The 57375-nt window shown below is 58.8% G+C and carries 53 protein-coding genes and 2 pseudogenes (2 of these 55 cut by a window edge); 23 read left to right on the forward strand and 32 right to left on the reverse strand.

Translation table 11 applies throughout. The features are described from left to right. From FGK64_RS20930 to FGK64_RS20940, 3 genes are all read left to right on the forward strand, one after another. A protein-coding gene (locus FGK64_RS20930) for a DEAD/DEAH box helicase (protein WP_138865819.1) crosses the window boundary here: on the forward strand, positions 1-849 show its end. 1329 nt of this gene lie to the left of the window's left edge; the window shows 849 of its 2178 coding nt (coding positions 1330-2178); its start codon lies off the left edge, out of view; it ends in the stop codon at positions 847-849. 104 nt (positions 850-953) lie between these two features. Further along, positions 954-3506, forward strand: coding sequence for a PD-(D/E)XK nuclease family protein (locus FGK64_RS20935; RefSeq protein ID WP_246057857.1), 2553 nt, complete (start codon positions 954-956; stop codon positions 3504-3506). After that, positions 3506-6889: a UvrD-helicase domain-containing protein gene (locus tag FGK64_RS20940; RefSeq protein ID WP_210236610.1), complete on the forward strand. Its 3384-nt coding sequence runs from the start codon at positions 3506-3508 to the stop codon at positions 6887-6889. The genes FGK64_RS20935 and FGK64_RS20940 overlap by 1 nt, the downstream gene beginning before the upstream one ends. A gap of 88 nt (positions 6890-6977) precedes the next feature. On the opposite strand, the gene FGK64_RS20945 is transcribed toward FGK64_RS20940, so the two are convergent. Both FGK64_RS20945 and FGK64_RS20950 read right to left on the reverse strand, forming a co-directional pair. Then, the gene (locus FGK64_RS20945; RefSeq protein WP_138865822.1) at positions 6978-7724 is read right to left on the reverse strand and encodes an RES family NAD+ phosphorylase; all 747 of its coding nucleotides are present in this window, start codon (positions 7722-7724) and stop codon (positions 6978-6980) included. Further along, entirely contained in the window at positions 7705-8097 is a 393-nt protein-coding gene (locus FGK64_RS20950) for an MbcA/ParS/Xre antitoxin family protein (RefSeq protein ID WP_246057858.1), read from the reverse strand. Before FGK64_RS20950 ends, FGK64_RS20945 begins: the two co-directional genes overlap by 20 nt. Positions 8098-8537: 440 nt before the next feature. Here FGK64_RS20950 and FGK64_RS20960 point away from each other — a divergent pair, with 440 nt between their 5' ends. Genes FGK64_RS20960 through FGK64_RS22840 form a run of 3 tightly spaced genes read left to right on the forward strand, consistent with a single transcriptional unit; the run spans position 8538 to position 10364 of the window. Next, a complete protein-coding gene (locus FGK64_RS20960; RefSeq protein WP_171054177.1) occupies positions 8538-8789 on the forward strand; it encodes a multiubiquitin domain-containing protein in 252 nt (83 codons plus the stop codon). After that, the gene (locus tag FGK64_RS20965) at positions 8749-9954 is read left to right on the forward strand and encodes a ThiF family adenylyltransferase (protein WP_138865825.1); all 1206 of its coding nucleotides are present in this window, start codon (positions 8749-8751) and stop codon (positions 9952-9954) included. Before FGK64_RS20960 ends, FGK64_RS20965 begins: the two co-directional genes overlap by 41 nt. Beyond that, positions 9951-10364, forward strand: coding sequence for a ubiquitination-like system serine protease family protein (locus tag FGK64_RS22840; RefSeq protein ID WP_483964211.1), 414 nt, complete (start codon positions 9951-9953; stop codon positions 10362-10364). Before FGK64_RS20965 ends, FGK64_RS22840 begins: the two co-directional genes overlap by 4 nt. Before the next feature lie 79 nt (positions 10365-10443). Here the strand turns inward: FGK64_RS22840 and FGK64_RS20970 are convergent, their stop codons facing one another. Both FGK64_RS20970 and FGK64_RS20975 read right to left on the reverse strand, forming a co-directional pair. Next, positions 10444-11202, reverse strand: a complete 759-nt coding sequence (locus tag FGK64_RS20970; protein ID WP_138865826.1) for a hypothetical protein — start codon at positions 11200-11202, stop codon at positions 10444-10446. After that, a complete protein-coding gene (locus FGK64_RS20975) occupies positions 11196-12233 on the reverse strand; it encodes a hypothetical protein (RefSeq protein WP_138865827.1) in 1038 nt (345 codons plus the stop codon). The genes FGK64_RS20970 and FGK64_RS20975 overlap by 7 nt, the downstream gene beginning before the upstream one ends. Positions 12234-13341: 1108 nt before the next feature. Here FGK64_RS20975 and FGK64_RS20985 point away from each other — a divergent pair. From FGK64_RS20985 to FGK64_RS21000, 5 genes are all read left to right on the forward strand, one after another. Beyond that, entirely contained in the window at positions 13342-13680 is a 339-nt protein-coding gene (locus FGK64_RS20985; RefSeq protein ID WP_017470241.1) for a DUF736 domain-containing protein, read from the forward strand. 633 nt (positions 13681-14313) lie between these two features. Continuing rightward, a complete protein-coding gene (locus FGK64_RS22255; protein ID WP_246057859.1) occupies positions 14314-14490 on the forward strand; it encodes a hypothetical protein in 177 nt (58 codons plus the stop codon). Positions 14491-14900: 410 nt separating this feature from the next. Then, positions 14901-15521 (forward strand): helix-turn-helix domain-containing protein, encoded by a 621-nt coding sequence (locus FGK64_RS20990; protein WP_138865828.1) that lies wholly within the window; start codon positions 14901-14903, stop codon positions 15519-15521. Further along, the gene (locus tag FGK64_RS20995) at positions 15514-17448 is read left to right on the forward strand and encodes a relaxase/mobilization nuclease domain-containing protein (RefSeq protein WP_138865829.1); all 1935 of its coding nucleotides are present in this window, start codon (positions 15514-15516) and stop codon (positions 17446-17448) included. Before FGK64_RS20990 ends, FGK64_RS20995 begins: the two co-directional genes overlap by 8 nt. Positions 17449-17462: 14 nt before the next feature. After that, positions 17463-19376, forward strand: coding sequence for a type IV secretory system conjugative DNA transfer family protein (locus tag FGK64_RS21000; protein ID WP_138865830.1), 1914 nt, complete (start codon positions 17463-17465; stop codon positions 19374-19376). An 18-nt stretch (positions 19377-19394) separates the two neighbouring features. Here FGK64_RS21000 and FGK64_RS21005 read toward each other — a convergent pair whose 3' ends face one another. Further along, complete coding sequence (locus FGK64_RS21005) at positions 19395-20816, reverse strand: phospholipase effector Tle1 domain-containing protein (RefSeq protein WP_138865831.1); 1422 nt, start codon at positions 20814-20816, stop codon at positions 19395-19397. Positions 20817-20990: 174 nt separating this feature from the next. Between FGK64_RS21005 and FGK64_RS22645 the strand changes: the two are divergent. The 7 genes and pseudogenes from FGK64_RS22645 to FGK64_RS21040 form a co-directional block, all read left to right on the forward strand. Continuing rightward, positions 20991-21227 (forward strand): annotated as a pseudogene (locus FGK64_RS22645) (WGR domain-containing protein); the annotation flags it as partial. Positions 21228-21399: 172 nt separating this feature from the next. Continuing rightward, complete coding sequence (locus FGK64_RS21015) at positions 21400-22635, forward strand: nucleotidyltransferase domain-containing protein (RefSeq protein ID WP_138865833.1); 1236 nt, start codon at positions 21400-21402, stop codon at positions 22633-22635. After that, entirely contained in the window at positions 22635-24353 is a 1719-nt protein-coding gene (locus FGK64_RS21020) for a ThiF family adenylyltransferase (protein WP_138865834.1), read from the forward strand. Before FGK64_RS21015 ends, FGK64_RS21020 begins: the two co-directional genes overlap by 1 nt. Then, positions 24343-24855, forward strand: coding sequence for a M67 family metallopeptidase (locus FGK64_RS21025; RefSeq protein ID WP_138865835.1), 513 nt, complete (start codon positions 24343-24345; stop codon positions 24853-24855). The genes FGK64_RS21020 and FGK64_RS21025 overlap by 11 nt, the downstream gene beginning before the upstream one ends. 92 nt (positions 24856-24947) lie before the next feature. Continuing rightward, positions 24948-26075, forward strand: coding sequence for an SAVED domain-containing protein (locus FGK64_RS21030; RefSeq protein WP_138865836.1), 1128 nt, complete (start codon positions 24948-24950; stop codon positions 26073-26075). A gap of 138 nt (positions 26076-26213) precedes the next feature. Next, entirely contained in the window at positions 26214-27743 is a 1530-nt protein-coding gene (locus tag FGK64_RS21035) for a nucleotidyltransferase (protein WP_210236611.1), read from the forward strand. Positions 27744-27759: 16 nt separating this feature from the next. Then, positions 27760-28902 (forward strand): SAVED domain-containing protein, encoded by a 1143-nt coding sequence (locus FGK64_RS21040; protein ID WP_138865838.1) that lies wholly within the window; start codon positions 27760-27762, stop codon positions 28900-28902. 227 nt (positions 28903-29129) lie between these two features. On the opposite strand, the gene FGK64_RS21045 is transcribed toward FGK64_RS21040, so the two are convergent. The 13 genes from FGK64_RS21045 to FGK64_RS21110 form a co-directional block, all read right to left on the reverse strand. Beyond that, the gene (locus FGK64_RS21045) at positions 29130-30110 is read right to left on the reverse strand and encodes an ATPase, T2SS/T4P/T4SS family (protein ID WP_138865839.1); all 981 of its coding nucleotides are present in this window, start codon (positions 30108-30110) and stop codon (positions 29130-29132) included. Beyond that, on the reverse strand, positions 30110-31534 hold the full coding sequence (locus FGK64_RS21050) for a TraB/TrbI/VirB10 family type IV secretion system protein (protein ID WP_138865840.1): 1425 nt from the start codon (positions 31532-31534) through the stop codon (positions 30110-30112). Before FGK64_RS21050 ends, FGK64_RS21045 begins: the two co-directional genes overlap by 1 nt. Positions 31535-31536: 2 nt before the next feature. Next, the gene (locus tag FGK64_RS21055) at positions 31537-32271 is read right to left on the reverse strand and encodes a TrbG/VirB9 family P-type conjugative transfer protein (protein ID WP_138865841.1); all 735 of its coding nucleotides are present in this window, start codon (positions 32269-32271) and stop codon (positions 31537-31539) included. Between the two features lie 5 nt (positions 32272-32276). After that, positions 32277-32957 (reverse strand): VirB8 family type IV secretion system protein, encoded by a 681-nt coding sequence (locus tag FGK64_RS21060; protein WP_138865842.1) that lies wholly within the window; start codon positions 32955-32957, stop codon positions 32277-32279. A gap of 17 nt (positions 32958-32974) precedes the next feature. Continuing rightward, on the reverse strand, positions 32975-33988 hold the full coding sequence (locus FGK64_RS21065; protein WP_138865843.1) for a TrbL/VirB6 family protein: 1014 nt from the start codon (positions 33986-33988) through the stop codon (positions 32975-32977). After that, positions 33989-34426 (reverse strand): hypothetical protein, encoded by a 438-nt coding sequence (locus tag FGK64_RS21070; RefSeq protein ID WP_246057860.1) that lies wholly within the window; start codon positions 34424-34426, stop codon positions 33989-33991. Continuing rightward, on the reverse strand, positions 34423-35190 hold the full coding sequence (locus tag FGK64_RS21075; protein WP_138865844.1) for a type IV secretion system protein: 768 nt from the start codon (positions 35188-35190) through the stop codon (positions 34423-34425). The genes FGK64_RS21070 and FGK64_RS21075 overlap by 4 nt, the downstream gene beginning before the upstream one ends. Continuing rightward, positions 35187-36299 carry a lytic transglycosylase domain-containing protein gene (locus tag FGK64_RS21080; RefSeq protein WP_138865845.1) on the reverse strand — a complete coding sequence of 371 codons (1113 nt, stop codon included), beginning with the start codon at positions 36297-36299 and terminating at the stop codon, positions 35187-35189. Before FGK64_RS21080 ends, FGK64_RS21075 begins: the two co-directional genes overlap by 4 nt. A gap of 202 nt (positions 36300-36501) precedes the next feature. Then, positions 36502-38931 carry a VirB4 family type IV secretion/conjugal transfer ATPase gene (locus tag FGK64_RS21090; RefSeq protein WP_246057861.1) on the reverse strand — a complete coding sequence of 810 codons (2430 nt, stop codon included), beginning with the start codon at positions 38929-38931 and terminating at the stop codon, positions 36502-36504. After that, the gene (locus FGK64_RS21095; protein ID WP_038070148.1) at positions 38870-39148 is read right to left on the reverse strand and encodes a VirB3 family type IV secretion system protein; all 279 of its coding nucleotides are present in this window, start codon (positions 39146-39148) and stop codon (positions 38870-38872) included. Before FGK64_RS21095 ends, FGK64_RS21090 begins: the two co-directional genes overlap by 62 nt. Before the next feature lie 15 nt (positions 39149-39163). After that, the gene (locus FGK64_RS21100; RefSeq protein ID WP_138865848.1) at positions 39164-39445 is read right to left on the reverse strand and encodes a TrbC/VirB2 family protein; all 282 of its coding nucleotides are present in this window, start codon (positions 39443-39445) and stop codon (positions 39164-39166) included. A gap of 16 nt (positions 39446-39461) precedes the next feature. Continuing rightward, complete coding sequence (locus tag FGK64_RS21105) at positions 39462-40127, reverse strand: lytic transglycosylase domain-containing protein (RefSeq protein WP_246057865.1); 666 nt, start codon at positions 40125-40127, stop codon at positions 39462-39464. Next, positions 40099-40413: a hypothetical protein gene (locus FGK64_RS21110; RefSeq protein WP_138865849.1), complete on the reverse strand. Its 315-nt coding sequence runs from the start codon at positions 40411-40413 to the stop codon at positions 40099-40101. Before FGK64_RS21110 ends, FGK64_RS21105 begins: the two co-directional genes overlap by 29 nt. Before the next feature lie 132 nt (positions 40414-40545). Between FGK64_RS21110 and FGK64_RS21115 the strand changes: the two genes are divergently transcribed. Beyond that, positions 40546-41124: a hypothetical protein gene (locus FGK64_RS21115; protein WP_138865850.1), complete on the forward strand. Its 579-nt coding sequence runs from the start codon at positions 40546-40548 to the stop codon at positions 41122-41124. Here the strand turns inward: FGK64_RS21115 and FGK64_RS21120 are convergent. The 12 genes from FGK64_RS21120 to FGK64_RS21175 form a co-directional block, all read right to left on the reverse strand. Continuing rightward, positions 41118-41318: a hypothetical protein gene (locus tag FGK64_RS21120; RefSeq protein ID WP_138865851.1), complete on the reverse strand. Its 201-nt coding sequence runs from the start codon at positions 41316-41318 to the stop codon at positions 41118-41120. The genes FGK64_RS21115 and FGK64_RS21120 overlap by 7 nt on opposite strands. 76 nt (positions 41319-41394) lie before the next feature. Next, positions 41395-41604 (reverse strand): helix-turn-helix domain-containing protein, encoded by a 210-nt coding sequence (locus tag FGK64_RS21125; protein WP_138865852.1) that lies wholly within the window; start codon positions 41602-41604, stop codon positions 41395-41397. A gap of 477 nt (positions 41605-42081) precedes the next feature. Next, positions 42082-42762 (reverse strand): MOSC domain-containing protein, encoded by a 681-nt coding sequence (locus FGK64_RS22845; protein ID WP_138865853.1) that lies wholly within the window; start codon positions 42760-42762, stop codon positions 42082-42084. 47 nt (positions 42763-42809) lie between these two features. Next, complete coding sequence (locus tag FGK64_RS21135; RefSeq protein ID WP_138865854.1) at positions 42810-44030, reverse strand: NAD(P)/FAD-dependent oxidoreductase; 1221 nt, start codon at positions 44028-44030, stop codon at positions 42810-42812. Between the two features lie 9 nt (positions 44031-44039). Continuing rightward, positions 44040-45482 (reverse strand): NAD-dependent succinate-semialdehyde dehydrogenase, encoded by a 1443-nt coding sequence (locus FGK64_RS21140; protein WP_246057869.1) that lies wholly within the window; start codon positions 45480-45482, stop codon positions 44040-44042. Next, positions 45479-46234, reverse strand: coding sequence for an SDR family NAD(P)-dependent oxidoreductase (locus FGK64_RS21145; RefSeq protein ID WP_138865856.1), 756 nt, complete (start codon positions 46232-46234; stop codon positions 45479-45481). Before FGK64_RS21145 ends, FGK64_RS21140 begins: the two co-directional genes overlap by 4 nt. 39 nt (positions 46235-46273) lie before the next feature. Then, a complete protein-coding gene (locus FGK64_RS21150) occupies positions 46274-46597 on the reverse strand; it encodes a 2Fe-2S iron-sulfur cluster-binding protein (protein ID WP_138865857.1) in 324 nt (107 codons plus the stop codon). Positions 46598-46608: 11 nt separating this feature from the next. After that, positions 46609-47853 (reverse strand): cytochrome P450, encoded by a 1245-nt coding sequence (locus FGK64_RS21155; protein ID WP_138865858.1) that lies wholly within the window; start codon positions 47851-47853, stop codon positions 46609-46611. Between the two features lie 71 nt (positions 47854-47924). Further along, positions 47925-48941, reverse strand: coding sequence for a 2Fe-2S iron-sulfur cluster-binding protein (locus FGK64_RS21160; protein ID WP_138865859.1), 1017 nt, complete (start codon positions 48939-48941; stop codon positions 47925-47927). Next, complete coding sequence (locus FGK64_RS21165; RefSeq protein WP_138865860.1) at positions 48938-49915, reverse strand: PdxA family dehydrogenase; 978 nt, start codon at positions 49913-49915, stop codon at positions 48938-48940. The genes FGK64_RS21160 and FGK64_RS21165 overlap by 4 nt, the downstream gene beginning before the upstream one ends. Then, positions 49912-50397, reverse strand: a complete 486-nt coding sequence (locus FGK64_RS21170) for an aromatic-ring-hydroxylating dioxygenase subunit beta (protein ID WP_210236612.1) — start codon at positions 50395-50397, stop codon at positions 49912-49914. Before FGK64_RS21170 ends, FGK64_RS21165 begins: the two co-directional genes overlap by 4 nt. After that, positions 50394-51659 (reverse strand): aromatic ring-hydroxylating oxygenase subunit alpha, encoded by a 1266-nt coding sequence (locus FGK64_RS21175; RefSeq protein WP_226562413.1) that lies wholly within the window; start codon positions 51657-51659, stop codon positions 50394-50396. The genes FGK64_RS21170 and FGK64_RS21175 overlap by 4 nt, the downstream gene beginning before the upstream one ends. A 231-nt stretch (positions 51660-51890) precedes the next feature. Between FGK64_RS21175 and FGK64_RS21180 the strand changes: the two genes are divergently transcribed. Then, complete coding sequence (locus FGK64_RS21180) at positions 51891-52454, forward strand: NADPH-dependent FMN reductase (protein WP_138865862.1); 564 nt, start codon at positions 51891-51893, stop codon at positions 52452-52454. Positions 52455-52604: 150 nt separating this feature from the next. On the opposite strand, the gene FGK64_RS21185 is transcribed toward FGK64_RS21180, so the two are convergent. Both FGK64_RS21185 and FGK64_RS21190 read right to left on the reverse strand, forming a co-directional pair. Further along, on the reverse strand, positions 52605-53561 hold the full coding sequence (locus tag FGK64_RS21185; protein ID WP_138865863.1) for an IS5 family transposase: 957 nt from the start codon (positions 53559-53561) through the stop codon (positions 52605-52607). Between the two features lie 196 nt (positions 53562-53757). Further along, positions 53758-54552, reverse strand: coding sequence for an IclR family transcriptional regulator domain-containing protein (locus tag FGK64_RS21190; RefSeq protein ID WP_138865864.1), 795 nt, complete (start codon positions 54550-54552; stop codon positions 53758-53760). 465 nt (positions 54553-55017) lie between these two features. On the opposite strand from FGK64_RS21190, the pseudogene FGK64_RS21195 reads away from it, so the two are divergent. The 3 genes and pseudogenes from FGK64_RS21195 to FGK64_RS21205 all read left to right on the forward strand — a co-directional run. Next, positions 55018-55442: pseudogene (locus tag FGK64_RS21195) on the forward strand (IS66 family transposase); the annotation flags it as partial. Between the two features lie 326 nt (positions 55443-55768). Then, complete coding sequence (locus tag FGK64_RS21200; RefSeq protein ID WP_425456651.1) at positions 55769-56809, forward strand: TRAP transporter substrate-binding protein; 1041 nt, start codon at positions 55769-55771, stop codon at positions 56807-56809. A gap of 86 nt (positions 56810-56895) precedes the next feature. Beyond that, positions 56896-57375 carry the 5' portion of a TRAP transporter small permease gene (locus tag FGK64_RS21205; RefSeq protein ID WP_246057870.1) on the forward strand. The gene runs 99 nt beyond the window's last position, so only the first 480 of its 579 coding nucleotides appear in the window; it begins with the start codon at positions 56896-56898; its stop codon lies beyond the right edge, outside the window.

The raw sequence follows: 57375 nt of genomic DNA on the forward strand, positions 1-57375 counted from the left end.
GAAGGCCCTTTTCGAAAGGTCACAACCGAAATATTCGCAGATGTATTGCGTGCGATCGGTCATCCTGAAACCAGCTTGATCGAACAAGCCGCAAGTGGGCTGTTACTCTTGGGACCGACAGGCGAAAAGCTGGTTGAGCATTACAGCTTCTATGCCGTGTTCCAGACACCTGAAGAATTCCGTTTGGTTGCAGAGGGGCGGGATCTTGGAACCCTACCAATCGACAATGTTCTTGCTCCCGGGATGCTGCTGATTTTTTCTGGTAGGCGTTGGGTGGTTCAAGAAATCCATGATCGTGAAAAGGTCATCGTCGTCAAACCCGCGAAGGCTGGTGTGCCTCCCGTCTTCGGTGGCGACGCAGGAGACATTCATGACAAGGTAATTGACCGAATGTTCGAAGTGCTCGAGGGGAATGCCAGTCCGGTCTATATGGACTCTGTTTCCTTGACGATGCTGGAGGAAGCGCGTGCTCAGTATCAACTGCTAGGATTTCGGAACGAGAATATCCTCTCTCTCGGCGAGCACACATCAATCATCGCAACGCGGGTCGGAACGGTGAAGACGTCGACTCTCGCGCTCGCACTCAGAAGTGAAGGGTTTTCAGTCGAGCAGCACGACGGGTTTCTGATTGTAGAGGCCGGGGACGAAACACCCGATCTTCGATCGGCGCTGGAAGAAATTGGATCCGGCGCACCCGTCGATTTGTTCGCAGGCGCAGGCAATCTGATATCAGAGAAGTTCCATCAATTTCTTACTATCGAACTTTTGGTTCGGGACGCTGAATCCTCAAAGCTTTCGACACAAGCACTTCCCGATTTGGTCAAAGCTATTCTTCAAAAAGGAACTTGAAGATGTCCACGACGTGCCGGTCCACGCTAATTGTCTATGGACGACACGCAATGCGGGAGGCCCGCCTTGTGGCAGCCCGCAGCGGTCAACATGGCCTCCAGATCATGTCATTCGAACAAGCCGCGGTGCGGCTCGCGGGCGGTTTCGCCCGCGCAATCGACGAAGAAAGCCTGCGCGCGGCGATCCAGACGGTCCTCCCTGAAACACCGATGGGCGAATTGGAAGATATCAAGATGCTGCCGGGCATGATCGGCGCGGCCGCCGACACACTGCACAAGGCGTGGCGAGCCGATATCGATCTCGCTTCCCGGTCAGATGATCATCCAAGGCTTGAAGCCATCGCTCGCCTGGAGGCCGCTGTCCTTGCCGAACTTCCGAGCGGAATGATGCGTCCGGTCGATATTGTAGCCGCAGCCATCAGCCGGATCACACATGCACCCGCCATATTCGGCTCGATGGAAATCGTCGGACTGACCGAACTGTCTCCCTGCTGGCGGCCTCTCTTGAAGGCGCTCTCCGAGCATATCCCCATGCAATGGTCGTCAGGTCCTCGCCCTGTCCCGGTCTGGCTCAAGGAAAGCGGCGTTGCTGTCGCTCGAGGCGATGCTGAGGCGCCGACCATTCGATCCGTTAGTGCCGCGACCGCTTACCATGAGGCAGTCGAGACGCTGCGTTGGGTGCGGTCGCTGCTCGCGTCGGGCGTATCGCCCGCCGACATTGCCATCGCCACCGCGTCGCCGGCCGACTACGACGATCACTTTCTCGCGCTGCGCGCCGATGCCAATACCGATCTGCATTTCGTCCATGGCATCCCGGCCGTCACGACACGTGACGGACAAGCGGCAGCGGCACTCGCCGACATCATCGTGCGCGGGCTCTCACAGTCGCGCCTGCGCCGTCTCGTCGCCCTGTGCCGGGATTCTGCACCTCTGGCGTCCCTTCCCGATGGCTGGATGCGTGTCCTTCCAAGCGATGCACCCTTGTCAATGCCATCCGCCTGGAACCAACTGCTGGCGCGCCTCGCGCCGGACGACTGGCCCGACGGCATGGATCACGCCCCGGTGCTGCGTGCTGCGGTCGATCTGCTGGCAAAGGGGCCGGATGCGGCACAGGAAATCGGTGAAGCCTTCCTCAATGACCGGGCATTGTCCATCTGGCGCAAAGCCCTTTTGGCAGGACCCGCCGGAGCGATCGACAGCACGCTAGAATCATTGAAACAGGATGACGGGCTCGAGGCCTGCGTCTCCGTGGCCTGGATGCCGGCCAGTGCCCTGGCCGCGTCGCCGCGCCGCTTCGTTCGGCTTATCGGTCTCAATTCCTCCCGCTGGCCACGCGGGATTGCCGAAGATCGGCTGATCCCGGACCACATCATTCAAACGGACGAGCTCGACCCGCTTCCCGTTAATCTGGCAGATCGCCGTGACTTTGAGACGATCCTCGCCACTACGGGCAGCGACGTCGTCCTCTCCCGCGCCCGACGCGACAGCGACGGCCGACTGCTCGGTCGCAGCCCCCTCCTCGCTACCTATGACGAGGAAGCCTATCTACGGCGCAACGCCGTTCCCACCCATGCCTTCAGTGAAACCGACCGGCTTATGGCGCGGCCGCAGGAATTCGCCGCCGATCCCCAGGCATTGAGTGCGCGTTCCTGCTGGCGCGATTGGCGCATGGCCGATGTGACAGCTCATGATGGCCTGGTCAGGGCGGATCATCCTTTGATTCTAGCGATCCTCGCGCGGACCCAGTCGGCGAGCTCGCTCAAAACACTGCTGCGCAGCCCCCTCAATTTCCTCTGGCGCTATGCGCTCGGTTGGAAATCCCCGCAAGGCAGTGCCGAGCCGCTCGTGCTTGACGCCCTGCAAACCGGCGACCTCATCCATCTGGTGCTCGACCGCGCCCTGCGAAACCTCGAAGCAATGGGCGGCCTGGCGTCCGCCGACAGGGCTACCATTCAGGCTGCGGTGGATGAAGCTGCTGGTGCGGTGGCTGCCGAATGGGAAAGCGAGCGGCCCGTTCCGCCCGCTGTTATCTGGGGCCGCACGCTCGGGGACGCTCGCGCTCTTGCCGGACAGGCGCTTGCCTATGGCAATGACCATCTGCCGGGCAGCCGATCCTTTGGCGAAGTCCCGTTCGGCGGGGCCGCGCCCAAGTCGGACGCGGCATTGCCCTGGGACGCCAGTGATCCGGTCATTATCCCCGACACCGGATTTCACATTGCCGGCTACATCGACCGGCTCGACATAGCTGATGACGGCAGCCGGGCGCTCGTGCGCGACTACAAGACCGGCAAGCCGCCCAAAGGCGATATCCGTGTGAACGGCGGCCGCGAACTTCAGCGTTGCCTTTATGCCTTCGCCGTCAAGGCGCTCTTGGGCGACCACATCGCGATCAGCGCTTCGCTGCTCTATCCGCGTGAGCCGCTAGATCTCCAACTCGACGATCCGGACACCGTTCTGGCGGATATCAAGGCTTATCTGCAGGCGGCGAGGACCGCGTTTGCCAACGGCGCTGCTTTGCTCGGGCCGGATACAGGAAGCGACTACGACGATCTCGCTTTTGCCCTGCCGGCAAACGCAGGCGCCACCTACTGCAAACGCAAGCAAGCCGCCGCGACCGAGCGGCTCAGCGCGGTCGTGCCGATCTGGGAGGCAGAATGATGAGCAGCGTGAAAGTTCTGAACGATGACGGCGCCCGGCATGACGCTATCAGCTGTCACGACCGGTCCATCTTGGTTGAAGCTGGCGCGGGATCGGGCAAGACCGCCGTCATGGCTGGCAGGATCGCTGTCATGCTAGCGCAGGGTGTCGCGCCAAGTTCCATTGCTGCGGTCACGTTTACCGAACTGGCGGCCAGCGAACTTCTCTTGCGCGTTCGGGACTTCGTCGAAGATCTCGCCGCCGGCCACATCGCACCGGAGCTCCGCGTTGGCCTACCGGGGGGCCTGTCTGTAACGCAGCGCGAAAATCTGGTTTCAGCCAGCACGGCGATCGACGAAATCACCTGCTCGACCATCCACGGCTTCTGTCAGCGATTGATCAAGCCCTACCCGGCGGAAGCGGATATCGATCCGGGCGCAGCGGTCATCGATCGCAACCAGGCCGATCTCAACTTCCTCGAAATCGTCGATGGCTGGCTGCGCCAGCGATTGTCTGGCGATCAGGGCGGTGTCCTGGCCGAAATGGTGCTGCATAACCCGGGAGAGACCGTCGCTCTGATGCACAAGATCGCCGAAGCCCTCCGGCGGTCGAGGAATCTGGTCGCACCGGAGGCGATGCCTTTTGCAGGTCACCTGCAAGCCTTCCGGCAGGCAACCGACGAACTTTCGGCCTTTATGCAAAGCGCCGGCGTCCACGAGCCGGAAACGGAGATCTTCGCCGCGCGCTTTTCTGAAATGGCGGCCACCCTTCCATCCATTGCAGATGGTTCCACGCCTGCCGGGCTCGTCGGGCTGCTGGTTGCACGCCCGCATCCCGATCTCACGACTGGGGCGGGCAGCTTTTACGCCTACCGCAAGAAGGGCAAATGGGCAGCGGCGGCAAAGCAGGCAGGGCTGTCCAAGGCAGACGGCGACAGGCTGAATGATACGGCCAGCGACCTGTATGAGGCGTGCTGTGCCGCGTGGACCGCGTTGCTCCAGGCGGTTTCCGGCCAGGTCCTTACGACATTGATCGACGAAGCACGCACAATCCTCGTGCGCTACCGAAAGCACAAGCGCGCCAGCGCCCAACTCGATTTCGATGATCTCATCTACGCCGCGCGCGACCTGTTGCGCGACAATGAAACTGTGCGACAGGCACTCGGCCAGCGGTATTCAAAGGTCTTGGTCGACGAGTTTCAGGACACCGACCCGCTCCAGGCCGAAATCTTCTGGCGTCTATGCGGTGATCCCGGTGATGATCCGCAGGACTGGACGCGCTTCCGGATCCGTCCGGGCGCACTCTTCTTGGTTGGCGACCCCAAGCAGGCAATCTATCGCTTCCGCGGCGCGGATGTCGGCGCTTACGTTCAGGCCCGCAACGCCTTCTCGACGCAGGACGCGGACGGCCTCGTCTCGATCTCGACCAATTTCCGTTCCTGTGCCTCGATCCTCACTTTCGTCAACGATCGGTTCGAGGCTGTTCTATCGGCCGATAGCCAACCCGGCTTCACCGCGCTCGATCCCTTCCACGACGATCCGGAAGACGGCGTCTGCGTCGCGGCGATCGATATCGCGGTCGCTGACGAGAAAGGCAAGGCCAGCGCCGAGCAACGACGCGACGCCGAAGCCGAAGCGGTGGCTGAACTTTGCGCACGCTTGATCGGCAGTCATCCGGTCCAGGATCGCAAAGCCGGTGCACGACGCCCCTGCCAGCCGGGCGACATCGCCTTGCTCGCCCCGACTGGCGCGGAGCTCTGGCGCTATGAAGAAGCCCTTGAGCGCCGGGGCATCCCAGTCGCAACCCAGGCCGGCAAAGGCCTGTTTCGCCGGCAGGAAGTACAGGACCTCATCGCGATCACGCGGGTTCTCGCCGATCGTCGTGATACGCTGGCGCTCGGCGCATTGCTGCGCGGCCCGCTTGTCGGGCTCAGCGAAGAGGAGCTCCTGGACATCGTCTGGGCGCTTCCGCGTTCGGAAAAAGAACCCGACCGGATCCCGCGGCTCGACCTCGGCGTCGACCCCGCGGCAATAGCGCATCCGCTGGCGCGCGCTGTGATCGATCGGCTGCAAGCGCTCCAGAAACGCGCCAACAGCACGACACCGCACGATCTTCTTTCGCAGGCCGTCGACGTCCTTCGGGTACGCCCCGTTCTTCTGGAACGGCATCGCGGTCAGGCAGAACGAGCGCTTGCCAATGTCGATCTCTATCTCAGCCTGGCCACCGGCTTTGCAGTACGCGGTTTGCGCGCCTTTTCCGAGGCGATGACGGCGGCGTGGACGGATGAGGCCCGCGCGGTGGAAGGTCGACCAGATGCGCAGGAAGAAGCCGTCGCCCTCTATACAATGCACGCTGCAAAGGGCCTTGAATGGCCGGTCGTCATCCCCATCAACACCATGACAGGGGTGATGGCTCCTGATAGCGCCGTGACCGATCGCCAGACTGATACCTTCTACTGCCCGGTTCTGGGTGTCCCTCCGTCTGGTTACGACGCGGCGCGGCAGGCCGAGAAGGATGAACTGGACCGCGAGCGGGTCCGGCTCTGGTATGTCGCGGCAACTCGCGCCCGGGAACTCTTGGTCTTGCCACGGCTTGACGTAGCGCCGTCGAAATCAGCCTGGATCGGCCTGGTGGACCTGTCCCTGACAAATCTCCCTCACTTCGACGTGTCGCATCTGCCGCTCGACCCGATCGCGGTGACAGGCGATGCCGCAAACGACCAGACACGGGAGAGTTTCGCCACTGAGGCCGGTGCGATTGCCGAAAGGCAGATGCACCTGACCTGGCTTGCGCCGAGCCGCGACGAGACGGCGACGGGTTCGGTGCTTCAGGAAGAAGAACCGGACATCTGGGCCGTTTCGACTGATTCTCCGGCGCCAGAAACCGAAACGCCCGCCTCCATCCAGGGCGGACGCGAGCGTGGACTGATCCTTCACAAGCTCATGGAAGAAGTCCTGACAGGGGAATGCGACGAGGTCGGCGCGGCGCTCACCGCGCGTGCCACTGACCTCATCCATGCGCTCAGCGAGGAGCCTTCCTCCGATCCGGCGAACGGGCTTTCGCCTGAGGAACTGGCCGGTTGCGTGACGCGAACGCTGGCCTTGTCGGAGGTGGCGGCCTTGCGTCCCTCATTGCTCGCTGAATTTCCGGTCTATGCCTTTCAGCAAGAGGATGCCGCGCTGGTTGCGACGGCGGGCATCGCGGACGCGCTTACGGTTGGTCCGGAAGGTCGGCCAGCCGTCGTGATCGACTGGAAGAGCGACGTGAATCCAGCCCAGGAGACGCTTGATCACTATTGGGCTCAGGTGCGTGCTTATCTCGACATGACCGGCGCCGAACGGGGCCTGATCGTTCTGATGACGGACGGGACGGTGATCACCGTCTTACGCTCACGCTCTCCTTAGGCCCCGTAATTCACGTAGGGAACATTTCACCCGCCCTAATTCGCTTCTTAGTTGCAACTGGTTCTCGTGTTTGGGCATTTTCAGCAAACTACGCCGCCAGAATGTCAACGGACCCGCTCAAATCTCGGGGATCGATCAGATTGTCTTCGTCGCTGCCGGAGCTGTTGAAGGTGTAGAGAGACGATACTCGTTGACCATCCCATGTGTAGCGGAAGTGCTCTCCCTGCACAGCGCGTTCAAGCACGTTGCCGTCCAGTACACAGATCCGTGTGCCGCTTGGTCGTTCATGGGATCGAAAGAGAACCCCAGAGAGTTCCTCCGATTTGGCTCGATCAACGAGTCCCTTGCCTAGCTCGCGTCGCTCGTCCTGCGTGAGATCTGCGGGTAGGCCTTGGGCATCGAGAAACGACCCGCGGACCCGTCTACTGAGCATCCTCATGTCCAAGCCGATCGGCACCTCCTTCGTCCGCAAAAGGAAGCGCTCCCTTTTTGCCACAGAGACCGCGAGCGCTGTTTGTTTGTCCTGCGACATCTCCAAACAGCGGACGATTGGACCAAAGAACCAGCTACCCTCCGGGTTGGAATACGCGAAAGGCGCGTGGTTCCAATTTTGGAAGCGCGGCGATGTATAGTCCACGTCGACCCCGGATCGCCCGAGCAGCCTCTGTTTCTCCTTCACACGGGGATTGTGGAGTTCGGCAACCGCTGCAATCTCGTCATCGTAACCGCCGGCGATGCGACGGAAGAGCGGTACCGGTGGGAACCGCGATGGAATTAGGATGTAGAAGACGTCATTGACCTCTTCGACGTTGAACTCATCCGCCGCGTTGCGCATCGAGGTATTCTCGCACCTTGTAGATATCCACCACGTTCCCTTCGAGCATCACGTCGAGAGCGCTGCGATCGTCGAAGTAGGTATTCGGCTTCTTGACCCAGGCATCCGCCGCTACAGGGTCGGGCAGGACAATCTGGAGTGATTTGTAGATGCCCAGTAGGTGGGAGATGCGTTCGATCGTGTCGTGCGGGAGATTGCCACCGGATTTTTTCCACTTGAAAAACGTGGATCGGCCTGGTGAGCCGAGCAGCGTGATCTGTGCATCGGTCGAGAGTTCCCAGTCCTCGGCAAGTTTGGTGAAAGCATCCATAACAGCTGGAATCCTGAATGCGTCCGCGCCGTTTTCGGGCGCAGAACCTGGCTGTGGTTGCATTGATCCTCCTGTTGTCCAAATTTGGACTTGACGGTCCTTGTAGTCCAAATGTAGATAGTCTACATAAGGACTCAAAGACATTCTTAGTCCGGTCTCGCCGAAATGCAACGAAAAGGAGCAGGTTATGGCAGGAAAAGGTAAAGGAGGCGGCGGCTTTCGCAGCGCGAATTCAGGCCGCTACGTGACGAAGGCGTACGGTAAGTCGCATCCGCGAACGACCGTGAAGGAAGCTCCAGGGAAGAGCGGCTCGACCGGCGGAAGCTATCGCAGTGCTGTAAGCGGTCGGTTTGTTACGGCGAAGTACGGCAAGGCGAACCCGAAGACTACCGTCCGGGAGAAGTAGGCGCACAGAGCAGCGTAGGCCCACTGTCTCGGGCAACGACCTCCGTTCGCCACAACACAAAGAGTCGAAGCGACAATTCATGACGAGGAAGGCTGACATGGCAGGGAAACCCGAGAAGACAGTCACCATCACGGTCAATCAGGATGACCATGCGGTGGCAAGAGAGAAGATTTTTTATGAGGAAGTGGTCGCGCTGTACCTTTCAGATGGAGGAAGCGGGTCCAACGAATACCTCATCAAGTATTCGCGCGGAAATTCGGGAAACGTGAGCGGCACGCTCGCGCCTGGCAACGAGGTGATGGTGAAAGATGGCATGCGTTTTAGAGTTTCGGGAACTGGCGAATCGTAATCCCTTCATCCAGGACCTGGAAGACGAAGGCTATCTACTTGATTTCGTCGGGGGCTACCTCTTGGTCTATGGTTTGCCCTACCTGGCAGAAGACGGCAAACTCCGGCACGGCGATCTGGCCAGCCCGGTCGATCTTTCAAACGACGGGCTCATTGATCCTCCTTCAAATCACCAGGTATGGTTCCGAGGAAGCCGGCCGCACGACCAGAATCGACGTCAGCTTCGGTTGGGCGGCGGCGCAAGCAAGGTTAGGGTCGCGGACGGGTTCGAGTCCGACCAATCCTTCTCATACAAGTTGCTCGACGACAAAGGTCAGATGCGGACTTATCATTCGTTTGAAGAGAAGATACGCACCTATGTCGATACGATCACGGCGCCTGCCATGGCGGCCTATTCCGAGGCCTCGCCGCTAAAGGCCATCGAGGTCCGGGCAAAAGAGCAAGGCACCCCGCTAAAGTTTCCGGATACGTTGTCCGCTAGGTATCACATGAACGACTTGTCGAGGCTGCTCGAAGGGAAACGCGTGGCGATCGTTGGTCTCGGGGGTACTGGCTCATACATCTTGGATTTCATTGCACGAACCCACCTCGCCGAGATCATCCTTTTTGACGACGACAAGGTACATGTTCATACGATCTTTCGGTTTCCGGGGTTTATTCCCCGCGCGATCGGAACTCCGAAAGTGGACGCGTTAGCGCAGCAGTATGGAAATTGGCATTCGAGCATCACACCGATTCCGGAACGGGTTACGAAGGAAAACATTGAGCAACTTCGCGAATTGGATTTTGTGTTTGTGTCGATCGACAACGGCCCGGCACGTATCACGATAATGGACTGGCTCAGTGCGAACGACGTGCCCTTCGTGGACTGCGGAATGGGCTTGAACCGAGTAGCTACAGGCTTGAATGGCGTTGTGAGAGTGACGGGTGTGGATCGCGCTGCTTACGAGGGAACGGCAGGTACTGTTTTCCTTCCAGGTGAGGACCCAAAAGAAGGCGAGTACCGGCGACAAGGTCAGATAGCCGAGTTGAATGCACTTAATGCTGCTCTGGCCGTCCTTCGCTTCAAGCAGCACTTTGGGATTTACGACCGCGAAGATGCGGCGATGTCATGCGTCTTGGAGACTACGTCGTTGGAGATCGATCGGAGGATGCTCGTCGAATGAGGTTTCGCTATCAGCTTGTGGATCGGATCCCGAAACAGATGGAGGAGGGCGTCGTCTACCACACCGAGGAATTTGAACTCGCAGGGTTACTTTGTGCATGTGGATGCGACCACCGCATCACGCTCATCGTTCCAGAAAGTCACAGGGTTTGGGATGAAGGTGGATATGCCACCATTCAACCGTCAGTCGGCGTCTTCGATGCGCCATGCAAGTCCCACTATGTAATTCGCGCGGGACACGTCCAGTGGCTCCCAGCTTTTTCGGGGGCTCAGGCAACCAGGATCATGCATGCCCAGATTGCGCGCCATGCTTCTCAAGATCCAGAACCCGCGTCCTGGCTGCATCGGACCGCGGCCGTTCTGTCCGGTTTCGTCAAGAAGTTGCGGGCGGTCTTTCTAGGCGGGCGATGACGTTGACCATCGAGAGGTAGCGATAGGCACTCGTCGTGTCGGCCTGTCCGGTAACGACAGTGGCCCACCATAGCAGTTGCTAGAGTTGATAGAGACTGGAGATCAGGCCGAGGCCAGTTTCTCGATCGATGGGGACACCGAAGGCATTCGGGTCGAAGTCTGCCAGCCCGTGCACCCTCTCCACATACGCCCTGAGGTCAGCTTTCAACGGCTCAGTAACCTCAATGGGCCGATCGGCTGGGAGAAGCTGAAGCAACCGGAACACATCGTTCCGGTGCTTCCTGATATCGTTGCCCTTGGCATTCCCGTCTCCATCGTCCTTTCGCTGAGACAGGTCGACGAATGCTCTGGCCTTGAACGGGATGAGCAGGCGCTCATCGAGAACAAGAATATCGTCAATGGCGCGACGGCTCTCGAGGAGTGCCTCGTAGTAGTCCGTGTCCAGCAGGATCGCGGAAAGGCTCAAGGTTTCGTCCGAAACCTCTACCACCGTCAACCCCGCATCCTTCGGAATTTCCAGCGCTTCTGGTTTGCGCGCAAAGAGCTCGAGCATCGCTGGATACGATGGGTCGGTCGGCTTGTGAAACCTGTAGAACTCCCGGCGGCCATTGCTGCGTTCGCGCGCCTGGTAGCCTCCGCTATCCAGGAAGGCCTTCAGGGACTGTGCGAAGGACGGATCCACGACCTCTACGCAGAGAACCATGTCGATGTCGTTGGTCTGGCGGAAATCGATGCCGACCTCCTCGAAAATCATCGAACATGCGGTGCCGCCGATAACCGCATAATGGTCGGCATGGTCCGCGAAATGCTCTCGAAACTTGTCCAGGCCGACTACCATGCGAACTCCTCCAACAATTGTTCCGCGGCGGCTTCCAGCCGCTCGTCTGGGTTGTCGCGGAACTGCAGGTAGAGCGACAGGACATCGACCTCACGCGCACCCGACACGATATCGGGGTCGTACCACCAAACGTCGATCGCGAAGCTCGGCTCCTCGTCCTGTTCGACCTCTTTCCCAAACTCGCCACTTTGAATCCGTTTCCAGTCCTTTGGCCCGGCAGCAAGACGCATGATGCGGGGCCTGGACATCGTCGATCGCTCCGAGAGAGCACTTTCGCCACCGGTTGGCAGATACTCAGGCACTGGGCTGCCGTGGAAGCCCTTCGGCAGGGAGGGTGCCCGAAACCAATGTTCGGCTTTGACCGGCGAGCGCAGTCTTGAAGCCGCGGCTTCAAACAATTCTCGAGGAGCTTCGGAGAACTGGATATGCTTGCTGCGCCCTCGCGTTTCCACATGCGCAAGCTCGCTGGCTTCCAGCTCTTCGAAGGCGCGGCCGATCGACATTGCCGAGTATCGCAAGATTTCCGCGAGATCGCTCGGTCGCGCGTCTTCCACGTCCCTGAGGTTCAGGTGTCGCAAGAAGAGTGCCTGCGATGCCGGCGACAGTTGATCTTCCGAGAAATCGCGTCTTCGCCGAAAATGTTCTCTGAGGTCCATCGCAAGTTGAGGAATGAAGAGCTGGTTTCCTGGCACGATGAAAGCCGCGGACTCCTCGATTAGGCGGCTGCGTTGATAGGCGGATAGGTGGTCCAGGATCAATATGAGGACTCCCTCAAAGTGGCGTTGGATAGCTCCAAGCTGTTTGGAAAGACCTGTAGGATTCTTGGCGTCCTCTGACTTCGGGACGACGAGCAAGATCGCATGCCCGAAGAGCTCCGTTTGTCGGTACTCGAACCCATTGGCAAGAAAGAGCGGCAACCCTTTCTTGCTCCCCCAGACCTTCAGGCTGGATGGTACGTGTAGCGTGGTGCGCAGGTAACCTTGCGCTGCCTTGAAGAGCTCCTGAGAGGATTTTTTATCCAGTTCTAACATGACTTCGGAAGCTAACATTGATAATGTGAGTATGCAAGAAAGATGTTAGTAATTTGGAGGGGAGTGCGACGCGCTGGTTGCGTTCGGTATCACAGAGATCGCCAGAAGGTTCAGCTTCTGGTCAAGTTGCGTACCCAAGGTGAGCAAAAACGAAACATGTCAAACCAGCTTTCAAGACGATCACGTTCTTGTCGCTCACAACCGAATACTCCGAGCAAAGTCTAGGGTTTTGCGATGTGCAACGTTTAAGTTTTGATGATCTTGGCCCCTCTTTCCCTTTGGTCAGGACCGCGCCCTACTCGGTCGGCTGCACGCAGCCGCCCTCCCCGAGCTGAAAAGCCACCTCTCCCTGCGACGTACTGCTGGCCAGGCAGTCTCCTCCGGAGCCAGCCCGGCCAGCCTTCGCATGGTCGTGGCAACGCTTCATCTCGGCCGTTCCGGTTACGGTCGCTGGGGCGGGCGCGTGATATCAGTGATCTCGTACCTCGCGTCTCGGCCGGTGTTGTTCCTCGCTTTGCCGGACACGCAGCTCCGCGCCGCGATCATGGGTCGCAAACGATGTCCGACGACCGCCGGATTGCATTGGCCGCAGCTGGCAGAAGGCCGGTGGTGGTCGTGACGCGCAAATCGTAAAATTTCGCGCTGCCGTGGAGGGTCCTTTCGAAATCCGGGTGATCCGGACACGGTGTCGATGCATCGGCGGTCTCCATGCTGCTCTTCCAGACAACACACATCGCGTTGCCACGGAAACCTGCCGTCGCGGCACGTGAGGCAGAGCCAGCAAAGCTCTAACTGGACCGGATGCGGCTCGGAGCGACAGAACAGAAATACCGCCACCACAGGCATTTCTCTCGCTCGGCTGTTCACCCAGTTTCCTTCGCGGCCACCGCACTTCTCCGGGTGTCTGAGTTGCATGACATGCTGGTCGCAGCTGTCGCCCCGTCCACAAAGGTTGTCGCCGATCTTTTTCCCCTGCCCCTACGGGTCATTCCTCGCGGATCAAAAAGAACGTCGCCTGCCCCTCTCCGCTGCGCTTCGCCTTCGGTGTGGCCGGGCCTTTGCCAGCTGCAAGGTGACCATCATTGCAACGCAAACAAGGAGAAGAGCAATGACCACGAACTGCATCAAATTCACCAGCGCCGACATCGAAACTGCCAAGGGCGTCGGCTCCATCTCGACCCTGACCTTCGACCTCGATATCACGGTCGAACCCGTCGCAAGCACGAACCCGATGGCCCCCACGCACCGCGTCCTCGGCCGCTCCCCGCGCGGCAAGCTGGTCGAGTGCGGCGGCATCTGGAAGAAGCAGAACAAGGAGACCGGCGCGGACTACTACACGCTGACCATCCGCGACCACGGCTTCAATGCGAACCTCGGCAAGGCCGCGAACCAGGACGATCTGTCCCTGCAGGCCGTCATCCCCTGGGGTCCCAAAGACGCCGCCTAAGCCAAGGGCCAGACCGCTCCGGCGGTCTGGCTATTTCTCGTTCCGGGGAACTAGCCCTCGGCCAGCGAAATATCGGTGTCCGAAGGATGCCGCATATTTCGGACGCGGATGCGGATGCGGTTTGTCAGTCCGGATTGGTCGCAGATGCGGCTCTGGTCGCCCAGTTCAGTGACAGCGTGGGTAGCGCGAACCCGAGACCGTACTGAATGTCCGCGGGGAGAACTGGTAGCCTGCTGAGCGAGGCAAGCGCACTCTTTCTCTCAGTCGAGCAACCCGCGCAGGGTCGTCTTGGCGAAGCTGCCAGGGGCGCCGAACTCACCCTGTGCCGCGAGGGTTGAAACCGCAAATCAACGTCATGCATCCAAGGGCAACGTCTCACGCCAGTGTCACTGCCGCGCGCCTTTCCGTCGACCTGTTGGCCTCAAAGATCGCTAGCCCGGGGTCGAGCGGTCGGCAACGCCGGGGGCAGGTTTCTGGACGGCTGACGCCTTGAGCGCTGCGGTGCACCGCTCACAACAAACCTGCCCCCGGCGTGCTCCATTTCATTCCGCCCCGTGCCGGGTGCAGCCCGCTCTCATGCCCCCGGTCTTTTCCACGATCCGTCCAACGACGATCAACGGAAAGGATCACACCATGACACTCGAACAATCCATCGACCTCGCCGAATTGCAAGCCGACATTGCCTTCGATGCTTACCTCGCCGCCTTCGATGAAGACGCCCATCCCGAGACCCTCGACAGCCTCGAGACCGAGGCGCTGATCGCCCGCAGCCGCTACGACGATCTGCGCGATCTGGGACTGGGTCACTGACCCAGATACCCCTGCGGGTCTTCGGATCCGCAGGGGGCTGACGCTGTTTCGTTCAAGTTCTTGGTGCCCTAACCGGGCGTGAGCCGCGCTATCCCGCGCGGGCCGTCTTCGTGTTCCTGGCGCCGATCCGTGACCTGCTCGGGCGTTTAGTTTGCCTTTCGTCGCGTGCGTCTTGAACACAAGTTTTGGAAGCTCTTTCGACCTGATTGTCCTGCATCGATGAGGACGGGACCCGTTCCATGTTGCGCCGCGATGCGGGGTCTTGATGACGTCCAATACCAGCAAAAAGATACTTCCCGCAAAACGAAATATTGCGCAATGTGATGTATTGAAGTATAGGCGAAGGAGAGAAAGAAGACGTTGGCAGGATATGGCCAATGTTTGCACATTTTGTCCGAGGGGTCTGACCCGTGCCGAGGCCAGCGAAAAACCTGAAGCTTGAAGAGCGCATCGAAGTGGCGCGGCGCTTCGCGGCGGGCGAAAGCGCAAAGGATCTGGCGGCGGTGTTTGGCATCTCGCCGCGCCACGTGAACAGGCTCGCTAAAGAGGAGGCGGGTGAGGGCATTGCGGTGCGCGATCCAAGCGAGACGGTGGCGTTCCGGGCCAGCCGATCCGAGTTGGACGCCTTCGACGCGGAGTGGCGCGAACGGGGCTATGCCAACCGATCTCAGGCGCTGAATGCGGTGTTGCGCGGACGGTGCGGTTTCCTCGATGTACCCCGTGATCTGGTCGCGGAGTTCTGTGCCGCGTGGCGTCAGGCGAAGGACGTGAGCGACGCCGGACTGGTGCTCGCCAAGGCGGTCCATCGCGGTCGGCTGGAGGTCTCGGAGGCGGACCGCGCGGTGCTGATCGAACTGCTCGATTTGGCGCTGTCCATGAGCCGTGAGATGGGCCGGATGAAAGATGCGGCGCAGGCCTTGCGCGCTCAGGAGTGGCCGAAAAAGGAAGAAGGGCAGGGGGCGGAGAGCGAAGTTCTTGAGGATGACCCGCGCGCGATCGGGAATAGTCTGAGGCTGGTGCGCAATGGCTGATCCGCTCGCCCTCTACGCCTCGGTCATGGGGCGGCTCTGGGAGGATGAGCGCATCCGGGGCCAGGCCGCAGCGCGGATCGACGCGCGGCTGGCGGGGCGTCGGCAGGGTCGCAGTTTTGCACGCGTCGGATCCCTGTCGGCGCGCAACGCGCTGAAGGCTGCGTCGGGGCAAAGCCGGGCCGCGGTGTTCAAACGGATCCGGGCGGGGGGCTGCAAGACGCGTGCTTCGCTTGGGGCGCAGATATCCTACATCAACGACAAGGCGGTCTACACCTATTCGACGATGACCAACGCGCTGACCGATGCGGCGGTGCTTTCTGAGGAGCAGAAAGAGGACATCATCGAGGATTGGGCCGGAACCTGGCGCGGCTCGACCAAGCTCGGGTTCACCTCGCACATGCTGTTGTCCTTCCCGACCGATGTGACGGTCGATCAGGTCCGCGACATCGCGATGGACTGGACGGAGCATTTCTTCGAGAGCGGCGCATACGGCGATCAATGGGACTACGTCCTCGCGGTCCATGACGACCGGGCGCACAAGCATGCGCACATCATCCTGAACAATCGCGGCGTCGAAAACGGCACCTGGTTCTCCTGCTGGGCCGAAGGCGTGATGTCGCCGCAGCTCATGCGCGAGAAGCAGGCCGAGATCGCCGAACGCTACGGCGTCATGCTCGACGCGACCACCCGGCTCGAGCGCGGCATCTTCGAGAAGCCCGCCGGTATCGAGGAGATATACCGCGCCAAGGAAGAGGCCCGCCTGCCGCGCGAGATCGTCATGACGGCCCAGGAATCCGCCATCGCGCAGGCGCAGGTGGTGGGCTTCGCCAAGGACTACAAGAACCTCGCCGACCTGCTGGACCGGATGGACCAGCGCCACATGGCGCGCGCCGTGCGCGGCATGGCGGACGGGCTTGGCTCGGGCACGCCGTGGAACTTCACCGAAGGAGAGATAGACATGAAGGACATCAAGACCGTCGGTGACGCGATCGACTATTCCGAGCGCACGATCGAGGCGCTGAGGCTCAAGGCCGAGGAACTGGACCCGGCCGAGCGCGCCGCTTTTGAAGCCAAGGCTGCGCCGATCATCGCGGACCTTTCGCAGATGGTGCCGGACCCGGAGTTGCGCGCGCGGTTTGGCAAGCAGCTCGAAGAACCCTATCCGCCGGGGGCGGGCAGCGAGGTGCTGATCGCCGCGCTGCAGTCCGGCAATGACGACGGGCTGCGCGACGTGCTCGAGCGCGCCGAGGAGGTGGGCATGGACAGCGAGGAGCTGGTGGCTCGGATTGCTGCGGGCGGCACGCGGAACTACGGCATGGCGCAGGACTGGGTCGAGCGGGACATGAACGCGGTGCTGGCCAAGGACGGTCTCAGCGTCGAGACGGCCAATGATGACCAACTGGATGCAGCCCTAGAAAAGGTCGACAGCGTGATGGACGCGCTGATGGAACGCGCCAAGGAAATGGGCGTCGAGATCGGCCGGACCCTCGCGGACGAGGAGGAGGCGACGTTGCCCCTCATCGACGAGGATGACCGGACGCCCAATCCCTACCTGCAGGACCTCGCCGACATGTTGCGGGACGGCAAGCTCACCGAGGAACAGGAAGAGACGGTCGAGCGGACCCTGCAATCCGAGCTCTTCAAGGAGTTGGGTGAAGAAGGCTTGGCCGAACTTCGGCGCGGGAACTACGAGGTGCTGGATGCGGCCCTGCCGAGCAAGCTCGACCAGATCACCGTCACGCAGGAATTCCTGGAGATGACGTTTGAGGAAACGGGCGACCAGGTCTTCACCGACCGCGCCGCCGGGTTGCAGCAGGACAAGGCGACCGAAGTGGCGCGGCTGCATGGCCAGCAAGAGGAGCTGGGTCGCGATCTTGGCCGGGCCAAAGAACTGGATCGTGGTCTCGATGACGAGATGGAATTCTGAGGGGGATGACTACCATGACCAAGACACTTCCCCTCTGGGCTGCGCTCCTCTTCGGTGTGATCTGCGGTGCCGTCATCGGAACCATCATAGCCGCTTTCTACCTGACCCTGGCCCTGAAAATCGGGTTCCAGAGCTTCGACATGTTGGCGCTCTGGAAGGCCAGCGCCGGCACCCGCGCGGCGCATCCCGAGGCCTTCAAGGTGGGATTTGGCGCTGTCGGCTTCGGGGCCACCAGCCTCGGCGCTCTGGCGCTCGCCTGGACCTGGAAGAAGGAGCGGGACGATTACGGTTCGGCCCATTGGCAGACCAAGGCGGAGCTGAAGAAGAACGACATGTTGCAGGCGCCGGGCAAGGGCTTTGTCTGCGGCAAACTCGGCGCGCCGACCTCGAAGGCTGAGTTCATCTCTTCGACCACGATCCCGCATGTGATGATGGTCGCCCCAACCCGCGCTGGTAAGGGCGTCGGCTTCGTGATCCCGAACCTCCTGAGCTTCGCGGGTTCGGTCGTGGTGCTCGACGTGAAGGGTGAGAACTTCGAGAAGACAGCGCGGTTGCGGGCGCTGAATGGCGACGAGGTCTATCGCTTCAGCCCGTTTGATTGGGCCAATGCCACGCATCGCTACAATCCTCTGGCCCGGATCGCCAAGGCCCCGAGCTTCGCGCAGCGCTTCACCGAGGTCTCGATCCTGGCCGACCTATTCCTCGACAAGGACAACAAGCAACTCGACACCTTCTCCGAGGCCGGCAAGTCGATCTTCGTCGCGGCCTGTCTGCTGGCGATCCAGCGCGGAACGCCGAATCTTGGTGAGGTCAACAAGATCGTCGCCGGGGGCGAATACAAGAACGCCCAGTACAAGACCTATGCCGACGAGGCCGAAGAAGACATCTTGCGCGAGCTCTGGACCAACGCTGCTTCAGCCTCATCGCGGCTGCTGACCTCGAACATCCAGGCACTGATGACTGCCGGTCTCAAACAATGGGACAACCCGGCGGTGCGCTCGGCCACCGAGGCGAGCGACTTTGATTTCTCGACCTTCCGCAAGACCCCGCAGTCGCTTTATATCGCGGTGTCCGAGGATCACATCGCCACCCTCGCCCCGCTCCTGCGCCTTATGTTCGCCGATCTCATCGCCTCGATCCGGCTCAACGAACCGGGTCCGGACGAACCCTGGCCGGTCATGATGATGATCGACGAATTCCAGCAGATGGGGGCGATGCCCTATCTGGAGCGCGCGATTCATTCGCTGGCAAGCTATGGTGGCCGCGTCGCGATGATTGCGCAGTCGCTGGCCTCGCTCGACCGGATCTACGGGCCCGAGGGCCGTGAAAGTCTCGAGAACGGTGCAGGGTTGAAGCTCTACATCACGCCACGCGACCAGCGCACCGTGAAGGAGGTCTCCGCAGCCGTCGGCAGTACCACCCGCGAGGCCGTGACCCGGATGTATGGTCGCAACAAGGGGTTCCTTGGCGCGACCTCGACCTCGGCGCGGCTGGAAGAGCGACCGCTGCTTTCCGAGACCGAAGCGCGCCTGATGGACCCCGACGAGGTGATCATCCTCGCCTCGCCCCAGCATCCGATCAAGGCGAGCCGGATCAAGTATTACGACGATCCGTTCTTCAAGGAGATGTTGACACGCCAGGAGGGCAAGCCGTTCCCCTATCCGCCGAGCGTGCAAGGCGTGGGACCTTGGGGCGGCGATGGTGGTGACGAGACCGGCGCAGACGAGCAGGCGAAACCAGCCGACCGCGCGCCTGTCCGGGATAGATCGCAGCGGCGCGAGGCGCGGGCGATGAGCGTGATGGCGTTGGAGGCCGGGCGCGGGCAGCCCGAGCCCGAGACGCTCGAGCGGGAAGCTGCGGTGCCGAAGGAATGGGAGGCGGCGCTCGACCGGCAGGAGGATTTCATCGAGGAATTGTTGGGAGGGTGAGCGCCGTCGACTAGTCCCCTATTCGTCGTAGTAGAATTTCAAGTCGCGTCGCTCTTTCAACTGGGCAGGTCGGTAGGGCTTAACCTCGCCACACTGGGCGACGGCCTTGGCTCGCATGCGCTCTTCGACTGAAGGATGGAGCGGGAAGTCGTCGCCAACTGCGCGAATTCCCTTCTTCCAGCGGATGCGGAGGGGGCCAAATGCTACCAACGCGTCTTCGCGGTGCTGCAAACCCAGAGGGTCAGGGGCGCGGTTCAAGACGTTCTCGTTGATCTGGATCGACGGCACGCAGTCTTTCAATTCGTCGACCATCCAATCGAGGGCGATATCGCTCAGGCGGGACTCTGCCTCGGGATAGCTTCCGCCGATGTCGCTATGGCAGCCCGGGAACCAGACCTGCTTCAACCACTTCGGCTCTCGATCTTTGGTTTCGATCGCGGCCGCCTTGGATGCCCATCCGACCCTTGGAAAGTCAGCACGGTCTTCGTCGATCGCCATGGCGTGACGGGCGTGTTGGACATCGGGATCAAGCCACTTGTCGTAGTTGCGCTTGTTCCAAGCCGCGAAATGACCCGTCTTGAGAATCTGCGGCCAATCGGTTGGGTGCCATAGCGTCAGTTTGTGCTCAGGATCGTCAGAGAAATATTTGAAGTTGTCGAGCAACAGGGAACCAAGCTGCCAAAGAAGCGCTACTAGTAGGACGCCGAGTGGAACAACCAAAAGCCAAGACCACCCGAATGCAGCACCTGCGGCAAAAGCCGCTCCGACCCCGAAAGTGACGCCCCAGACCAAGGTGCGGACAACTGCCGTTCGCAGTGATGCCACCGTGTCGAAGACCCCGATGAAGGTAGGCTGAACGTTGCCTTGGTTGTCTTCACCTTCATTGGGAAAGCTCGAATACTTCTTGCGGAATCGTTTGCCGAGCTCTTCACGGTTCTTGAAGTAAGGATCTTGTCCGCGCGGTTTTCCAGCACCGTGATTATACACGAATTTTACAGCGTCCTTGGCGATCTTGCGCAATCCGGGGCCGTAACGCGGGACCGGCGAACCATCTGGCATCTGCGTCGGGACACCGCAGAGGTTCATAACGTTTGCCAGTGCTCTTACTGTGTAGGCCCCGCGCGAGAACCCAAACAGCAGCACGCGATCACCGGGCTCGTAATGGGCGATGATCTGCTCGTAGCAATCGATGATGTTGTGGTCGATGCCAGTTCCGACGGCGCTTTCCAGGATCGGCTTGATCCGACCGAAAAACCCACCGCGTTCTCCTGTTCCCAGGCCCGGGTCGTAAAAAGCCACTTGGTCCTTAGGGCTAATTGGTGAATCTGGGCCGGGACGCATGGCTCGATACATTTTGTAGACATTCGACAGCCGTTGGTCCGGCCTGGCGCCACCCATCTGGCCGGTTCCGTCCGAGAATATGCAGATGTTCTTTACCATTTGTCGCCCTATTCAAGAACACGAAGTACAGTCGAAGTCCTAAACCTGCAGCAGTTCTGCCATGCTAGGAGTGAGTGCAGCGGAAATGTTTCGCCCGAGTCGGGAAAAATTAGAACATAGTGGAAACACGGATGTCCACCTGATATTGTGGCGCACAAGAAAGGAGTGCCCAATATGTTGGACAAGAAGCAGCAAATGGAAGTGTTCCCGACGACGATCGATCTCAAGCGGATCGATCCGTCTCTCAACATGCGGCGCTTCTATCGAATGAGCGTTCAGTCAGAACTCTTTGGCGGCGCATGTCTCGTGCGGGAATGGGGCCGCATCGGGTTTCGAGGACAGATGCTAATCGAACAGCACCCCGACGAGGGTATCGAGCTGCTGTCGATCAACGAGAGCAGCGGGTCTCGGGTGTGCCAATCGTTAGCGATGCCATTGCCGCCAGCCAAGACGAACGTAAAATCAAGAGCATACGGGCTGAAGAGCCATAGAAAATCTGCAAATACGGTTCCGCAAAAAGGTTGAAAAGTCGGGGCCAAACGAACATCTTTAAGTTGAGGTCGATTGAGTTAGGAAGTTGATGATGAACACGAGTTCGAACATAGGTTTTGGCTATAACGTCGCGATTGAAAAACTTGCTGAAGAATTGGCAGTGCCACAAGATCGCTTTGATCAAGCCGAACGACGCTACAAGGACCTTGGCGAGTTCTTGCATCGCGATGAGTCCAAGGTTCGTGACCATGATCCCGATGTCTATATTCAAGGCTCGTTCGCGCTCGGCACGCCGATCAAGCCGACGTCAAAGAACGAAGACTACGATCTCGACATCGTTGTTTCTTTCCGGTCTCTGACAAAAGCGCAGATTACCCAGGCAGATCTCCGCGCTCATCTGCTGGCTGAGCTCGAGGCGTATCGCGATGCGCGAGGGATCAAAAACGAGGTAGGTGAGTCTAGAAGGTGCTGCACCTTGATCTACGCCGATGGTGCGCAATTTCACATGGACGTGTTGCCGGCGGTTCCAGACGAGGCAAATATGCGCGCGATCCTTTCTACTTACCTCGCGGATCAAGCGCTTGCGGAAGGTGCGATCGCCATCACCGACAGCGATAAGGCTGAAACTTACCATGTCATTACGGATGATTGGCGCACGAGCAATCCCAGGGGCTTTGCCGCATGGTTCAAGTCAAGGCAGATCGAACAACTGAACGAACGTAGAAGGGCAATCCTGGACGCCCAAGGCAAAGTGACAGCGAGTGTGGAGGACGTCCCGGTATTTCGGGTAAGAACACCTCTCCAGTCATCCATCATGATTTTGAAACGTCACAGAGATGAGTGGTTCGCGGCGCGGGATAAGGACCTGAAGGTTATCAGTGTGATCCTCACGACGCTCTCGACCCATGCGTATGCAGGCGAAGCAAGGGTATCGGATGCAATTGCCAAGATTCTGAGGGATATGCATCTCGCGATCGAAGAGCGGAATGGGGTGTCATGGATCGCCAACCCTACGGACCCTTCAGAGAATTTTGCGGATAGGTGGGAAAAATTTCCCGGGCGCCGGGAATCCTTCTTCAAGTGGCTGGAGGCTGCTCGAACGGATTTTGGTGCCGTTCAAAGGTTCAGCGACACAAATATTGTTCTAAACGAGCTCTCACGAAATCTTGGAAGCACCCTCGTTGAAGGTGCGCGCTCGAGGGTAGCGACATCTGCGGGGTCACGTGCGGCATCCGTTGCTCCTGCCGCTGCAGCCGGGGCTTCTGCGCCCGGTCTCGTCTTTGGTGGTGAGGATCGGAGGCCGACGGAGCCAAAAGGTTTTGGTTGATGGACTTCACAGTCGGCGAAGCGCGGCTAATCCGTGAGTGTGAAGAGCTCGCTGACCTAGCCGCGGCATCAGATTGGCTGGAAGAACCCCAATTCAGCAAAAACGCCGATGGCCTGCTGACTTGGTCGTTTGTTCTGCTCGCCGGGGAGCGTCGCATTCCATTGCGGCTGGTTTTCCCAGCACTTTTTCCAGATCTGCCACCATTTGTACTTCCAGCCGACAGCTCGGTCCGGCTATCCCAGCACCAGTATGGCGAGGGTGGCGAACTATGCCTTCAGTATAGACCGGATAACTGGCACCCCGACTGCAAAAGCACGGATGTGGTCCGGAGTGCCAAAGCACTTCTCGAGGCAACCCCAAAGGACGATGCTTTCTCAGACGTGGAAAGCGCTCATCCAGCCGACTTACCTTCGTTGCTCTCGGGGTGCTCCCGGCGCTTCATGCTACCGCCTGACACCGCACGGCTTTTAAGGTTGCGCCTTGCCGGACACGCAACCGATATTCATATGACTTTGGAGCGCCGGGTTGGGGGTTCTGAAGTTCTTGTTGCTCGCATCGCGAGCATCGGGCTGGATTCTGGTTTACGGGTGCCGATTGATGGTGCGGGATTTGGGGGAAGGGTGGTCCCTGGGGTCCTATATCGATTGCCCGATATTCGACAAATTCCAGATCTGCATCCCGAAGAGCTGAAGGGGCTCCTGTACCAGTACCTGCCTTCATGGCTCCGTAAATGGGTAGAAGACGCCGGCGACATGTTGGTTGTCATGTCAAATGGTAGGCGAGAGGTATTGCTGCGCGTTCGGCACAACGGATCGAAACGAAAGATTGACCTGTTTCATACCTTTGAACCGCCGAAGGCTAGAGAACGCCGACTCCACGGGAAGATGTTTCGAGAATCTAGCATCTGCATCATTGGCGCAGGTTCGCTGGGATCAAAAGTGGCCGCCAGTCTTGCGCGCGAAGGCGTCGGTCATTTCATGTTGCTGGATAATGATGTTCTTTGGTCCGACAACTTGGTTCGAAACGAACTCGATGAAATGGATGTGGGGCATCACAAGGCAGTTTCTCTAAGGCACAGATTGTTGCGAATAAATCCGGCAGTAAAAGTCGGTGCTTTGGGTATGAGTCTGACGTCTCAATCCGCTGTCCAGCATATTGCTCAGTTGAGCGAGATCATCAGCACTTGTGATCTCGTCATAGATACGACGGCTGATAGCGGAGTGTTTCGAATGGCAGCGGCCATTTGCACGCAGAAGCGTAAACCCCTCGTTTGGGGACGAGTCTACGCGGGAGGGCTCGGAGGATTGATTGCACGAAGTATCCCGTCTGAAGATCCGCCACCACTGACCGCTGCAACTCAATTGCGAGCATGGTGCGACGAGAAAGGTATGGCACCGCCAGAGGGCCGCGAGCACAATTACGGGGTGCAAGGTGATGACGACGATGAACCCCTCTTCGCTTCTGACGGCGATGTGGGTGTCATTGCCAATAGGTTGGCACGTCACGCCCTAGACGCCCTGGCAATCACAGAGATGAGAGTTCATCCGGAACCTGCCTACTTTGTCGGGCTGCGCAAAGGTTGGATCTTTGATCATCCCTTCGACACCCACCCAGTTATTTTCGCTCCTCACGAAGGATGGGAAAAGGGCAGCACTAGTTGTGCAGAAGAGGGCGTTGAACGCGTCATGACTCACCTTGGAGTACAAGATGACGCTTAGCCTCACAGTCTCACGCTCGCAGCTTGCTAAACTGCAGACCCACCTCAAGAAGGGCGGCAACCGCGAGATCGGCGGGTGGTTGGTTGCAGAACAGACAGCTCCGGGAAAATTTGATCTCGTCGGTTTAACCGTCGATCTTGAGGCAGGGACACGAGATCGTTTCGATAGTTTACCTGAGCCCCACTCACAACAGATGGATCGGATCTTGCTGGAGAATAGCGGTCGCGCTGGACGGGTTGACTATCTTGGCGAGTGGCACTCGCACCCGACATTCCCACCAATACCTAGCGAGATCGACGTGGCCGCGATGACGGATATGGTAGAAAACAGCGGACCTTCGTTTGCGGCGTTGGTTATCGTCCGTCTAATCGCCAACGCCTCGATTCAGGCTACTATTACCACGTTTCAACGTGGCCAATTGCCCGAGGCCGGCCAGTTGATAATTGCGGATGAAGTTTCAGAAGCTGAATTTGGCGAGGGTTGGCAACTGCCGGAACACTAGCATCATTCGGTAGCCTGAAATTGGTTGGGTCCTCGACTGACCATCCCATCGTAACTCGCTGTGGCGGCACTATTCAAAAATGGAGCAGAAAATTGTCTAGTTCAAACATCCCGGCCAAGATTCAGACCCAATTGTGGGCTTTGGCGGCGGGTCGATGTGAATTTTCAGGATGCAACAAGCTCCTTGTCGGGGATTTAATCGCTGGCAAGGAAGACGGAAAGTTCGGTTTCATCGCGCATATTGTGGCAGATAGCGAGAATGGTCCGAGGGGTGACAAAGTCCGTTCGCCACTTCTCGCCCGCGACATCAGCAACCTGATGCTAATGTGTCCCGTCCATCACAAGGAAATCGACGTAGATCACGTGGACGACTATCCGGAAGAAACGCTCGTGGCAATGAAGCGCGAGCACGAAGAGCGGATCGAGACTGTTACAGATATGGACTCTGACCGCGCAGCTCATGTGCTCCGTTTCGCGGCAACTATCGGCCAGATGGACTCGCTGGTTTCCACCAAAGCCATCTTTGCCGCTATGCCTCCCGACAGACATCCGGCGGAGCGACGAACCATCGACATCGAGCTAAACTCCGAAATCAAGGATGATGAACCGGGATTTTGGGGCATGCAAAGCGCGCATCTGCATCGTCAGTTTCAACGCAAGGTGAAGGAGCGGATAGAGCAGAAGGAGATCCTTCAGTTGAGTGTGTTTGCGCTTGCTCCGCAGCCTCTTCTCATTGAGCTCGGTACATTGCTGGGTGACATCATGCCCGTGTGTGTTCACCAAAAATATCGCGAGCCATCTACTTGGAAATGGCAACTCCACCAGCCGTCGATAAATTTCAAAATTGGCGAGTACTCTGGGCCGAAGGACGTACCAGTCGCCCTCAAGCTGGCGCTCAGCGCGACCGTAGATGATCAGAGAATTCGCTCGGTTCTGGGCGATAACGCTGCAATCTGGTCGATCACGGCAGAGGATCCTCATAACGACATCATGCGAAGACAGGACGATCTTGCAATCTATAAGACTCACCTTCGCAGGCTCTTTGATCGGATCAAGGCCCACCACGGCGAGGATGCGACTATCAACGTATTTCCTGTTCTTCCGGCTTCCGCGGCTGTCGAAACGGGTCGCTCTCGAATGCCCAAAGCCGATCTGCCTTTGGTGATCTACGATCAAAAACCGGGGAAGGGGTTCGAGCCAACGATCAAGATTAGCGCTTAGGCCATTGTAAATCACCGAGCGCAAATTTTCATACCTTCGCGGGATTGGCCGCCTCTCTTCTACTCAGCCCTGCCTTCGCCAAATCAGTAGACGACGGGCATAAGCACCGTATGGTGGTTTAATATAATGGAATTCCCTTTGACGAATACCAGGCCTGTTGATCAATTATTGGAAGACTTAGTTGAGGAGCTTCAGGTCCCGCCCGGTCGGTATGAACAGGCTGAGCGCAGTTACAAGTCGCTCGGCGAGTGGTTGCACCGGCCGGACTCGACTGTTCGGGATGACAGTCCCGACGTGTATGTGCAGGGTTCATTTCGGCTGGGGACTGCAATACGGCCCGCGTCAGACGAAGAAGACTATGACATCGATATGGTCTGCCGCCTCGATTACGAGAAGTCGGCACTGACCCAGGCAGAGCTGAAACGTCGCGTCGGCGTCGAAGTCAAAGCCTATGCCCGGCGATATGGCATGAGCAAACCCGAAGACGGGCGCCGTTGCTGGACCCTGGTCTACGCAGATGGCGCACAGTTTCACATGGATGTTCTGCCTGCGGTGCCTGACTTCGAGAAGCGGCGCTATCTGAGTGAAGCGGGCCCCGCGCTTGCCCGACTGGGGGCAACTGCGCTCGCGATCACAGACAAGGAACACGACGGCTTCCGGCAGGAAGGCGGCCGCTGGCCGCGCAGCAATCCCAAAGGCTATGCGCTCTGGTTTCGCGATCGGATGGGCCAGGCGTTCAGAAGTCGTGCTCTCAACGAGGCGCGCAGGATGCAGGCCAGCGTTGAGGATGTTCCTGCATGGCGGGTGCGTACCCCTCTGCAGGGCGCTATCCAGATCCTTAAACGCCATCGCGATCTCATGTTCAGCGACCGGCCGGATGACAAGCCGATCTCCATCCTGATCACGACCCTTGCTGCACATGCCTATAACCAGGAGGAACGCCTCTCCGATGCGCTGTTCTCGATCCTTCACGGAATGGACCGGTATATTACCCGTCGCAATGGCGTGGACTGGCTCGAAAACCCGGCCGACCCCGAGGAAAATTTTGCTGACAAGTGGGAGGAGCACTCCGAACGCCGGGACGCATTCCAAGAGTGGCTTCAGCAGGCCCGCAGCGATTTTGCATCGGCACACCAGGCTCTCACTGCCGACGGTGTTGGCGCCGTCCTCAGCGAACGCATGGGGCAGGGGCTGGTCGAACGCGCACTGGGCCGTCGCAATCCGGCCAGGAAACCGGGTGTTCCCGCGCGGCTGGTCCGTGCGGTGAATCTCGTCCTTGCGCCAGCCTATATGCGAAGACCGCGATGGCCGCAGGCTGCGGAAGGTAGCGTGACTATTCGTACGGCGAGCTTCACGCAGCAGGGATTCAGGCCGCAGAGCTTCGTGAGCAATGGCGCGCCGCTTCCCAGAAATTGCAGCCTGCGCTTTGAGGCGGACACAACGGTGACCGGGCGTTTCAAGGTCTACTGGCAGATCGTGAACACCGGAAGGGAAGCCGAGGATGCGGATTGCCTGCGTGGGGGCTTCAGCCCGGACGCGGCGGTCCGGGGAGGTCTGTCCCATTCTGAGAGCGCCCTCTATCGGGGCCAGCACAGCATTGAGTGTTTCATTGTGAAGAATGGCAAACTGGCCGCGCGCAGCGGTCAGTTCATCGTAAATATTGGCTGATCCGGAGGCTGAAGACATGTCGTTCTGGCGCAAACATGGTGACCGGTTTTTCGATGGATTGATCACCTATGTCTTCCGGTTCCCGTCCTGGCCGTCGAGGTTGCTGCGTGCCGGTGTCACATTGATCGTCGCCGGGTTGGGCGTCGGCGGGCTGGCCGGTGATCTTTCCTGGATCGATGCGGACCGCGTCCTGCGGCTGGTCGTGCAGGCGGATGGTGGCGGGCTATCGGTCTACTGGTCCCAGATCACCGTCTTCCTCGGCATTCTGCTCCTCGCTGCGGGGGGTGTCCTTGGTGTGATCGATCACATCGCCGACCGGCGGCAGCTCAGGAAGCAGAGCGTGGTTGTGCTGGAGCACCGCGGGCTGCACCAGACCGTTGATACTCCCCTTGCCTCTGCCGTGCCGAAGCACCTGAAAGGCCGTATCGATCTCCTGCCGGTCGACCACCGGCAGTCGACCTCAACGAGTCAGATCAGCAGTCCCGAAGATGCACTCTCACAGATTGCCGGGTTGCGGCAACAGCTTCGTCAGAAGCGTGATGCGGCGGGTCCTGGCAACGTCAGGCTGGTCTACGGTGGCATGGCTCCGGTTCCGCTGACGTTCCTGACCGGTATGATGGTTGGCAATGAAGCCGGTCTCACCGTGATGGACTGGGATCGTTTCGCAGAAAAATGGCGCGAACCTGACGGCGAAGATGACGGAGACCGGTTCGGCGTTTTCGGAGACGAAGGTCTGAAGGACGATGTTCCGGAGGTAGCTTTGGCCGTCGCTGTTTCCTACCCGTCGGACGCAGACGGTATCAGGGCGACTCTCGGTGATATGCCTCTGATCCGCCTCGCTTTGCCAACTGTGAGCACGACGGCGCACTGGTCTGCCGACAAGCAATCTGCCATGGCGAAAGACTTCACGGATCTTCTGGGTGACCTCATGGCGAAAGGGGTCAAACGCGTTCACCTGTTCATCGCAGCCCCCAACAGCGTTGTATTCACTCTGGGCCGGCACCTCGATGACAGGCTGCATCCCGAGGTGCTGGTCTACCAGTACGAGCGTTCGGCGTCGCCACCGTTTCCCTGGGCGGTTCAGATGCCCACCCACGGGCGGAGTGCAGCGCAGATTGTCAGAAGTGTCGCGATAGCAATCCCTTCCACAGCGAACTGACGAATTACAGGTGACTTGCGGCGAGGTCGGCGCATAATGTTTGATGAGCAAGCCGGCTCTGGCGAGGAACGCTAGGGTCGAGAAACTCCTCTATTTAGCTGTTAATCCCATGTTTTTGTGGGGGGAATTACCAATTCACCGCCCTAAAGAAGTCCGCTTCGGGTATTGGAAGGCAAGGCCAGCGTCGCGCTGTCGCAAACCCGCTCAGCGCTTTTGTTCTGGGGCTTTCAAGACCCCGGCAGATAGAATTCCGTAATCCCCCGCTTCCCTTCGGCCCGCCCCAGCTGCACGATTACATCGATGGATTTCCGGATGTATTCCCGCACCTCGGCAAAGGTCAGCGGTGTGCCGGCCTGTAGCACCATGATCGCGAGCCGGTCGATTGCCAGTTCGGCCGTCTCCGCGTGGATGGTTGAGACCGACCCGCCATGGCCGGTGTTGATGGCTTCGAGATAGGTCAGGGCCTCTGCGCCTCGCAGCTCGCCGACGATAATCCGGTCAGGGCGCATGCGGAGGGAGGCCTGCAGGAGGGCGTTGGCGCTGCGTTGCGATCCGGAACCGCGGTCGGCCAGTAGGGCAACAGTGTTCGGCTGGCCGGGGAAGAGCTCAAAAGCGTCTTCGATGGTGATGAGCCGCTCCTGCTCGCTCACATGGGTGAGAAGGTGGCGAGCGAACGTGGTTTTGCCGGTTGAGGTGCCGCCGCTGATCAGGACGTTGAGCCGCACCTCGACCAGGGTTTGCAGCGCGGCCTCAAGGTTCTCTTCGGCGAGGGAGGCGATGTTTTTCATCCTCTCGGCGCGGAGCGCATCGAGCGAGACGGCCTTACCGAAGAGATAGGTGGGTGTGTAGTCTCGGACGCTGCCCGACGCGAAGAGGCGGATGGTGATCGAGGCGCCGCGATCGATGGCGGGCGGTACGGCAACCTGGACCCGGAGGGGACGGCCCGCATATTCCACCTTGCCGGAGACGAGGGGGTTCTTTTCAGAGACGCGGGCCTTGGCGTCGCCGACGATGGTCTGGGCCATGTTGAGGGCTGTGGTCCGGTCCACGGTCTGGCCGTCGTGGCGCATGGTGGCGTCGCCCGCGACCTCGAGCCAGACCTTGCCATCCGGGTTGATCGCGATCTCGACCACGTCGTCGCGCCTCAGGAGGTCGCGGAACGGGTCGAGGTAGCGCTCGAGGTATGAAGCTGGTGACGCCTGCTCCATCAGTTAATCACCACATCCCGGTCCACGAGCACGGTAACCGAGGCCCCCTGATCGACATAGATCGTCGGCGCAATCGAGACCTGATCGGCAATGACGGACCCGACCGCGTCCTGAAGATCGCTGCCGACATCGCCTAGGACGATGCTGGTCGTCTCGTTATTGGCACTTTCGGCCGCGACGGCCGGTGCCGCCCCGATCACGGAAATCAGCGCCGCCCCACCGAAACGCTCGGCGAACTTGGTGTCGACCAGACCGGTGAGGCCCGAGCGCCCGAGCTGGTCCCCGCCCACGGCGGCGATTTCCATCGAAGTGCCGTCCGGGGTCAGGACGCGGGTCCAGAGGATCAGGATGCGTTTCTGATGCATCTCGATCCCGGAGCGGTATTGGCCAAAAAGGCGGGAGCCCCGGGGGATCAGGATCCGGTCCCCGGAAAACGCCGGGACCGGTTCGGAGACAACCGCGACAACGGAGCCCGGCATGTCGCTGTTGATGGCGGTCTGGAGCGCCGCCTGGATGACGGACCCTTGGGTCAGCGTGCGCTCGGGATGGGTGAGGCGGGCGGCCTCCTGCACCTCGAGCGGTCGCGCGCGTTGCAAGAACTGCTCATTGCCCGAGAGGGCCGGTCCACTTGCGCCGGCGGCAGCAGGATCGGCGACCGCCGCGCCACTTTGGCCGCCACGCGGACCGTCGGCATAGACCACTGCGGGGGATTTGATCTGCGCGGTCAGAAGCTCCTCGGCGACCCGCTCGGCCTCGCGCTGGCGCTGTTCTTCTTCCTGCCGGCGCCGTTCTTCGAGCAAGCGCTGATCGGCGATCAACCCTTCGCGGTCGAGCTCGGCCTCGAGCCCCTCGCGCTGCGCCCGCTCGGCATCAAGCATGGCCTGCAGCCCTTCAATACGGGTCTCGGTCTGGCGCTGCAGGTTTGCAAGCTCGGTCTCCTTTGCGGCGAGCGTTGCTTCGAGCGCGGCCTTTTGCTCGTCGAATGCTTCCCGAAGATCTGAGACGGCGGACTGGATTTCCGAGTTGCGGGCGGCCTGGCTGGCGGCGAGGGCCTCGCGGAGTTTGGCGATCTCGGCCAGCACCTCGACGCTTGGCTCGGGGGCAGGGGCCGCGGGCACATCGAGCGCTTCCTCGACAGCGATCAGCGCGTCGTTGACCCGCTGCTCGGTTTCGTCGGGTGGAAACTCCAGCCGCCCGCCGGTACCGGGGCGCCGGTCCTGAAAGGTTTCGACATCTGAGGTCTCAAGTGCATTGTCGCCCTCTTGCAGTCCGGTGGCCAGGAAATACGCGACCCCGGCCCCGCCAAGGGCGAGGGCGGCGGCGAGCGCACCAACCCCGAGGCTGTTGCCACGGCGCTTGGATTTGCCGCGCTGGTTGAACTGATCGAGGCGGTCTTGCAGATCGGGAGGGGTTTGATCGGCCATGGTCAGTTGCTCACATAGATCGCGCTCTCGTCGCGCCAGGCGCAGATCGCTTCGTCGCCAATGCGCAGCGTCCAGTAGGTGTTCACCCCGAGCACCCGGACGGTGTTGCCTTGTTGGGTCCAGTTGACGGTGCGCTCACGGCCCTGGTCATCGGCCTTGAAAAGGGCAGGCTGGCGACCGTTCTCCGGGAAGACGAAATATGTATAGCGCCCGTCGTCATAGATATGGCTGGGGCGGAAATCCCCTTCTCCCGAGACGCGGTAGTTGTAGTTGCGCGGGGCCTCATAGCCCTTTGGCTGGGTGGCACCCGCCACGCGGCGTTCCTCATCGGGGTAGCGGAAGCGCACCTCGAAGAACATACCTGTGCGGTTCGGGATCGAGCCCTCGCGCAGATGGAAGGAATAGGTGCGGCGATTGGTGATCACCGTCATGTTGGTCGAGGCATTGGCCACATGCGGTTTGATCGTCAGCACATTGCCGAGCTCGGGGATCGGATCGACCTGGAAGCTCTCGGTGTCGCCGACAATGACCGCCTCGAACCGCTCGCCCGCTCCGAAATGAATCGTCGTCGAATGCCTCAGGTCGGTTTCGATCCGGTAGACCTGGTTTTCATTATAGACGGCAGTGCGGATGCGGATATCGAGCGGGCCGCCTTGCGGCGTGGCCTCGGCAAGGGCGGCAATAGGAATGGCAAGCGCTAGGAGAAACGTGGTGAGGAGCGCGGGCAGGGATTTCATTTGGGTCAGTTCTCCAGGGTCTCGGCGTCGACGCGGTAGGAGGTCACCACGAAGCCCAAGGGGTTGGCCCAGACGTCCTGAAGGCGCTGGCGGGTTTCGGGTTGGAAGTCGTAGCCGACGGTGGCGACGTAAGACCGGGTGACGGTGCGGGTGTCGCGGGGACGGCGCAGCGTGCGGGTGAAGCGGACCTGGGCCACGCCGCGCTCGATCTGGTTCACCGACTTGATGATCACCTCGATCTTGGCGTCGCGCCCATAGACGGTGATCGGGTAGTCTTCATTGGTCGAGGACCAGAGATCGCGCAATGTGCGGGCCGCATCGCCATCCGAGCGGTCGAGCACCGAGTTGATGCGTTGCTCGCCATCCGTCAGGTCATAGGTTTCGCGGTCATCGACGTAAGCGACGAGATTGGCCTGAATGATGGCGTCGCTCTCGGAGAGCGTCAGCGCCTGGACGGCGGCGACCCGGTCCATTTCTCCGGTTTCCTTGTCGACCACGACCACGAAGGTCTCGGTCGATTTAAGGGGAAATAGGCTCGCGCCCGCGACCATGCCGGCCACGCCGACCAGCACGCCTGCCGCCGCAACGAACCAGGCAAAGCGCTCGCGCCGCCTTGGCCCGTAGATGAAATCCGCCTCGAAGGCGTCGCGGTCAGGCGCGGGGGAACTAGGTACCGTCTTCTTCAAGTCAGTCGTCTTTCACATCAAGGTTTGCGGAAGGCCTTGGCGGCGGAGAGGAGCGCGCCGGGGCTTTGCCGGATCACCTCGCCGGTTTTCACCACACCTGCGTTGGCCATCTGGTTCAGCTCATGCGGAGACTTTCCGGTGACGAGGCGCGCGGTTGCGCCGGTGCCGTACTCCCGCGTGTTCACGAAGCCCTGACGTGCAAGGCCGGTCAGCCCCACGGCATTGGACGCAATGCCGACAACGCCGGTGAGGTTGGAGGCGATGTAGGGGACCGAAGCCATGATCCCAGCGCTGAGGATGAGGATCACGAGGAAGGGCAGGATGAGGCTGACGGTTTCGACATCGCCCGGATCGGCGGAGGCGTCCCCGATGGCCTCGGCGATGGCAACGATGATGCCCGCGGCGCCCGCGGCCGCGACCGGCATGAGCGCATAGCCGATGGTGGCGCGGGTCCAGGCCTCGAAGAGGGACTGGGTCGGCTTGAAGAGTGAGGTCACGATCATGAAGGGAGCGATCACGATCATCAGGGCGAAGACGATGCGGGCGAAGGCGATGATCCCGGCGGTGACGGCGGCGAAGGCGGCGGAAAGGACGAAGAAGATCGCGCCCAGGACCGCGCCGAAGACCCAGCCCGCGCGGTCGCCGATCGTGTCGCCATAGGCGGTGATGCGGGCGACCATGTTGTCGAGGCTCTCATAGACCCCGGCCTCGTCGCCCGAGCCGGTGAGCGCGAGGATCGAGGCGCCGACGGAGTCGGGCACGCGCGTGACGATTTCATAGATCACGCTGAAATTGTCCCAGCTCTGCGCGAATATGCCCACGAGCGCGATCTTCATGCCGAAAGCAAAGCCGGTACCGAAGGGTAGGGGCCGGAGCTGCATCACGGCGTTGATCCCGAGGAGCACGACAAGGAGCGCGGCTCCGGCTGAGATCACGTCGCCGACGGCACCCGCCGAGGAGACAAAGCCGTCCTGTGCCACGGTATCCACCGCGGCGTCGACCTGGCTCAGGATGTCGCGAATAACTCCCATTTACTCGGCACAAGCCTCCACAACTTGCGCCTCGAGCGCATCGGCCTGCGCGTAGAGATCGAGCACCTTGAACGGCAGACGCCGATTGTCCGAGGTCTGGAACCGGGACAGGGCGTCAAGCGCCTGATCCCAGGTGAAGTCGTCCAGCAGGCAGGCGCAGGTTTCCGCGGCGAGGGCTTCCTCGGCGATCAGGATGCGCAGGATCGCGCGGTAGCCATTACGAAGATAGGCGGTATCGGCCAGATCGGTGGGCGGCTTCGGAACACGGCATACGTCGGACTCGTCCTGCCCGATGGCCATCGAGCTGAAGGGCGTGTTGCCGGATGGCTGCGTGGTCAGGGTCTGCGCCAACGCAGCATTGGGCAGAGTACTGAGGACCATCGCTGCGAGACCAAGCGCCCGAACTGGAGCCAACCCGTGGGTCACGGACTTCCTCATGGATCCACCGCCATCGAGCGAAACTTGCGCTCATCCGCGAGGGTCGCGGCATCGACGACGCCGAGCTGGCCAGCGCTGACGCCTTGCGCCGCTTCCAACCGCCAGATCTGGGTCAGGATGATGCCAAGTTCGGCGGTGACGCGCGTGTTGAGATCGACCGCAGCTTTCAGCCCGTCCTGATCGTCGATGAGCCCGACCATGGTCTCGAGCCGCTCGAGGCTCTGGCCTGCCTCTTCATGGCTTTCCTGCGCGGCGACCGACAACATGGCGCTGGCCCCTGCCGAGGCGGCGATACGGTTGTCGGCGGGTTGATCGGAGTCCGAAAGCGTGCTCAGGCGCTCCGAAGTAAACCCGCTGCCCGAAAGCACCCGCTCGACCGAGGCCGACAGTTCCGCGCCGGGATTGAACCCGCTGAAGAAGTCGCCGCTGGCCAAAGACTGCGCGGTGTTGAGGGGGGCCACCAGCTTGCCACGCAGCGCGCGGAACTCCTCGACCGTGGCGAAGAGTTCACCCAACCCGCTGCCTTCGATGAGCGAGGTCAGTTGCGCCTCGAGGTTCGTCAGCTGCGAAAGCTGGGTTTCCAGTTCCAGCCGCATGGTGGCGAGCTGCTGCATCTGGACATTCAGGTCCTCGGCCATGTGCTCGAGCTGGGCCACGAGTTGACCAAGCTGCGAGCCATCAAAGGTCGGTACGCCCTGGGCCGTGGCGGGCGAGGCAAACCCGAGTGTGGTGACCGCAGCTACGGTTAGGAGAAGCTGTCTCATTCGGGAACTCCCATCTGCATGAAGTCGCGCTCGGCCAGACGGTCGGCCACGAGGTGCTGCGCGTAGGCCGCCTCGCGCTGCTGGTTTGCCGCCATCAGCCGGACGCGGAGACCCAGGATGCGGCCGATCTCGGCCTTGGCGTAGGTGTTGAGCTCCCAGGCCGCCTTGGCATTGGGTTGGGCATCGATCTGCAGGATGATCGCGCGCAGACGATTGATGACCTGTTCGGTGGTGGCGGAGCTGTCGGCGGCGTAATAGACGCCCGCCTCGGAGATGCTGGCATATTCGGCGAGGGCAAAATCCGAGGGGGAGAGCGTGCCAAGCGCATCGGCACCGCCCACGACAGCCAGGTATTCGTTATAGAATTTCGAGATGTTGCGCACGTAGCCTTGGGTCTCAGCAAAGGGCGGCACGCCACCGTATTCGATCACCCGGCCCGGCCCCGCGTTATAGGCCGCAAGTGCATGGGGGATATTGCCGAAGCGGTTCAGTTGCGTGGTGATGTAACGCGCGCCGCCGCGGAGGTTGTCTTTTACGTCATAGCGGTCGACTCCAAGATCGGAGGCGGTGCCGGGCATGAGCTGAGTCAGGCCATAGGCGCCGACCGGGCTTTCAGCGGCGACGTTGAAGCGGCTTTCCTGCTTGATCAGGGCCTGGAAGAGGCAGCGCCACTGGGTGGCCGAGAGACCTGCCCGGGCCACACCCGGCGCGCCTGCGAATTCGCCCGCGACCTCGACAATCATCATCTCGACGGTCTCACGGCCTTCGCCGAAAAGCCGGCTGTTCATCGGACTGATGTCGGTGCCGGGATAGACCGCCTCGACCCCGAAATCCGCATTGCCCTCGAGCGCACGGATATCGAAGCCGGGACCGGTGATAGCGGCGGTCATCTCCTCGAGGACGCGCAGCTGATCGGACTGGACATCGGCCAGCGTGGACTCGGTCCGATCCTTGTCTTGCTGGACGCCCAGATCCTCGGCCAGCGCCGTCACCCGCGCAATGGCGCGACCGATCGCGGAATTGTCCTGCGTCGGTACGCCTTGCGCGATCGCGGGCAGGGCGCTGAGGCCGAGGCAGAGCCCGGCGGATATGATCGCGGCGCGGTTCATTCCGGACGGGGCAGGGGGTCGAAGGTGCAATCGGGTTGGGCCGACTCTTGAACCGGAGCGCCCATGGTCGAGAAGGAGAGGGCAGACCGCGTCACCTGCGGCGCGCCATTGCGTCCAAAGCAGGGGGAGGTTTTCTCGGTGTATTTCTCGCAAGCTGAGAGAAGGCTCGCGGCGGCGCAAAGCGCGAGAAGGGGTTGCGAACTCATAGTACATGTCTCCAGAAATCGGGATTGGCACGCCAACCGGCAGGCACGCGCGCCTCGCCGGTGGCACCACCGCCAAGGATTGGGAGGAGGTTGCCCAAGGCGGAGAGATCGGCGTCGACGAAGACGCTGTCACCCGCCGAGCGGACAAGCGCGATGCGCTGGCCAATGGTGGGCTGAACGAGAAGGGCCGCCTCCTTGGCGTTCACGCGCAGGAAGTCGTAATCCGAGATGGTGGCGCGGTCGTTCGGGAAGAGGATCTGAGTCGGGACGGTCTCGACGATGGTCTTGCCGACGCGGCTGTCCCGCAGCTGGCTCGGATACTGCGTCATCATGATCACGACGCAGTTCATCTTGCGCAGCGTCACCAGCCAGTTTTCCAGCCGCGCCCCGAAGTAGGGATCGTCGAGGAGCTTCCAGGCCTCGTCGAGCACGATGATGGTGGGACGACGATCTTCGACCACGCGTTCGATCTGGCGGAAGATATAGGAGAGCACCGCCATCCGCTCGGTGGTCATATCGAGGATCTCGGTCATGTCGAAACCGATGATGTCGGAGGCCAGTTCAAGCCCGGCACCCTGTTCCGGCTCATCGAAGACCCAGCCATAGCGCCCACCCGGGGCCCATTCGGCGACGCGGGACTGCAGCTCGCCATCGTCGTCGAGCGACTGAAACAGGGTCTCGAAACTCGCGAAGCGCCGGAGCGAACCCTCGGCATGGGCATTTTGCGAGACCGCGCTCTGGATGTGGCGGGACTGTTCGCCCGAGAGCGTGCCATTGCGCGAGAGCAGGGTCGCGAGCCAGTCCGACAGCCAGGCGCGGCCGCGCTCGTCGGTCTCGGTGGCAAGCGGGCTGAGACCCGTCGGCACACCGGCCCGGATTTCATTGTAGCGGCCGCCAAGGGCGCGGACGGCCATCTCGAGACCGCGATCCTTGTCGAAGAAGAAAAGCCGCGCGCCGACCCGCTGCGCCTGCGCCGTGAGGAAGGCAGTGGTCAGCGTCTTGCCCGTGCCGGTGCGCCCCAGAACCAGCGTATGGCCGACGGTCGGTTCCTTGCCGGGGCCGCCCGCCTCGTGGAAATTGAAGCGATATCCCGAGGTGCCAACCGTGGGCAGGACCGAGATGGTTTGGCCCCAGGGCGACTGATCAGGGCCACGCCCCTCGACGCTGCCGTGGAGCGCTGCGAAGTCGGCGAAGTTGATCGAGGAGATCGGCGTCTTGCGCGCCCGGTAGCCGAAGTTGCCGGGGGATTGCGCGAAGTAGGTGGCTTTCAGTGCCATGTTCTCGCGCACGATCACGGACATGATCTCTTGGCCCACGCGCTTGATCTGGGCGGCGGCACGTTCGAGCGTGTCGCGGTCTGGCGCATAAACCGCGATGGAGAGATGATGGTCCCCGAAGGCAATGCGGCCTGCTTCCTGATCATCGGCGGCCTGGCCGAGCTGTTCTCGCAGAGAGACGGCGGCATCGTCGGAGGCATGCATCTGGCGGATAATCCGCTGGATTCGTTCGGCCATGATGTTGTTCGGGATCGGGCTGAAGGAGTTCGTCAGCACGATGTCGAGCGGCAGGTCGAGCGCGTCGAGCAGCGTCACATCGGTCAATGCCGGGTAGGTCTTCATCGAAAAGAGCGCACCGTATTTGACCTGGCCGGTCACGGCGTCGGTGAGGGTGACAACGTCGCCGTCGAAGGTCGCGCGGCAATTGCTCAAGGTATGCGAGAGAGGCAGGGCACTTTGCCCGAAGGCGATGGGGGAGAAGCTGCCGGCGTTCAGCGTGTTGAGGTAGCCCAGCCACTCGCCGCCCGACTTCGTGAGCCTGACGGGGTTGGCCGAGGCAAGCGCCACCTCGAAGAAGCCCATGACCTCGTTCAGCTCCTGCATCCGTGTCGCGCGGTCCTTGACCCAGGCCTTGCGGGCCAGAGCGCGCAGGAGCGGAATGCGGGCTGAGATGTCGGGGCGACGGATGACGCTGAGATAGAGTTGGCGCTTGGCGGGGCGCAGGTCTTTGACATGGGCCTGCCAGCGCGCATCGATTGCGGCGGCGAAGCTGTCGCCCTCGATGGGGCGCATCCCAAGATCCTGCGGCACGGAGATGCGGTGAATGTAGAAGCCGAAGGCACTGCCAGTCTGGGCGACGATGGCCGCGACCGCGCGTTTGAGCGCGTCGAGCCGGGCGTCCTCAGAGGTCATCGGATTCAGACCATCAAGGCGCAGGGTCGCCAAGAGGTCGCCTTCGCGCAAGACCATGACATCGTCATCCGCGAGCGCAAAATACGGCAGATGCTCCGCGAGATAGCTTTCCCGCGCGAACTCCCCACCGCCAGCCCGAAGCAGAGCGGTTCCGTGAGTGGAAAGAGTGCCCGCATCAAGCGCCAAAGCTGTCGCCTCCGTGCAGGGCCCGGTTCTTCGTCGGGCGCACTGATCCATAGGAGACGCGCAGCACTTCGAAGAAATGCGGCTCGCGGTCAGCGACGAACCAGAGGATCGGATAGGCGACAAGGCCGATCAGGAAGAAAACCATCGACTTCGTCCAGATGAACGGCAGAACGACCCCGGTCGCCAGCACCACGAGGTATCCGACAGGGAGACCCAGATACTTGGGCGGACGGGCGAGGCCCAGAAAGAGGGGGGATCGTTCTGCCAACTCTATTCTCCAACCTCAGGAGAAGCCGTCGACGATGGTGCCGGCCGAGAAGATCAGCACGATCCCGATGATGACCGAGGCGAACCAGCCCCAGTTGAGCCGTCCCATCATGCACATGAAGCCGGTGCCGATGACCGCGAGCGTGGCGACCGCGATCCCGATCGGACCAGTCAGCGCGGCCTCGACGGTTTCCAGCATGGTCTGGATCGGTGACAAGTCTTGCGCGAAGGCGGGCGTTGCGAAAGCCGCCAGGGTTGTGGCGGCGGGCAAGAGGCGGCTGAGGCGATGTCGGAGCATGCGAAGTTCCCTTGTTTTACTGAATATCGATGAGGACGGGCGCGCGGGCTGGAACCCGGTCTGCGACGCGGATGTCCGGCGCGGAAACGGGTGTGCCCGCCAGCCGGGACCGGATCCGATGGATGCGCGCGATGTAGTCGCGGGTCTCGGTGAAGGGGGGGATCCCGGAATATTCGATCACGCGATGCGGCCCGGCACTATAGGCTGCCAGCGCCAAGTCGATATCCTTGAACGTAGCGAGCTGCGCGAGCAGGTAGCGCGCCGCGCCATCGAGGTTCTGGGACGGGTCGCGCGGATCGACGCCGAGCGTACGTGCCGTGTCCGGCATCAACTGGCCCAAACCATATGCGCCTTTAGGGCTGACGGCAGTCGGGTTATAGCTGCTTTCAGCTTCGACCAGGGCGCGGAACAGGATCTGCCAGTCGTCGGCACTCAGATCAGCTAGGCGCAGGGCACGGTTCCCCTGGTGGCGGACGGCAGTCGTCCGGATCAGGGAGAGGATGTCGTCGCGACCGGAAGGCGGCGTGGCGTCCAGCGAGGCCAGAACGACTTCGGCCTCAACGCTATGATTTAAACCAGCCCATGCAGGGCGCTTACCGTGGAAGGTCCAGCCCGAGGTCCGGGCCGCCCCATCGCGGCCGAAGGCGATGACGTCAGCCGCGCTCCTCGAGGGTGAGCTCATAGTCAGGACCAAAGCGCAGATCGCGCCCGTCACCGAACTCGAAATGATGTTTGAAGAGCCCCGGCCATATGTTGAAATACCGCGGCTCTGGCCCGTGCGGGGTGATCCGGGTCGAGACCAGAATGGCTTCCGGCTGACCCTCGCGCAGGTAGATGCACTGGTAGCGCGGCTTGCCATCGTCCGTGAACCCCACGAGTTCATACCGGCAGCGGAACGCGATGCCCTTCTCGGACAGGTCTTTGACACCATCGATGGTGATCAGGATCTGGTTGCGCGCTATCGGCATGTTCGGACTCTCCCCACGAGAGCCCTTCTACTTCCTGCGCTTAAATCCATAAAGTCATATAGAGTCAATACGACATATTGCAGATAAATACATATTGCGCGATAGTCTGCGCAACTTTTGCGGGAGAGCGACATGAAGCGACAGGTGATGGCAACTGCAATGGGAGTGATGGCGGTGTTCGGAGCCCCGCAGAAGGCGCAGGCCTATGACATCGATTGCGCCATCATGCTCTGCATGGCGGGTGGTTTCCCTCCGAGCGCGGTCTGCGCACGCGCCTATCGCATCATGATCCGCCGCATCACGCCCTGGCCAAGCCTACCGCCCTTCGGGGTCTGCACCTTTGCCCATGTGCCGGTGGAGCTGGGTGGACCCGGTGGAGTGGGCGAGCTCGACACCAATCTGCCGGAATACGAATGGCTGAACCGCACTCATGTGATCTGGTTCACCGGGCGCTCCTACGAGCCGCGCGACGAGCCGCGTCAGTGGGACTGGTCGATCCGTTCCTGCGATCGCGAAAACCGGACCTGCCGCTATATCCAGCGGGTCTACGGGTCCCACACGCCCTGGCCCGCGACATTCATCTCGGAAAGCGGTCAGGAGATCGCCTACCCAAGCGGTGATGGCCTGTGGCACTTCTATTCCCGTAGCATCATGGTCGAATACGGGGACTACGAGGGCAACATGGGCCACTCGGAGTGGTTTTCCTACTGATCTGAGCTGTCATTGGGCGTCAGGGAAAACGGGCGCACGACGGCAAGACTGGCGTCAAATTGATCGGGGTCGACATGCCATCGGCGGCTCACCGAGCCATCGTTCCAACGGTAGTCGGTGAACAGGTGAAGTTCCTGTACCCCGTCGTTCAGAAACCCGTCTTGGAAGGGCCAGCCTGTCTTTCTCTTACCCATTGAACTCACCACGCTCCATTTGATTACCTCTTGAAACGTTCCGCTCCAGGACGCTTCAGGGGCTGGCAAAATCTGGCTAGCGTTTTGCGAAGAGTTCTTCTGGATCTACGTTCAGTGCTTTGGCGATACGTTCGAGGAGGTCGAGGGAGGCCGCGAACTTGGCGTTCTCGACCTTGCCCATATGGCCGCGGCTTACATCGGCCCGATGAGCAAGCTCCTCCTGGCTGAGGCCGCGGGCGCGTCTCAAGTCCTGGATGTTCAGTGCTACACGCTCCCGCAAGTTCATGCCGTTGAGACGGACACGATGCGCGAAATGTCGCCACGCGATATATGTTACATTCGGAGGTGCAGAGAAGAAATCTTGGAACGGCGCGAGATCGCCGGAATGGGATGCCTGCCGATACGCAGGTCACGGGATGATCCGTCTCGCAAACATTAAAGGCCGTTCAATTACTCTTTCGGAAAGAGCGGCACCGGCAATACCGGTGCCGCCAGGAATTCGCCCACAGGGAGGAGGTAGAGGACGAATTTTACGCGGGAATTTGGGGCTGACCAAGAATCGCATAATGAGGATTATGCTAATTAAAAGCTTCATTCACTACTGATGATCATATGCATTCAAAATATGTCAAAATACTCTGCTTGTTCCCATTCCGAGATATGTGCCAATTACCGCTCTCATGTCCCATTTAATATGACGACGGACACTTGCAGTACTTGCAGTAACGGTTTGGTTTGCTGATTAGATCTCCGCGTTTAAGCACTAATCTCGGAGGCGAGAGGACCAACTTTCAACGGCTCGATTCTTCAGTCTGGACCTAATCAAATTCTTCCAAGAAACGGAAAGCTCTCTCACTGAGCCCAGATCACTAGTAAGATCAAAATTCAATGGAGCGTGGTAGAGTGTCTTATGAACCCTTTGCAAAGGCCATTCTCGGTTTGGCCTGTCGATGAGAGTAATCGCATCTCCTGCTGCCACCCACCCAGTTTGCAAGACTCTATAATACCAGCCAGTCAAACCAGATGACTGAACAAGTTTCGCAAACCCGGGTTGACTGATCCGAACGTTAAGCTTCCAACAAGGTTGTCGTGGTTGTGAAACCTGCACAACCGCCTCGCCAATCTGAAAGGAATCACCGAGGCATACGTTGGTCTCATCGTGGTCGCATGCAACGATATTCTCTCCGAACGTGCCAGGGCTAAGATCCTCGGTCCCTGGCAAAACCCGTTTCCAGTGTTCATAGTGACCAGAGCAGTATTGATGGAGCGCCTTGTCAAGCCCGCCATGTTTTTCTTGATCGGCCTGCACGTCGCCTTCTATCCCAAGAGGGGACAGCCAAACCTTTCCGAGAACCGCTTTCTTAGTGATAGCACTGCTCGCGTTGTTTGGCCCGAATGGGACCGGTGTTCCAATCCGTACTTCCGAAACAAGAGCCGATTTCATATGATGCTTCACCTTCCCACAAGCGATTTGCCCAAGGATCGCCTTGGTTATGCGCCCAAGACGGACCTTGGGTCAAAGTCAGGATCCCTGATCTGCTCGACGCTCGCCAATTGATTTGACGAGAACATTTTCTTTGCAGTCATGAATGTCCGAGGATCATTCATCGCGTCGACGGAGACCAGCCGCTCTTTTGCGAAATACCACACAGACAGGCTGCCGGGTTTTGTTCCAACTCGTGTAACGGTGTCCGTATAACTTTGATTTAGCCCTGCAATCTGTAGCTTTACATCGAATTGATCCGACCAAAACCATGGGTAGGGAGTATATGGAGTTGCAAACCCTGCCATATTCGATGCCGTAGACTCGGCCTGATCTACTGCATTCTGAACGGATTCTAGCCGCACCATCTGGCCCAGATATTCAAACCGCGTGCAGTCACCAGCGGCGTATATGTTTTTGTCATTCGTCTGTCCGAAGGAATTGACAAGGATTCCCTGATCCACGTTCAGGCCGGCATCTCGGGCCAGGTCGTCATTGGCCACGACACCGACGCCAACAATCACGAAATCAACTTCCATAGCGCTGCCGTCAGAAAACTCAGCGCCCGCCACGCGGCCATTGTTACCGACGAGACGCTTTACGCCAAGAGCTTCGTCAATCTGCACGCCGTTTTCGTGGTGGAGCTGTCGAAAGTAGTTTGATGTTTCGGCGCAGGCAACGCGTTGCAAGATGCGGTCGGCCATCTCGACGACCCGCACCTGAAGACCTTTATTTCTCAGCACGGCGGCCGCTTCCAGCCCGATATAGCCGCCGCCGATCACCAAGGCACGCCGCCCCGAAGCAATTTCGGCTGCAAAAGCGTTCGCATCGTCGATGCCACGAACGACATAGACACCTTTGAGCTCCCCGCCCATCTCGTTTGGCAAGGCTCTGGGACGCGTGCCCGTTGTCAGGGCCAGCTTGTCATAGTCCAGAACGCGCCCGTCATCGAGTTGGACCTGCTTGGATTTTCTAACAATACGCACGACACGGTGGCCCGAGAGAAGGGAGATATCGTTCTTTTGATACCAAGCCTCGGGGCGAAGGAACAAACTCTCGACACTCATTTCCCCGGTTACATATTTTTTTGACAACGGTGGGCGCTGATAGGGAAGATAACGCTCTTCGCCCACTATCGTAATCGCAGCCTCGCTATCTTGCTGTCTGTACTTTCCGGCAAGAGAGCACGCGGCCTGCCCCGCACCGACAATGAGTATCTTCTTTTTCATGTCAGTTTCCTATGCTGTCGTCTCGGAGATAAACTTGGTGGCAAGATAGGCGTCAAAGGTCTCGCTGCCGCCCTCGCTGCCCATACCGCTGTCCTTGACGCCTCCCAAAGGTGTCTCTGGCAATGCGATGCCAAAGTGGTTGACGTTCACCATGCCCGCTTCGAGCCTTGAGGCTACATAGTGCGAGGTCCGGAGCGATTGGGTGAAGACATAGGAGGCAAGCCCGAACGGCAACGCGTTTGCTCGGGAAAGCACTTCATCCACATCACTGAAGGTTGTGATAGGAGCGACCGGTCCAAAAGGTTCTTCGCGCATGATATTTGCCGTGTCAGGCGTATTCATCAACACGGTCGGCGGAAAGAAGTTACCTGGGCCTGACATGGCCTTGCCGCCGGTCAATATACTTGCACCTTTGGCGGTTGCGTCGGAAACAAACTCGGTCATCGCGCTCACACGTCGGTTATGGGCTAGCGGGCCCATTGTCGTGGCACTGTCCATGCCGTCTCCGACTACGCGCGTTCCAAAGGCTTTGGAAAATTTTTCGCCAAATTCTTCGGCCACGCTTTCATGGACGTAGAACCGGCTTGGCGACATACACACTTGACCTGCGTTCAACCCTTTATAACCGGCCAAAAGGGTCGCGGCCTTGTCAATATCGGCATCATCGAACACCAGAACCGGAGAATGCCCACCCAGTTCCATTGTGACGCGCTTCATATGCGCCCCAGCCATTGCCGCTAGATGTTTTCCAACGGGGATTGACCCGGTAAATGAGATTTTGCGCACGTTAGGTGACTTGATGAGATGCTCCGATATCTGAGCAGGCACGCCCCAAACGACATTGAGGCACCCCGCTGGCAAGCCCGCGTCATGAAACATTTGCGCCAGCGCAACGACGGCGCTTGGTGCGTCCTCGGAGGCCTTGAGGATAATCGTACATCCCGATCCCAAAGCGGCGCAGATTTTGCGAAGCGCCTGATTGAGTGGATAATTCCAAGGCGAGAATGATGCACAGACGCCAACAGGCTGGCGAATAACAGTCTGGCGGACGCTTGGATCACGCGGCGGGATGACGCGCCCGTAGATGCGGCGACATTCCTCTGCGTGCCACTCTGCATGATCCGCGGCCCCCATGACTTCCATTCTGGCTTCGGTCAGCGGCTTGCCCTGATCCATTGTGAGGCTATAGGCGATATCCTCGACCCGATCTCGGATCATACCCGCAACGCTGCGCAGAATACGGCTGCGTTCTAAGGGTGACGTCCAGCGCCACGTTTGGAACGCACGATCCGCCGCAGCAATGGCTGCATCCAGATCTTCGGGCATGGCATGGGGCAACTGGCCGACAACTTGTCCGTTGGCCGGGTTATAAACCGGCTCTCCATCCCGATCATCGGCCCCTATGAAATGGCCGTCAATATACATGGACAGTGAAGCATACGACCGGGTCACAGGAAGTAGCTCCCGCCATCTACGGCGACGGTCTGTCCGGTAATGAATGCCGCGCCATCACTGGCAAGAAAGAGCAGCGCGCCAGTCAGATCACCCGGTACCTGATCGCGCGGGATGGAGCGGCTGGACTTCCTGACCACGTCGCCCATGATTTCTTCCATGCCAGTTGCAAGCACTCCGTCGCTGAGCGTAAATCCAGGCGCAATAGCATTCACTGTAATGTTGTCTTTGCCCAATTCACGCGCCAAGGCGCGGGTAAAAGACACAACAGCTCCTTTGCTAGACGTGTAGTGCAGCATGAACGGAGCACCTTTAAGTTGCGACGTTGACGCGATATTCACGATCCTGCCGGCCGTACTCTTACGTAGTTCTGGGAGCGCCGCTTTGGCACAAAGAAATGGGCCGAGCGTATTGACCTCCATCACTTTCATCCATTCAGCGGGTTCAATTTGGTCAAATGGCTTTAGCTTCAGCGAGGTGAAAATACCCGCATTGTTCACCAACAAATCCAGGCCGCCAAAATTGTCGACCGCCGCGGCAACCATCGCGTTTGTGTCGTCTACGTTAGCGACATCGGCCTTAACGCCGATCACATCAAAGCCTTCGCTTTTAAGTCTATTGGCAGCTTCATCCGCTCCGGCCATATCTGCGATGACAACGGCGTATCCTGCGTCAGCAAGGCTTCGCGTGAACGCAAAGCCAATACCGCTTGCGCCACCAGTTACAATCGCCACTTTTTTCTTGGTGTTCATGGGGTCTTCCTATTCTTTCTCACCGGGAATGCAGAACATTCAGCCTTGGGTTTTGGGCAACCGAACAATGACTTGCTCTATCCCTTCAGGAACGTAGAGTTGGCAACTCAGTCGGCTTTCCGGCTGGCGATCTTCCGCAACGCACTCCAGCATTTCCTCCTCGACGTCGCTTATCGCGGTGAATGCCGAGGCTGAATCCTTTTCAAGATATACATGGCAGGTTGCGCACATCGCTGCTCCGCCGCATTCGGCCACAATGCCGGGAATATCGGCGTCAATGGCGGTGCGCATTACATTTGCTCCGACATCCACTTTGATATCCGTTCTGGTCCCGTCGGCGAGTTCATAGGTGATCGTAGGCATGTCGCCCTCCCTTAGTGTTTTTTGGCCGTCACGCGCATTGGCATGCTGGTGTATCCGCGTACGGTGTTATTGAAATGCAGAATCGGTTCCCCCAACAGTTCAATTGATTCGACTTTGGATGCCAAAGTTCGCAAAGCGATTTCGCCTTCCATCCGCGCAATCATTTGACCTGCACAGCCATGAATCCCTGCTCCGAAGCCCATGTTGCCCGTGGCTTTGCGCAATACGTCAAAGCGGTCGGGATCCGCCCAATGACGCGGATCGCGATTTGCTGACGCAACAAAAACCAGTACCTTTTGTTCCCTTGCCAAAGGAACGCCTTCCAGTTCGGTTTCCGTTGTGGTCGTGCGATAGAAAGAGTGGAAGGTGCTGTCATAGCGCAGTACTTCTTCAATTGTCGCACGCGCTCTTTTCGGGTCATCGCGCAACACGGCCCATTGGTCTGGGTTGCGGCCCAGATTGACGAGCGCGTTCCCCATTGTGAAAATTGTCGTGTCCAATCCGGCCGAGAGAGTTGTGCGCACGAGCATTCCCGCATCTTCATGCGAAATATCGCCCGCATCAGCTGCAGCATAAAGCTCTGCGCCAAATCCGTCCGAAGTCAGGTTTTCGCGTTGGCAAGCATTGGTAATCCATTCCGTCGCAGGCCCCAGATTTGCGAGGCATTCTTTGAAACGATCATTGGCGGGGCCAAACGCGTTGAAGACCATATCGCCATAGGGCAGAAGATGCTCCCGTCCGTCCTTTGGCACACCAACCGCGTCTCCAAAAACTTTGATCGGGAACGCGTCTGCCAAGTCCTTAACGCCGTCGCAAACACCCTTTTCAATCATCCGATCAACCATCAGCTCCGCCTGAGCTTCGAATGTGGAAGTCAGTTTTTTCAATGCGCGGGGTGAAAGAATACGTGTGAAGACGGCTCTGGTCTTGGTATGCTCGGGCGGATCAACTTCCAGTATGATACTTGGTTGCCGCCAAGGTTCTTCGGTGTGAAAATTGGTAAGGCCGACGCCGGCACTGGAGCAATATGTTTCCGGATCGGTCAACACTTTGCGTACGCTATCGTACCGCGTCACCGCATAAACCCCGTATTTTTTCAGCCAGACGATTGGCCCCGCCTCGCGCATCATTTCATAATGCGGATATGGATCCCTAAGCACCTCTGATGCGTAGGGGTCAAAGTCGAGCGAAGCAACACCTTCAACCGGTACTGGATATGATTGAGATCTGCTCTCAGGTTGCTGTTGAAATTTCACGGCATACTCCTCCCTTGGAAATTAGCCTTGACGAACTTGTAAGTTGTGACGCTCGTCCCTGTGGCTTCTGCCTATGCAGGCATATCGCCTGTTGGTTCGCCCGAGGGCACAAACGCATCGCTGTAGAAGGCCGCCTTGTCGAGCTTGGAGGCGGCGCAAAAATCCTTTTTTGCGGCGTCAATCATCATTGGGGCGCCACAAGCATAAACCTCTAGGCTCGACATATCCGGATGGTCCGATTGGACCGCCTTATGTACGAAGCCGGTCCGACCATTCCATGTGTCCGGAGGATCCGAAAGAACGGGCGTAAACGTAAACCACTCGTGCTTTTCGGCCCATTTGTCTGGAAGAGAGCGCAGGTAGAGATCGGCTTCGGTGTTCGCACCCCAATAAAGATGAATTGGACGCGAGCCACCTTGCTTGATTTGGTGTTCGACGATCGATTTGATCGGGGCAAATCCCGTTCCCGTTGCGATCAGGATCGCGGGCTTATCTGTATCTTCATTCAAGGTGAAATTGCCAAAAGGAAGCTCGACGGAAAGAACAGCCCCCTTTTCAAGGTTGGCAAGAACCGTTTGAGAAAACTTCCCGCCAGGAACGTGGCGAATGTGCAATTCAATACCATCGTTCTGATGGGGTGGATTGGCCATCGAGTAGTTTCTGCTATCGCCGTCGGGCATTAGCACACTTAGGTACTGACCAGCCTGAAAGACGGATCGGTTGCCAATTGGGAACCTCAAACTAATGACTGACACGTCAGAAGCGGGATGCCCAATTTTTCGAACTTTGGCCTCGAATGTCTTGCGAGAAACGGGTTCAACTTTCTTGATACTTTTCGGGTCGATTTCAAGATCCGAGCGAGGTCTGGCCTGGCACAAAAACACACCTTCGGCAGGCCCGACGCAGGTACCCTGCCCACGAACGGCAGCCTCGCCGGATGTAATACCACCTTCGCATGATGAACAGACGCCTTTTCGGCAAGAATAAGGGATCGCGAAGCCGGCACGTTCGGCCGCATCCAAAACGGTTTCATCCTCGGTGCATTCAAAAGCGATGTCTTCGCCTGTGACAGAGATTTGATAGATCATTTTGCCCCTCCAACCAGTTTTATTGCTCGAATGACAGCCTCAGGGTCTGCGCAGTTTTTGCCCGCAATATCAAAGGCCGCGCCGTGCCCAACGCTGGAAAATAGGGTGTCAGCCCCGATCGACAGTGCCGACGCTTTTCTCCCTGCCAGCAATTTGACGGGAATATGCCCTTGATCGTGATACATCGCGACATATGCATCGAACCCGTCACGGGCCAGCATTGTGTCGGCGCCCTCGGGGCCGTGTGCATCGACGCCTTGCTCCCGCAGTTTTTGGATCGCAGGGGCGACGATACGGTTGTCCTCGTCGCCGAACAGGCCGTTTTCGCCAGCATGTGGATTGATTCCAAACACTCCAACGCGCGGTTTCGCCACTCCCAAGTCGCGCAGGGCGGAATCAGCGGCAAGCGCGGCCTTCTCAATCAGTTCCGAGTTTAACCGCCTTAACGCGCTGTTGATCCCTTCGTGAAGCGTAACGTGTACGACGCGTAGCCCCCCGCCAACCAACATCAGGAAGACGCTGTCGGGCCCGGTTTTCAACAATTCCGACAGCAAATTCGGATAACCTGAAAAGACACGCCCAGAGGCATTTACTGCCGTTTCGGAATGGGGGCACCCGATAACTCCTCGACCGGCTCCGTCGGCAAGCAACGCCAAGGCCGCTTCGACATAGGAAACGGTGGCCCGCCCGGCAGCGGCATTAACGGTCCCGGGTACGTAATTCGCAGGAGGCATTGCATTGATGACAAACAGATCGATCGTTTTCGCCGTGCTACCCCACTTGGAACGATCGGTTTGCAGGCCAAATCCGAGGGCGTCTGCGAGGGGAGCAACGATATAGTCGTCCCCCAGCAAAACAGGCCGATAACGAGGATCTTCGTGCAATGTCGCCGCTGCTTTGACCGCAATTTCCGGACCAATGCCATTGGGGTCACCAATGGTTACCAGCACCGGCTTGGTATTTGCGCTTGTCACAGTGGAAACCCGAGCAGTGTATCGACATAGCTGCTGTCAAGAACGACAATGCGCTTCATGATCTTCGCGTCGCTTTCTGTGACTTTATACCGATCAACATAGCGCCCCGTCGCATACAGGTCGGTCGGGCCCTCACGGGTAATTCTTGCCACCATGAACGAGGTTTCGGATTCTACCTCGTCACCCTCAATGCTCGAAATATGAGGTTGTCCGAGAATGTGCCGGTACGAATGCCGTTCGTAAACATTTGCCTCCAGCAGCGACAAAATGCGGTCATGCAGCATCGCCTTGCTGTCCAGCCACATCAATCCGGCCTCCAGACCCTGGGCAAAGTTGTCAGCAGACGTGATCTGATAAAAGCAGTCATCGACAAAGAACGTTGGCCAATCATAGAAATCACCGTCGTCAATCGCGTAGGCATACCGTGCCTGAACCATCCCGATGAGGTTTGTCAGCTCTGCTATTTTCTTGAAGTCGTTCACAGGCCCATCCTCCCACGATATTCGGTCCAGAACCCACGAATGGCGGCCTCGGTAATGCGATCTGTTCCTGTCTCGATTGAATGTCCGCCCATCGCGAGAACAGCGCGCTCGTCAGGCGCTCCCTTTGTTCCGCGTTGAACGAAGTTCCCGATACACCCATCTTCCATCGAAACATACCCGCCCGGTCCGATCAGGTTGGACAGCTTCAGACGCGTTTTGCGTTGCTCCGGTGTGTCGTCCTCGAACCCGATATAGGTCCATTTCAGATGCATACTGTCCGTGCCCTTGGGCAGAACCGTACGTACCGCAATCGAGTTTTGGATCTGTTGCAAAACGAAGTTCGGAAATACGGACAAGATTTGAAGAGTAATATCATCGTCGTATTCCTTGAAGCTCGCCAAGAGCGACATATCAGTCAGACTGAGATCGGAATCTGATCGAATATTCTCGTCTTTGTAGGCATTCTTCTGATCATCATCCAGCGTCTCGCCGTGATCCACACACGAATAGCTGACATGACATCCACCTGTTTCATTGACGATAATTCCTCCCTTTTGCGACAGACGATTAAGCTCGAAAGTCGTGAAGAAGGTATGAAGGATGCTCGCATGGTAACTGTCCTTAGTGTTTTCGACGTAAAGCTTCCAGTTGTTGGGAAGGATTTGGGTGAAACGCCCCAAGACAACCGGTTTCCGTCCACCTAGAACACGCTCGATACGCTCTAGGACGGCTTCACCGAGATAGTCTTCGATGTCATCAACATTTTCGTCGAAACTTCCGAAGACCAGCCCATGCAGGACTGACACCCGCATTTTGCGAGGCCCCTGGTTTTCCATTTTGAAATCATCGGCGATACCACCACAGCCCTTGATTCCATCCTTGAAGGCAACCCCGATCAAATCGCCCTGAAGACTGTGTGTCCATGCGTGATAGACGCAGGTGAAGTCTTTAACGTTTCCTCGATCTTCCAGGGCTAGCAACGAACCACGATGCGCGCAGCGATTCTCGAAAGCATACAACTCTCCGTCCTTATCGCGAGTTACGATGACGGGAGTTTCTCCGGCAGAAACGGCCACGAAGTCTCCGGCTTCTCTGAGCTCGGCCTCTAAGCATAGGAAGTTCCACACAGGGCCGTGAAATAGCTTCCTATTCTCCGCTTCCAAAATATCTTGACGCTGAAAAATCCAATAAGGAACACGCGAGGCCCCGTCTTCAGTGGACCACGTTGGGCGTTTTGCCTCAGTTTCTTCAAGAGTTGCCACCAGTGTGTCTCCCATTTATGTTGACGTTCGAATAGCGAACAAGTTTCGAATATCGTACTTTTAGTCTTTACACGAGCATATTTTGGTGTCAAGACCTCTTTGAACTGGGGCGGGAGACGCGATGGGCGAGACAGACCGACCCGGAGGTCGGCTCTAGGGCGGACCTAAGTGGGCTTTGCGCTCCGAAACGCCAAAGATGTCTAACTTGTCCAGAAATGTTGGAGACCGGATATGAGCAAGCTATTGTTTTTCGCGGGAAGTAGCCGAAAAGAATCGGTCAATTCTAAACTGGCGCAATCAGCGGCGGAACTTGGGCAATCATGCGAGCCTAGTAGGATCTCTGTTACGCTCGTTGATCTTGCAGATTTTGATGCGCCGAACGTTGATGGGGCGAGCGCGACAACAGCCGAAGTGCCGGAGCAAGTGATCAAGTTCCGCGAGTTGCTGCGGGCACATGATGGGTTTTTCATAGGTTCAGATGAATACACTGGCGCATATTCATCGATATTACGAAATTTGATTGGATGGTTAGTGCTCACAAGTGGACCGGACGACACTGCGTTCAAAAGCAAACCTGTTGCCATTTGCGGGGCTTCTTCGCGCGGAGTCGGGTCTGTTCGTGGGCATCCTGCTCTCCAACAGTTATTCGTTACTCTTGGAGCGAATGTAATTTCTCAGCACATCCGGCTTGGCACCGCCGCGGGTGCATTCCAGCAAGATGGAAAATTGACAGAAAGCGTAAAAAGGCAATTGCTTGACAATGCCATTCCAAAACTCCTCTCTGCTGTTGGATAGGATATGAGGAACGTCTGATCTACCGTCTGGGCTGCCCCGATTTACGGGCAATCGGGTTTTGATTTTGCAGACGGGGACGGATTTTGGGCTCGTAGCGACAGAATCGGCAGCCCTGAGGCTCCACGCCACTGTTTTTGGGCAGAGTCCGCCTCATGCCATCAGCTTTCGTCGAACAAGAAACAAGTTGTCTAGGGCGAATAGCGTAAAGAGCTGCGCGCGGTTCTTGGCGAGACCACGGTAACGGGTCTTGATGTAGCCAAACTGGCGCTTGATCACCCGGAAGGGATGTTCAACCCGGGCCCGCACCTTGGCGATGATCCGGTTGATGTCTTCATTGATGGGGTGCAGTCCACTGCCCCTTGGTGCCTTGCGCATCACACCCCAGAACTTGCCGACCCCGGAGAATGCCGTCTCTCGCGTGGCGCTGATATACCCCTTGCCAGCCCAGACCGATGTCTCTTTGCCGTGTGGAAGGTCGTCCCAGACCTGGCTGTCATGGGTCTTGGCCGTCGTGGTCTCCAAGCTGTGCACGATGCCGCTCTGAGCATCGACGCCAACATGCGCCTTCATTCCGAAATACCAGTCGTTACCCTTCTTTGTCGACGACATCTCAGGATCGCGCGCCTTCGCCTCATTCTTGGTCGAGGACGGCGCATCGATGATCGTCGCATCCACCAATGTGCCGGAGCGAAGCGTGATACCCTGATCGGCAAGGTGAGTGTTCACCTCGACAAACAGCTTTTCGGTCAGCTGATGCGTCACCAGCAGGTGGCGGAAATTCAGGATCGTCGTCTCGTCCGGGATGCGGTCGTCCCCAAGCTCAATGCCCACGAACTGGCGCATGGCGTCACTGTTATACAGCATCTCCTCGGCCATCGGGTCGCTGAGCGCATACCAGTTCTGGAGGAAGTATATGCGCAGCATCGTTTCCAGCGGCATCGGCGGCCGTCCACCCTTTGGTCCGACCTTCGAGTAGTGCGGAGCAATCAGCGTCAACAACCGCAGCCACGGCACAACCGCATCCATCTCCGCGAGGAACTTCTCACGCCGCGTCTGTTTCTTCTTCATCGATTGGCGGAGGCCTGGAAAGGCGGGCTGCTTGGGCATCGGCGGGTACCTCTATCGTCCCCGCAACTCTACCCCATGCCGCTCAGTGCGCGAGGTTTTTCAGACTTTCTATGAATATTCCGGGTTTGTCTAAAATGGCAGTGTGATTGTGTCTTACACCCGACTCATGTCTCAGGTGAGTTGCCATGGGTTGGAAAGTTCTAGGACGTCTAACAGAAATTCCAAGAGTGACTGCTCAGAGTGATTGCGAAAGCCTGCTCGCAAAAATTTGCAAAATTGGTAGGAAATCCTTCCGCAATTGATTTGTGGAAATTCTGGCACTGGAGGCACTCATACTCATTGCAGCCACTGTATTTTGATGGTTGTCCATTACAGGCACAGCCATGGAAACCATGCCTTCCTCCAACTCGTTGATAGTAATTTCGTAGCCATCGTGTCCTACCTTTTCAATGCGTTCGCGAAGCCGCTCTCTATCTACTATTGTTGCGGGCGTGAGTTTGAGAAGCTTAGTTGTGTCCAAGTACTCGTCGAGCGTTTTTATAGATTGCGCTGCCAACAGTACGCGACCCGTCGCAGACGCGTATGCTGGCAATCGACCGCCCAATTTGGCGAGGCTAGAGATTATCCGTTCCGCTTCGACGCGGGCAACAAACACAGCGTAACCGTCCTCGAGAATTGCCAGTGAGATTGATTCATTCAACCTATCACGTGCTGCTTCGAGATATGTTTCTGCCAGTTGCGGTAATGATGCAGACTCGTAGTAGGCAGCGCCGAGTCGCAGCATTCTAGGAGTTGGTCTATACTTTGACCCTTGTCTAAATAGATATCCGGCATCCGTAAGGGTCAGTAAACATCGCCGCGCACTGGCGCGTGAGATCCCAGCGACGGCCGCTGCGCTTGCGACCGTAAGATGTTCATGACTTGACCCGAAGGCCTCGATAATCGCCAAGCCCTTGGCCAGGCCAGCCATGCCTTCTGGGGCGCGATCTTTCGAAGATGCAGGTTGCGGGGAGCTTTCATCATCGGTCATTGGGATTTGTCTACCTATTAGAGTTCGAGCTTCAAACAACTACTCAAAAGTCTGAGGCAAAACAAGAATCCGAATGCCAAGCTTTTGGGGAGTAACACATCTTCTCCGTCATCTCTATGGCAAAGTAGGCGATGTTCCCATCTCGTTAGGCGTCGAGTTTTACGCGCCGGGTCATTGGCGGTGGACCGATGCCGCCAAGGCTCGCGCGTAGGCCGGGACGTTGGAGCCGGCCGCAAGCAAGTGTTCCGTGGTAGAATGGTATGCCACTTATCCGAACCCACTTTCAAGATGGTGGTGTCTGGTCGATCAAAGCAAGCTGATTCTGCCCGCCGCCGAAAGTGACGATCAGGTCTTCGCACCCCTCGTCGTCCGTAAGGCCGCCAAGAAAGGACAAAGCCGGAGATGCCGGCGCAGGAGGTGGTGATCCCGATCACTCAAAGCGCGGTCGTGATCCAACTCGGGCACGGCACCGCAACCTTCTACCTCGGCCCTGTGATTGATCGACTAATCGAGCATCTTATGCCATCCGGAAAGCCCTTCATGGCGAGACCGCGGCACCTGTCCTGAACCCGGGCCGTGGCCGGGCCAAGACTGGCTACTTCTGGGCCTTGGTGCGTGATGACAGGGAACGAGGCGACGATAACCCGCATAGCGGGATCTTCACTTTACAGCCACGCTGCCTCGAGGTCCATGCCGAGCAGATATCGCAGGGATTCGACTGTATTCTGCAGCTTGACGGATATGCAGGCTACGACCGACTGACACGACCCTCGCGCAAGGGCGGCGCGCCGATCACGGTCGCGCGCAGTTGGGCACACGCGCGCTGTAAGCTGAAGGTTTTCGATCGTGATGGATCTGAGATCGCAGTCGGGAGCCTGCGCCGGAACGCTTAACTCTACCGCACCGACGTCTAGACCTGCGGACTGAATCGGAAAATTATATAATATTTATCATTAGTTTACTATTAATACTAGAAGTCGCATCTGCCAAAAATACCAGAGCCGTACAGCGATGCCGAGCATGTCCTCACTTTGGCGTATCACTGAGCCACATCCCTGTCAGGTTGACTGCATTGACAACCGTTCTCGGAATCAATAGTGTTCGCTATAGATAACATGTTCGAAAATCGAACAATAGCATGAAGCGCTCGGAGCGTTGTCAACACGAATGGCGGTCGCCGAAGAGCAAAATCAAACTGGGAGGAACCATGAAGAAAATTTCGTTTAGGTCGGCTGTACTTGCGGCTGTTGTCGGGGTGGCTGGAGCATTGGTGTCAGGTACTGGCGCTACGGCGCAAGAGTTCACCCTCAAACTGCACCAGTTCTTACCTGCCCAGGCCCACGTGCCCAAAAACGTGCTGGACGTATGGGCTGACAACGTGGAGCGGGACTCTGGCGGTCGGATCAAGATTGAACGCTATCCTTCAATGCAACTCGGTGGCAGTCCCCCTGAGTTGATCGAACAAGTCACAGACGGTGCAGTCGACATTATCTGGACAGTAATCGGCTACACGCCTGGTCGGTTCCCGCGAACTGAAGTTTTTGAACTTCCTTTCATTCTGCCAAATGCGGAAGTCGGGTCGCGCGCATTTTGGAGCATGGTCAATTCAACGATGCTTGATCATGAATTTAAGGATGTGCATGTATTGGGGGCTTGGGTGCATGATGCTGGGCTTTTTCACTCGGACAAACCCATCAATTCTTTGGAGGATCTGAATGGCATGAAAATTCGGGGGGCCTCTCGGACAGTTAACATGCTGCTCGAAGAACTTGGGGCTTCTCCAGTTGGAATGCCGGTCCCAGCGGTGCCCGAGTCCCTTTCAAAAGGCGTGATCAACGCCGCTACATTGCCTTGGGGCGTTGTAAGCAGTCTAAAGGTGCCAGAGTTGGTTCATAACCATACTGAATTTACCGGGAATGCACTTTACACTGCGACTTTCTTGTTCGCCATGAACAAAGATACGTACAACTCCCTTCCCGCCGATTTGCAAAAAGTGATTGACGACAATTCTGACATTGAGTTTTCGGGATTTGCTGGTTCAGTTCAAGAAGCAAACGTAGCACCCAGCAAGGCCGCCGCAGCAACTCTTGGTAACCAACTAGTGGTTCTAGATGCTGAGCAAACCGCTATTTGGAGGGAAGCTGCACAGCCTGTCTATGACAATTGGGCAATGGATATGGATGCTAAGGGCTATGACGGGAAGGCTTTGATCGCCGAGGCGGAAGCACTCATCGCGAAATACACCGCTGCGCAATAATAACAATAAGCTGTTGCGTTGTAATCAGGTGCGGCGACGCACCTGATTACAACAGTTTGGCATATGATATTGACCGGACTTTCTCCGTGAGCCGGTTCTTGAAATTCATATTTACGCCGATGGGAGGGGTGCAAATGACGGTAGATCGATTTTTTGAGCAACTGGCGAAAACAGTGGCGATACTGGGTGGCATTGTTTTGCTCGGTATTACTGTTTTGACATGTACGTCCATTATCGGGCGCTCGCTGATTGGTGTCGGACTAGGCCCTATCAAAGGAGATTTTGAGCTTGTCGAGGCCGGTGTCGGCTTTGCTGTGTGTGCTTTTCTCCCGTGGTGTCAGGTCCAACGAGGGCATGCGACCGTCGATCTGTTCACCAATATCCTGTCAGCAAGGATAAATCGTTGGATCAATCTTATTGCTGAGACACTGATGGCTTTGGCCATATTCGTTATGACCTGGAAACTATGGGACGGAATGGCCAGCAAGCTCCGGTATGGCGACACCACCTTTATCCTGGAAATGCCAACGTGGTGGCCTTATGCGGCCTGCTTTTCTGCAATGGTC

The organism is Arenibacterium halophilum, assembly GCF_005938225.1.
Lineage (GTDB): Bacteria > Pseudomonadota > Alphaproteobacteria > Rhodobacterales > Rhodobacteraceae > Arenibacterium > Arenibacterium halophilum.

Bases quoted from the DNA above. Each gene is read 5' to 3' on its own strand.
- FGK64_RS21080 (WP_138865845.1), bottom strand. From the start codon at position 36,299: ATGAACCGCGCCGCGATCATATCCGCCGGGCTCTGCCTCGGCCTCAGC.
- FGK64_RS21075 (WP_138865844.1), bottom strand. From the start codon at position 35,190: ATGAGACAGCTTCTCCTAACCGTAGCTGCGGTCACCACACTCGGGTTT.
- FGK64_RS21040 (WP_138865838.1), top strand. From the start codon at position 27,760: ATGTCGTTCTGGCGCAAACATGGTGACCGGTTTTTCGATGGATTGATC.
- FGK64_RS21135 (WP_138865854.1), bottom strand. From the start codon at position 44,030: ATGAAAAAGAAGATACTCATTGTCGGTGCGGGGCAGGCCGCGTGCTCT.
- FGK64_RS21150 (WP_138865857.1), bottom strand. From the start codon at position 46,597: ATGCCTACGATCACCTATGAACTCGCCGACGGGACCAGAACGGATATC.
- FGK64_RS20950 (WP_246057858.1), bottom strand. From the start codon at position 8,097: ATGCAACCACAGCCAGGTTCTGCGCCCGAAAACGGCGCGGACGCATTC.
- FGK64_RS21115 (WP_138865850.1), top strand. From the start codon at position 40,546: ATGAAGCGACAGGTGATGGCAACTGCAATGGGAGTGATGGCGGTGTTC.
- FGK64_RS21125 (WP_138865852.1), bottom strand. From the start codon at position 41,604: ATGAACTTGCGGGAGCGTGTAGCACTGAACATCCAGGACTTGAGACGC.
- FGK64_RS20975 (WP_138865827.1), bottom strand. From the start codon at position 12,233: ATGTTAGAACTGGATAAAAAATCCTCTCAGGAGCTCTTCAAGGCAGCG.
- FGK64_RS20935 (WP_246057857.1), top strand. From the start codon at position 954: ATGTCATTCGAACAAGCCGCGGTGCGGCTCGCGGGCGGTTTCGCCCGC.
- FGK64_RS21090 (WP_246057861.1), bottom strand. From the start codon at position 38,931: ATGGATCAGTGCGCCCGACGAAGAACCGGGCCCTGCACGGAGGCGACA.
- FGK64_RS21045 (WP_138865839.1), bottom strand. From the start codon at position 30,110: ATGGAGCAGGCGTCACCAGCTTCATACCTCGAGCGCTACCTCGACCCG.
- FGK64_RS20945 (WP_138865822.1), bottom strand. From the start codon at position 7,724: ATGCGCAACGCGGCGGATGAGTTCAACGTCGAAGAGGTCAATGACGTC.
- FGK64_RS21005 (WP_138865831.1), bottom strand. From the start codon at position 20,816: ATGGTAAAGAACATCTGCATATTCTCGGACGGAACCGGCCAGATGGGT.
- FGK64_RS21025 (WP_138865835.1), top strand. From the start codon at position 24,343: ATGACGCTTAGCCTCACAGTCTCACGCTCGCAGCTTGCTAAACTGCAG.
- FGK64_RS21065 (WP_138865843.1), bottom strand. From the start codon at position 33,988: ATGGGAGTTATTCGCGACATCCTGAGCCAGGTCGACGCCGCGGTGGAT.
- FGK64_RS22255 (WP_246057859.1), top strand. From the start codon at position 14,314: ATGACACTCGAACAATCCATCGACCTCGCCGAATTGCAAGCCGACATT.
- FGK64_RS21120 (WP_138865851.1), bottom strand. From the start codon at position 41,318: ATGGGTAAGAGAAAGACAGGCTGGCCCTTCCAAGACGGGTTTCTGAAC.
- FGK64_RS21110 (WP_138865849.1), bottom strand. From the start codon at position 40,413: ATGCCGATAGCGCGCAACCAGATCCTGATCACCATCGATGGTGTCAAA.
- FGK64_RS20985 (WP_017470241.1), top strand. From the start codon at position 13,342: ATGACCACGAACTGCATCAAATTCACCAGCGCCGACATCGAAACTGCC.
- FGK64_RS20970 (WP_138865826.1), bottom strand. From the start codon at position 11,202: ATGGTAGTCGGCCTGGACAAGTTTCGAGAGCATTTCGCGGACCATGCC.
- FGK64_RS21050 (WP_138865840.1), bottom strand. From the start codon at position 31,534: ATGGCCGATCAAACCCCTCCCGATCTGCAAGACCGCCTCGATCAGTTC.
- FGK64_RS21160 (WP_138865859.1), bottom strand. From the start codon at position 48,941: ATGATCTATCAAATCTCTGTCACAGGCGAAGACATCGCTTTTGAATGC.
- FGK64_RS22845 (WP_138865853.1), bottom strand. From the start codon at position 42,762: ATGAAATCGGCTCTTGTTTCGGAAGTACGGATTGGAACACCGGTCCCA.
- FGK64_RS21100 (WP_138865848.1), bottom strand. From the start codon at position 39,445: ATGCTCCGACATCGCCTCAGCCGCCTCTTGCCCGCCGCCACAACCCTG.
- FGK64_RS20995 (WP_138865829.1), top strand. From the start codon at position 15,514: ATGGCTGATCCGCTCGCCCTCTACGCCTCGGTCATGGGGCGGCTCTGG.
- FGK64_RS21020 (WP_138865834.1), top strand. From the start codon at position 22,635: ATGGACTTCACAGTCGGCGAAGCGCGGCTAATCCGTGAGTGTGAAGAG.
- FGK64_RS20960 (WP_171054177.1), top strand. From the start codon at position 8,538: ATGGCAGGGAAACCCGAGAAGACAGTCACCATCACGGTCAATCAGGAT.
- FGK64_RS21070 (WP_246057860.1), bottom strand. From the start codon at position 34,426: ATGAGGAAGTCCGTGACCCACGGGTTGGCTCCAGTTCGGGCGCTTGGT.
- FGK64_RS21185 (WP_138865863.1), bottom strand. From the start codon at position 53,561: ATGCCCAAGCAGCCCGCCTTTCCAGGCCTCCGCCAATCGATGAAGAAG.
- FGK64_RS21055 (WP_138865841.1), bottom strand. From the start codon at position 32,271: ATGAAATCCCTGCCCGCGCTCCTCACCACGTTTCTCCTAGCGCTTGCC.
- FGK64_RS21145 (WP_138865856.1), bottom strand. From the start codon at position 46,234: ATGAACACCAAGAAAAAAGTGGCGATTGTAACTGGTGGCGCAAGCGGT.
- FGK64_RS21015 (WP_138865833.1), top strand. From the start codon at position 21,400: ATGAACACGAGTTCGAACATAGGTTTTGGCTATAACGTCGCGATTGAA.
- FGK64_RS22840 (WP_483964211.1), top strand. From the start codon at position 9,951: ATGAGGTTTCGCTATCAGCTTGTGGATCGGATCCCGAAACAGATGGAG.
- FGK64_RS21180 (WP_138865862.1), top strand. From the start codon at position 51,891: ATGAGCAAGCTATTGTTTTTCGCGGGAAGTAGCCGAAAAGAATCGGTC.
- FGK64_RS21105 (WP_246057865.1), bottom strand. From the start codon at position 40,127: ATGAGCTCACCCTCGAGGAGCGCGGCTGACGTCATCGCCTTCGGCCGC.
- FGK64_RS21000 (WP_138865830.1), top strand. From the start codon at position 17,463: ATGACCAAGACACTTCCCCTCTGGGCTGCGCTCCTCTTCGGTGTGATC.
- FGK64_RS20940 (WP_210236610.1), top strand. From the start codon at position 3,506: ATGAGCAGCGTGAAAGTTCTGAACGATGACGGCGCCCGGCATGACGCT.
- FGK64_RS21190 (WP_138865864.1), bottom strand. From the start codon at position 54,552: ATGACCGATGATGAAAGCTCCCCGCAACCTGCATCTTCGAAAGATCGC.
- FGK64_RS20965 (WP_138865825.1), top strand. From the start codon at position 8,749: ATGGCATGCGTTTTAGAGTTTCGGGAACTGGCGAATCGTAATCCCTTC.